The organism is uncultured Paenibacillus sp. (assembly GCF_963515335.1).
Taxonomy (GTDB): Bacteria; Bacillota; Bacilli; order Paenibacillales; family Paenibacillaceae; genus Paenibacillus_I.
Genome location: NZ_CAUPYC010000007.1, coordinates 55,798 through 111,682 on the forward strand (window position 1 = coordinate 55,798; position 55,885 = coordinate 111,682).

Here is a 55,885-nt window from a genome sequence, read left to right on the forward strand (position 1 = left end):
CCACCCTTCTCCGGCGCGCGTATCATTCCTCATTCCACCCATTCCTCCTGCACCGCGCACCACTCTTCTCCTCCACGCATTCCTCACGCATTCCTCCGGCAACCATTTACCTTTCTCCTCTTCATCTCCCGATAGCGAACAAAGTACACTAATAAGAAACGGATTTCTTTAGTCAACGTCGGTTTGTTGCAGTCAGGCTTAAATAATGAACTTTGTTCTCTACTAGCGAAAAGAAGTTCTCTAATAGAGAATTTGGTTCATTAACCTGCCTATTCTCGCTCCCCAGCGATTTTTAGCGAAATAACTTCCCTATTAAGGAACTGATTTCCCTAACCGTGCTGCATTTCAGATAATCGGCGTAGCTTTTCACGCATAGCGACCCATGTGGCTCGACTCGCCGCGCCTTGCAGCGCCGCAACGTACGACGGTAACCGCGCGCCGCTTTCAAAGGAACGACAAAGAGCCGCCGGCGAGGTTTCCCTCGCCGGCGGTACATTCCGCCCCTCGCAGATTCGTTGCCTGCACAGATTCGTTAGCAAGTTAGCACGATCGCTATACGAACCGCTCGATGCCGTCCTTCGTCACAACCGACAGCACGAGCGACCGCCCGGCCGGCGCCTCCGGCCCGATCTCGAACGCCTCGCGCACCTCGGCGGCAACCTCGGCCGCCGCACCGGCGTCGGCCCGGGCGTGCAGCATGGCGATCACATCGCCGGACCGCACGGCGTCGCCGATCTTGCGGCTCAGCACGACGCCGACCGCGTGATCGATCGCCTCTTCCTTCGTCGCGCGGCCGGCCCCGAGCCGCATCGCGGCGATGCCGAGCTTCTCCGCATCGATGCGCCGGACATAGCCCTCCGCTTCGGCGCGCACCTCCATGAGCGCAGCGGCTTGCGGCAGCAGCCGCGGATCATCGACCGCTCCGACATCCCCGCCCTGGGCCGCAACGAACGCCCGAAACTTGGCGAACGCCTCTCCGCCGGACAGCTTCGCTTCCAGCAATGCCCGCGCCTCTTCGACCGTCTTCGCCTGCCCGCCGAGCACGACCATATGGGACGCCAGCGTCAGGCACAGCGATGTGAGATCCTCCGGTCCGCGACCCTGAAGCGTCTCGACAGCCTCCGCCACTTCCAGAGCGTTGCCGATAGCAAAGCCGAGCGGCTGGTCCATGTCGCTGATGACGGCAGCCGTCTGCCTGCCGACCTCCGTGCCGATCGCAACCATGGCCTCGGCCAGTCTCTCGGCGTCCTCCACCGTCTTCATGAACGCGCCGCCGCCCGCCTTCACGTCAAGCACGATGGCGTCGGCGCCGGCCGCGATTTTCTTGCTCATGACCGAGCTTGCGATCAGCGGCACCGATTCAACGGTAGCCGTCACGTCCCGCAGCGCGTACAGCTTTTTGTCGGCAGGCGCCATGTCTCCGCTCTGACCCACGACCGCGAGACCGGTTTCGTTCACCTGACGGATAAAGGCTTCGCGGGCCAGCTCCGTCCGGAAGCCGGGGATCGACTCGAGCTTGTCGACCGTCCCGCCGGTATGTCCGAGCCCGCGGCCGGACATCTTCGCGACCGGCACGCCTGCAGCCGCCACCAAAGGGGCGACGATCAGCGTCGTTTTGTCGCCGACGCCGCCGGTGCTGTGCTTGTCGACCTTGATGCCGTCGATCGCCGACAAATCAAGCGTGTCGCCGGAGTTCGCCATCGCCGTCGTCAATTCCGCCGTTTCCTCCGCTGTCATCCCCTGAAAGAAAACGGCCATCGCCCAGGCCGACATCTGATAATCCGGCACGGCCCCGGAGCAATAACCGTTTACGATAAAAGCGATCTCGGAAGCGGTGAGCGTCTCTCCGTTCCGCTTCCGCTGAATAATGTCAACCGCACGCATAAAAGGGGCCCCCTGCTACGATTTTTTCCGCCGTGCCGCCTTCGCCCGCTTCTCTACCTGCACCCGCAGAATCAGTTCGTCGAGGGATTGGCTCAAATGCAGCACTTCTTGATGAAGGATATTGTTTTTTGTCGCTGCAGCGATCATTTTGCCCCGCAAACGCTCCACTTGTACGAGTAGCTGCTTGTCCATCTCTTCACTCCACGTCAGATTTCAGATTACACAGGACATTATACGACGGACGGAGCACAAAGGATGTCAGATTAGGTCGGCATAATTGTTACAATTGTGTTACAACCCGGGACGATCTGGTACTACAGCGCCGGAATCACGCCCAATACGAGTCCCAGGAAACGGGACTTGACGCGCTCCGTCGTCTCGATGACCTCATCATGCGACAGCGGCTGGTCCAAAATGCCCGAAGCCATGTTGCTGATGCACGATATGCCGAGCACCTCGAGGCCCGAATGCCGCGCCGCGATCACCTCGGCGACCGTCGACATGCCTACCGCGTCCGCTCCCATCGTCCGCATCATGCGGATTTCGGCCGGCGTCTCGTAGGACGGGCCCAGCACGCCGACATATATGCCCTCGCGCAGCGCAAAGCCCTGCTCCTCCGCCGTTTTCCTAGCCGCGGCGCGCAAGCGCCGGCTGTAAGCCTCCGACATGTCGGGAAAACGGGGGCCGAGCTCCGCTTCGTTCGGTCCGATCAGCGGGTTTCGCCCTTGCAGATTGATATGGTCGCTGATCAGCATCAAATCCCCCGGCTCGAAGGACGTGTTGATTCCGCCGGCCGCATTGGTAACGACAAGCTTGCCTGCTCCGAGCGCTTTCATGACGCGCACCGGAAAAGCGGTCAATTCGGGAGCGTAGCCCTCATACATGTGGAACCGGCCGCGCATCAGCACGACCTGACGGCCCGCCAGCCTGCCGATCAGCAGCTCGCCGGCATGCCCTTCGACCGTGGAGAGAGGAAAATGCGGGATAGCCTCATAGGGAATCGTGACCGCGTCGGTCACATGGTCGCCCAGAATGCCGAGACCCGAGCCCATGATCAGCCCGATCCCGGGCGCGGCGCCGGATGTGCGGGACCGGATAAAATCCGCGGCCTCGCGAATGTGAAAGGCTTGCATCGCATTCATATTCATTCCTCCGTTTGCTTTATCGTTCAATCAGCAGTTCAGGCAAAAAGCTGCGGCCGTTCGGCGGCGCGGCCACGCCGAAATTGGCGGCGAGCGAGGCCGCTATATCGGCGAACGTCGGCCGAATGCCCAGCGGACGTCCCTTGAGAAGCGGGTTGTAAACAAGCAGCGGCACATACTCCCGCGTATGGTCGGTGCCCGCGTGCACCGGATCGTTGCCGTGATCGGCCGTTACGATCAATAAATCGTCCGGGCCGGTCCTCGCTTTCAGCTCCGGCAGCGCCCGGTCGAATTGCTCCAGCGCCTTGGCGTAGCCCGCCGGATCGCGCCGATGGCCGTACAGCGAATCGAAGTCGACGAGATTCGTGAACAGCAGCCCGACGAACGATTCGCCCATCAGCTCGATCGTCCGGCGTATGCCGTCCTCGTTGCTTTTGGTCGGATACGACCTGCCGATGCCCTCGCCGCTGAAAATATCGTTGATCTTGCCGACGGAAACGACATCGAAGCCTCCGTCCGAAAGCGCGTTAAGAACGGTCGGCGCGGGCGGCTTGACCGCGTAATCGTGGCGGTTCGGCGTCCGTTTGAACGCGCCGGGTCCGCCTATGTAAGGACGCGCGATGACTCTTCCGACCGCGTAAGGCTCCTTCAGGGTGAGCTCGCGGGCGATTTCGCAGGCGCGGTACAGCTCCTCGAGCGGAATGATCTCTTCATGGGCCGCGATCTGAAAAACGCTGTCCGCGGACGTGTACACGATCCACGCCCCGGTTTCCATCTGCTCCTTGCCGAGCTCGTCCAGAATCTCGGTGCCGCTCGCTGGCTTGTTGCCGATCACCCGGCGTCCCGTCCGCTCCGCAAAAGCGCCGATGAGCTCCGGCGGAAAGCCGTCCGGGAACGTCCGGAACGGCACGGTAACGCGCAGGCCCGCAATTTCCCAATGGCCCGTCATCGTATCCTTGCCTACGGACGCTTCGGCCATTTTGCCGTAAGAAGCCTCAGGCTCTTCCGCGGGGTGCCAGTCCCCGATCCGGGCGATATTCGCCAGCCCCAGACGGCGCAGCTCCGGCAGATCGATCCCTTCGACCGATTCGGCGATATGGCCCAGCGTATGGGCGCCCCGGTCGCCGAACGCGGGGGCGTCCGGCATTTCGCCGATGCCGACGCTGTCGAGCACAATTAACGCGACGCGTTTGAAGCGCATCTGCCCCACCTCCGAATATTCGTACGGATCATCGTTGCCTATTTGGCGCGCGGATGCGTGCGATCGTATACGTCCTTCATCCGCGGCTTCATAACCTGGGAATAAATTTGCGTCGTCGAAATGTCCGCATGACCCAGCATCTCCTGCACGGATCTCAAATCCGCGCCGTTCTCAAGCAAATGGGCCGCGAACGAGTGACGGAGGGTATGCGGCGTGATCTCTTTCGTAATGCCGGACTCGCGCGCGTATTTTTTGATGATTTTCCAGAAGCCCTGCCGCGTCATCCGGGTTCCCAAATGGTTCAGGAACAGTCCACTCTCCTTGCGGCCCGGCTTCGCGTAATGTTCGCGCGCCGACGACAAATACAACGCCACCGCCGCCTGCGCCAATCGGCCGATCGGAACGATCCGCTCTTTCCCGCCTGCGCCGGTGCAGCGGATAAACCCCATCTCCGGGTTCACATGGTCGCTGTCGAGCGAAATGAGCTCGCTGACGCGAATGCCCGTCGCATACAGCAGCTCCAGCATCGCCCGGTCCCTCAAGCCGCCCGGCGTATCGGAAGGAGGCGATGCCAGCAAACGTTCCACCTCGCCCTTCGTCATGACGTGCGGAAGCTTTTTCTCCTGCTTGGGCGCCGACATATGGGCCGCCGGATCGTTCGCCGTCACCCGTTCGTTCACCAGATACTTGAAGAAAGCCCGGATCGAAGACACGCTTCGGGAAATCGTCGCCACCGCGCGCCCATTTTGCTTCAAATACAGCAAATAAGCGGCGATGTGATGCTTTTCGATCTGCTCCGGCGCCTTCAGCCCCTGCCTGGCCCCATAGGCGATAAACATCGACAGATCGCGCTCGTACGACTCGACCGTCGAGCGGGACATCGCGCGCTCCTGCGATAAAAAACGGACGAATTGCTGCAGTCGTTCCTTCATCATGCCATTTCCCTTTCGCTTCCGACTTTCCGGTTCCATTCTATTAGGTACATTCCACATCGGCCTGTAATTTCCTGCCGATTGTAGTCAATTCATGTCCGCAAATAAACTATTCCCCATAGATATAGAACCGGCGAAGCCGTTCCGCCAACGTTCCGCTCTCGCCGCGTTCCCGCAGCACGAACGCTTTGACGGCGTTTCCTTGCGGGACGGCGTAAGGATCCGGCAGCCGGATCCACTCGTTCAGCACGCGAAGCAAGGAAAACACGGAAACGGTCAGCAGCAGCAAAAGCGCCACAAACACAAGTCTTCTGACCGCCTTGTGCAGTGAAACGACCATTATCGATCTCCTCCCGGGCACGTATATAAAGATTTTATGGGGATTATTTCGGGACAGGTTCTTCCCTACCCCACCATATGCCGGGCACGACGCCGATATGCTTGGTTTGCGGCGCGGAGGCTCGATGGAGCGACAGGCGTCCGCTCGTTCTCACCGGCCGGCGAAATCAAACAAACAGCTCCTCGATCCGCGCAAACGTTCCGCCCACCGCTTCCGCAACCTCACGGTGCGTGTACCGGCCGGCGTACGTGTTGACTCCCTTTTTCAGCGGTTCGTTCCCGGTCACGGCCCTTTCCAGCCCCTTCGCGGCCAGCTCGAGCGCATAGGGCAGCGTAACGTTCGCAAGCGCGAGGGTCGAGGTGCGCGGCACCGCTCCCGGCATGTTCGCCACCGCGTAGTGCAGGACGCCGTGCTTCTCGTACACCGGATCCTTATGTGTCGTAACACGGTCGATCGTCTCGATCGTGCCGCCTTGGTCGACCGCCACATCGACGATGACCGCGCCTTTTTTCATCGTTTTCACCATATCTTCCGATACGAGATGAGGCGCTCTCGCTCCCGGGATGAGCACCGCGCCGATCAGCAGGTCGGCTTTGCGGACGGCATTGGCGATATTGTAGGAATTGGACATGAGCGTGCGGATCGTGCCGCCGAAAATGTCGTCGATATAGCGCATCCGCTCGGCATTCCGCTCGAGAATGACGACGCTCGCCCCCATGCCGAGCGCCATCCGCGCCGCGTTCAAACCGACGATGCCGCCCCCGAGAATGATCACCTCCGCCGGCGGAACGCCCGGCACGCCGCCGAGCAGGATGCCGCGGCCCCCGTAGAAAGCCTCCAGAAACTGCGCGCCGATCTGCACGGCCATCCGGCCGGCGACCTCGCTCATCGGCGTCAGCAAGGGGAGCGCCCCGTTCGGCAGCTGAATCGTTTCATAGGCGACCGCCGTTACCTCCGCGTCGATCAGCGCCTTGGCCAGCCCCGGAGCTGCGGCCAGATGCAGGTAGGTGAACAGCAGCAGCCCTTTGCGGAAATAACCGAACTCCTCCGGCAGCGGCTCCTTTACTTTCATGATCATGTCCGCTTGCTTCCAGACGTCCGCCGCATCCGGGACCACAAGCGCGCCTTCCTGCCCGTAAGCCTCGTCCTCGAAGCCGCTCCCGACGCCCGCTTCGGCCTGAACGAGCACCTCGTGGCCCTCCGCCTTCAGCGCAGCCACTCCCGCGGGCGTCAGCGCCACACGGTATTCGCTTGGTTTGATTTCCTTCGGTACGCCGATTTTCATCTTCATGGCCTCCTTGTAGATTCGCTTCTTCGATCGTTCCCTACCGATAGCCGAAATATGTGCTTGCGGATTGTTTCTTGCCGTTCCGCCCAGCGCCGGCACTGCCGTCGTTCATAATATGTCGGGAGAAAGTAGAACGGGAGGCTTGCAGATGAGCAGGAGCGAATTGGGTGAGCTGCTATGCCGGCGCGCGCTCGGCAGCGGCGGCAGGAACACCGAGAGGAGACTGATCGCCGTCCGAAATAAAAGCGAGTACGACCGGTGTCTCGCCCGGCTAAAGCAGGAGGGCGTGAATCCGGTAAAATCGTTGCGCGGCGCCGGCCTCCTGTGCGTCCATGCGGATAAACGGCGCGATTGGAGCGAAATCAAGGCTCACCCGTCGGTTCGGTTCGTCGAGAAAGACGCCGTGGTTCGAACCCACGGCGCCTTGAGACGAACGGTTAAGCGGTCGGCTGCGGCCGGAGTGCCCTGGAACGTGACCCGCGTGCAAGCCCCGGTGCTGTGGCCCCGAACACGCGGAGGGGGCGTCCGGATCGCCGTCATGGACACCGGCATCGGTCCGCATCCCGACCTGGTCGTTGCGGGCGGCGTCAATACGACCGGCGGGCGCTCGTTCCGGGACGACAACGGCCACGGCACCCATGTCGCCGGCATTGCGGCGGGACGCGGCGGGCGCCGTGGCCGGGCCGGCGTCGCGCCGCGCGTCTCCCTCTATGCCGTCAAGGTGCTCGGAAGCGACGGCTTAGGTTTCATCTCGGACATCGTCGAAGGCATTGAATGGTGCAGAGCCCGCCGAATCCGCGTGATCAACATGAGCTTCGGCCTGCCGCCGGGAGTTGAAAGCCGCGCGATGCGCGAGGCTGTCCGCCGCGCCTACCGCAGCGGCATCGCCATCGCGGCTTCGGCCGGCAACGCGGGCAGAGCGTCCGGCGGCCTGGATTCGCCGGCCGGCTATCCCGAGACGATCGCCGTCGCGGCCTGCACCCGCGGCAACCGGATTGCCGGCTTCAGCAGCCGCGGACGCGGCATCGCCGTTGCGGCGCCGGGCTCGGCGATCCGTTCGACCTGGCCGGGCGGCGGCTACCGGACCATGTCGGGCACCAGCATGGCGGCGCCCCATGCCGCGGCCGGCGCAGCATTGCTGCTCGGCTTGCGCGGCAACCTCCGGCCCGCCGCGGTGAAGCGCGCGATGCGGCGCGGCGCCGGAAGCCTCGGCTTCGCCGTCCGGGCGCAGGGCGCCGGCTTGCTGCAGCTGCAAAATGCCGCCAGGACGTAAGCCTGGCGGCATCTCAAGCACAAGAGCTTTACAAAAAGACCCGGATGGTCGGCAGCTTATCCGCCTACGGTCAATTCCGCAACCATTCCCGCTTCGGCGTGTCCCGGCAGCGTGCATTTCGCTTGCAGCACCTTTGCCGCTTTCGGATCAATTTCCACAACGGCGGATTCACCCGGCGCGAGGATGCCCGAATCCACGCCCAATTGTTCAATTACAAGATTATGCGGAATCGCTCCTTTGTTTTTAATCGTGATTTTCACGGGATATTCCGATGCTGTCAAGCGAATATCGCCCTCGCCGATCGCATATTCCTTCAGATTGATCGCTCGCGCTGCCGTCTGTGGATCGCCGGCTTCCGTTGCCGAAGCCGAACATCCGGAGACGAACAATGCGGCGATAATCGCCAGTAGCCTGAACCTTTGCATCCGTCTCATGCCGCTTAATCCTTTCTGCCCATCATTTTACCCCGTTACCAAGAGGGCGGTGGCATACATCAATACGAACCCTGCGGCCAAACCGATCCAATTGGGCGCGGCCTGAATCTTTTTCACCAGTCCGTGGCCCCGGATCAGGCCCCAGCATTCCGCAATCACCTGTAAAATCGCCCCTGTCGCTATGCCGAAGAACAGGGTCGCCAATACGGGAGAGTAGGCGAATCCCCCGATCATTCCGCCCGCGATCGTCGGCACTCCAGCTATCGCGCCCATGGCCAACAGATGTCCCCAGCCGATCTTGCGGTTGACGCCCGGCGCGAGAATCGCTATGCCTTCCGTTACATTGTGAACGGTAAATCCGATGATCAACAGCGAGCCCAACGCCGCTTCGCCGAGAATGAAAGCCGAGCCGATCGCCAGCCCCTCGCCCATATTGTGAATCCCGATGCCGAGCGAGATCATGTAGGAGATAAGAAGACCGCTGCCCGCAATTCGGCCTCCCGCCTTTTTCAATATCGATTCGATCGCGATAATGCCGAAATAACCCAACGCGATGCCGGTAACCAGCATGGTGATGCCGCGAAACACGCCCGCTACGGTTGCAGCCAATTCAAATCCTTCCAGGATCGTATCCATGCCCAAAAAAGCCAGCACGCCGACGGTCAAAGCCACCAGGGCGGACAGGTACTTCGTTCCGACCTTCCGGAGAACCGGCAGCCAGAGGAATCCGAGAAACACCGGGATGATCCCGACGAATGTGCCCATCAGCATAAAGGTCCTGATATAATCCCAGGATACGGTCGGCGTTTGCAACGCTGCCGGAGCCTCGAAATTAAAGACAAACGCATCGGCCGTATATACGCTGATCACATAAGGCTTCGCTTCTTCCCACCAATAAGGAACGGTAATCGTTGCGGTGTCCAATCTTCCCAGTGTGCTGCCGGGATCAATCTCAACATTGTCCATGATGGCGCCATTGACCAGCACATTGGTAATCGTCAGATCATCCGGTCCCGTGTTTCTGACCTTGACTTGAATTTCATTGGGTTGAAATTCGATTTTAGAGGCGGACAGTTCATCGAACGGGATTTCCGGCGTGCCCAGCAGGTTTCCTCCGCTGCCCAACAGCCAAAATACCATGATACCCAAAAGGGCCAGCGGCACAAGGGCGGACAATACGATGCCCAAACCGCCCGTCCCTTTTTGTTTGTTTTTGCCAAGCTCCATATTTGCCATTACGGTCCCTCCCCTTGTTCGGATTTATTCGGTTACGTTAAAGATTCCCTTCCAGCCCAGACTGGAAAATTCGCTCTGATGGGCGTGGAACAAATATTTTCCGGGGTACTTGTAAGTGAATTCGATGATCCCGCGCTGGCCTTGCCCCAGGATGACATTATCGGTTATCTGGTCGGGCTCGGGCATCGTTCCGTTGTTGTAGTATTTGAACATGTTTCCGTGGATGTGGAAGGAATTGAGCGGATCGATTTCCGTCATATTCACCAGGTAAATGCGCACGGGCTCGCCCACTTTCAGCTCTATCGGATTGTCCATATATTCGAATGCCTTTCCGTTGACCGTGTAAAACTCGTTCGCCTCGCCGTCAAAGTCGATATCATAGCTGTTCATCACCATCGTCAGTTCTTTCGCGGGAGGACGCGGAGTTTTGGGATCGATGATGAAGGTGCCGTACATGCCCTGGTTGATATGTTCGGCCACAGGCTCTTGATGGCAATGGAACAAGTATAATCCGGGCAGTTCGGCGGTAAATTCATACACGTAGGTTCCGCCGGGTGCGACCGACTCGAATGTGCCGTCCGCTTTCGCGGGATGGATGCCGTGCAGATGGACCGTATGCGGGAATTTGCTTTTGTTCGTAAACTTGATTCTTACGTAATCTCCCTCCGTCACCCGAATCGTCGGTCCCGGCACCGTACCGTTGAAACTCCAGACAGGCATCTCGACGCCATCGGCAATTTCCATCGTCCGGTCTTCCGCTACGATTTCAAATTCTTTAACCGTCCGGCCGTCAGGGGCGGTCGATTTCTTCCCATAGTCGAATGAGGCGGGATCCAGCGGTCTCGCTTCGGGCATAGCCGCATCAGAAGCGGCACGTGTCGGTTTCGAAAGCGCAGAAAAGAAATTTACACTTCCAACGGCCAACACGATAAGGATCAACGCGCCGCCGATCCATAATCTCTTGTTCATCATTTCATTGCTCTCCCTTGCATGTGATTTGTCCCCACAAAAAAGTTTGTCTGTCCCCAAATAGTTTGTTTACTAAAAATGTTTTTACCTAGGGCAACTTTTGCAGCAAAAAAAATTTCCCGATTGCAAACCCTGCACCTCCCGAACATCCGACCGGAATTTGTACTGACGAAAAAAAGTTTGCCTGATGAAAATATAATACATCGGGACTCAAATTTATGCTACATTTTTTTTTAAAAACGCAAAAAACTCCCGCGCCGGCCGTGTCCAACGGGCCCGTGTGGGAGTCCTGTAACCGGATCAGCTGCCGGCCTGATTGTTTTTGTCCCGGCACCTGCTGCAGATGCCTTGGAAATCGAGCCGGTGATCGATCACCGTAAAGCCGTATTCCTGCTCCAGCCGCTCCTCGAGCGGTCCGAGCCAATCTTCCAAAATCTCATCCATCGCGCCGCATTGCACACAAATCAGATGATGGTGATGATGCTTGTTGCTGTCCGTGCGCAAATCATACCGGGCGACGCCGTCGCCGAAGTTCAGCTTCTCCACCACGTGGAGCTCGCTGAGCAATTCAAGCGTCCGATACACGGTCGCGAGGCCGATTTCCGGCGCCTTTTCCTTCACCAGCATGAACACGTCCTCGGCGCTGAGATGGTCTTCCTCATTCTCCAGCAGAACGCGCACGGTCGCTTCCCGCTGCGGGGTCAACTTGTAGCCCTGCGATTGAAGTTGCTGTTTGATTTTCTCGATTCGGGCTTCCATGTTGTCCCCCTTCGCGTCGACCAGCGCCGGTACATCTTTATCGATCATTTTGTGCTTTCATTATAGGCGCAGGATGAACGGAAAGTCAAACCTTTTACTAGTTTCTAGAGTCCGCCGGCGGCGGCTCCCAGCACGGGCGCGGCGAGCCGGATCAGCTGCGGCGAAAGGTACCCTTCAAGCAGCGCCGCGCCCCACAGAACGAGCAGCATGAACAGGCAGACGGCCGTATGGGACAGCAGCGGGTGGGCAAGCTCGCCGCCGGATTGGAGCAGCCTTTTTTTCACGACATGCAGCGAAAAAGCGATTCCGGCGACGCTCGCCATGATCAGCGCCGGAATGACGAGCAGGTTCGGCGGTGCGATCGCGGCGAACGCGAACAGCACGCCCTGCCAGGCATGCTCCTGGATCAAAGTCCCTACGGAGAAGCCGATCAGCACACCCTTTAAAAAATCGAGCGCCAGAATGAACGGCATGCCGACGACCGTCGCGCCGAGCAGCCAGATCAGCACGATCCACTTCGTATGAAATAGCGCCCGGTCGCGAAACGTATCCGCCGGGTCGGGCATAATGCCGGCTCGGAACATATCCGCGTACCGGCCTACCTCGCCGGTCACCTGCTGTTGCTGCTCAAGCGTAAGCGCATTGTACATGATCGCACCGAACACGACGCCGACCACGAACAGCACCGATACGAAAACGTACAGGGTGAACAGGTCTTGCGCCGGGTGGAGCCGTTTCAACGGCGGCATGGCACATGCCCCCTTCTTGTCCGATCTGGTACAGTCTATGAACCGGATCGGCCGGGTATGCCGGATGCAAATCGAAGATGAGCGACCACGATCAGAGGTAACTTTCGATGCGAGCGGACTTAACAGCCCGGTCGTCGGATTAAGCTGCAGAGCATCACGTCATTTTTTTGGGGATTATTTCACCTTGCCGTAACGTCCGCCGCCCCCCGCTTGCAGCTCGAGCGTCCCTTCCCTTGCCTGCACGATCCGCGACGCGGCTTCCGGACCGACCGTATCGGCGAGCTCTTGCGCAGCGGCCCGGTGAAGCACCGCCATCTCGGTGCCGAACCGGTCGAGCAGCTTATCCAGCAGCTTCCTGCCGATGCCCGGCACGAACTCGAGCGGCACCTGATAGACGTACGGAGGCCGTTTCGGGTCAAGCTTCGGCTCGGCTCGGCCGGCCATCGCGCCGAGCTGCCGGATGCGGTCCGCCACGCCTCCCACACGCCGCGCATTGCCGCACAACGGGCAGCGCTCCTCGTCGTCGTCGCTTTCCGACGTCGTCCCGCAGCTGTGGCAGTGGGTGCGGTGGTATTTGCCCAGCTTCGGATTCAGGCCGTAATTGGTCAGAATGCGGCGGCCCGCCTGCCCTTTCAGCGCCATGGCGAATTCCGCAAACGAAGGCTCTGCAAGCCGCAGCTCGTTGTATTCCCGGCCGATTTTGGCGAGCGAATGCGCGTCCGAATCGGTCAGAAACGGATAGCGGTCGAGCTCGGGAATCCGGCTCGCCATCGCCGTGTCGGCGCTAAGGCCGAGCTCCACCGCGTCGACCAGCTCCGGATCCAGCACATCGGACAGGCGGTCGGCGCTGCTTCCGTACAAGCTTTTATGCGGCGTAAAAATATGGGCCGGGACGAACAGGCCGCCCCGGCTTTTCGTCTCCTCCTGCAGCGCGCGCCCGGACACATAAATCCGCTGCGAGCTCAGCCGCACATTGCGCATATGGCGGCTCATCCAGCCGGTGAACGAGCGCATCGCGTCGAAGGCAGGCAGATAGATCAGATAATGGGCGGGTCCCGTGCCCGGCTCCTTCACCTCGATCTCCGAGCCGAGCAGCACCGTCGTATCGCGGTAGCGGATGCCGCCGCCCGGCGCTTCCTCCATTTCGCCGCGCTCCAGAAGGCCGGCGATGTCCGCCTGCACGCCAGGCGAATGCGCGTCGATGACGCCGAGCAGCCGGATGCCTTTGCGCGCCGACGCTTCATGAGCCAGATTGCGGAAGGTGAGATTGCGGCTGGCGCTGATTTTGACCGGCTCCCCCGCTTCCGTGCTTCCGATGTGCAGGTGCAGGTCGGCATAGACGGTTGACAGCCCCCCGGCTTCGGCCGCGTATGCGCGGGCTCCGGGTTGGCGGTCGCGCGGGTCCTCCGACTGCCGCGCCTTGCCGACAGCCGCTGTCGCTTCCGTCTCCATCAAGCCTGTCATTGCCATTGCCCGGTCAACCGGTACAGCTGCCACGCCTGCACCGCCATAATCGTTTTCGCGTCGCTGATTCGTCCCTCCTTGATGTAGCGCAGCGCTTCCTCGAAGGTCAACGCCTCCACGGTCAGAAACTCGTCGCTGTCGAGCGCCATCTCTCCGGCCGTCAGATCGTCCGCCACATAGACGAACAGCTTCTCGTCCGCAAAGCCGGGCGACGTGTAGAACGCGTGCAGCTGCTTCATCGATCCTGCTTTATAGCCGGTCTCCTCCTCCAGCTCCCTGTACGCCGAGTCCATCGGATCTTCTCCGGGATCCAGCTTGCCCGCCGGTATTTCCACCTGGAATTTCTCGAGCGGCTTGCGGTACTGCTCAACGACGAGCAGCTTGCCGTCCACCAGCGCGATGACCGCCGACGCCCCCGGATGCCGGACGATTTCACGCGTCGACGTGCCGCCTCCCGGCAGCTCCACGGTATCGACCTGCAGGCTGATCATCCGTCCCGAGAAGACCGGCTCCGTTTTCACCGTTTTCTCCGTCCATTGCCTTGTCTGTGCGTTGTTTTCCATTACGTGTTTCGCTCCTTCGGCCGGCGTTCGGCGTATTGTAGAAAACATTTTCCGGCCGGTCAGGGATAACTTGTCCGGCCGGCGCATATGGTTCATTATATCAAATCCGACGGGGGATGAATCGTATGAAGCAGTACATCGATCCGAAAAGCTTGCGGCTGGTCGGCAAGGCCTGGGAAATCCGCCACCAGCTGCGCAAAATAAACGGGAGCCCGAAAGGCCCCCGCAAGCTGAACGATTGGTTGAAAGCCGGCGGCGTGCCAACCCGTTAACGGTTCGGCAGCAGAACGAGCAGCGTCTCGTCCGAAGTCGGCCATAAGCTTCCGCCCTTTGGCTCCGCGCTAAGGGAGATGTTGTCCGTCGAACGCAATATCGGCGTCTTTACATGCAGGTGCGCCTTGCTTCCGGATACCGTCAGCAGACCAAGGCTCTCCCGGCGGTCGCCGAGATTCGCCCATGCCTGGTAATCGGCGCTTTCAAGCGAAGGCAGTCCGTCGAGCAGCAGCAAGGCTTCGCCGGCGTCTCCGCTTAACCACAAATAACCGTCGCCCGCCTCTCCGGCTGCCAGCCGAATCCGGTATTTGGACGTGTCGGGCGCCTGGAGCACGGCGACGGCCGACGGTTCGTTCCGGCTGACATAAGCCCGGATCGGGTCCGGCGAGCCGGCATTTTCGAGCAAGCCCGCAACCGTCAGCAGCAGGATGACGGCCGCGAGCGCGGTGCCCCAATAACGGGGATGCTTGAGTGAACGCAAGCTTTTTCTGATCCGTGCTCGCTTAACCGCCTTTACAAGCGCCCGACGGCTCTTCTCGGAAGGATAGAGATCGCATTCCGCGCCGATCGCCGCATAGTTCTCCGTGTTTGCCGGCGTACGGAACAAGCGGCGCCATTCGTCGCAAGACGCGCGGCAGGCCGGGCAAATCGCCAAGTGGCCGGTTAACGCATCCCGGCTGCCGGCTTCCGAATTGCCAAGCGCATAATCGGCCCATACCTCCTCGGGATAGCCATCCCGGCAAGCGCCGCCTTCACCTCTCAAGCGAACCGTTTCCATCCTCTCCATAACGCCTTCCTCCTTCCCCGCTGTCCGCCCAGCCTTTTCTCGCCAGCTGTTTGCGCATATTGCGCAATCCGTATCTCACCCATGATTTAACCGTGCCGATAGGCACATTCCAACCGTCCGCCATTTCCCTGTGCGATTTCGCTTCATAATAGGCGCCCACCAACGCCCGTTGCTGAACGACGGGCAGCTGCTGCAGCGCCTCTGCCAGCGCATCGCGCTGCAGCTTCATAACCGCCGCTTCCTCGGGATCGATTCCCGCCGCCCCGGCCTTCCTTCCTGCGAGCTCCTCTTCCACCCGGTCGACGATGATCTTCCGCTTCCGGCGAAGCCGGTCCATGCAGCGGCTGCGGGTCATAACGGCCAGCCAGGCATCAATCGATCCCCGCGACGCGTCGTAACAGCTTCCTTTTCGCAATACCTCCAGAAACACGTCATGACAGCAATCCTCCGCCTCCATCCGATCTCCAAGCACCCGAAGCGCCACTCCCATCACCAGCGGCGCATAGCGGCCGTAGAAACGCTCAAACGCTTCCCTCGATCCGTCGCACATGTCGCGGAGTATGCCGGGCATGTCCGGCCGATTGGGATCCATCGCCAGACAACCCCCTTTCTCTGTATATTGGCGGACTTTGGTTTTACCACGCTTATACAGCCCAAAAGCCCTCGTCTATCTATTATTTATCAAAACGAACGCGAAAAGGAAAATTCCGAAAAATTCGATCAGCCTGTAAATCCGCCGCGCGCGCTCGTTCGTACTTCTTCAAACGGCCGCTTTCAAAGGCGGAAACAAATAATCAAGGAGGAGATGGGCATGCGCCATGCATGCAGGAAAGCAGTATGGAGTCTATTGATGATCGCGCTGATCGCGGCGGCAGGAGGAACGGCGCAGCCGGAAAAGGCGCACGCGGCCCGTGACCTGGAGCTTTACACGCCGTATACCGCGCTGTCCGCGCCGCCCGGCGAATCGCTTAATTATGCGATCGAGGTAATCAATCGGGGCGGAACAACGCGTACAGTGACGCTGTCGATGCAGACCCGAGCGGAAGGCTGGACTTACGAGCTGACGGCCGGCGGCCGGGCGATATCGCAAATCGCCGTAAAGCCGGGAGAATCGCAGACGATCAACCTGCAGCTGGATGTGCCTCTTGAGGTTGACAAAGGGGAGTACAGCTTTCAGGTGAACGCCGCCGGATTTGCCGCCCTACCGCTTAAGGTTACCGTCTCGGAGCAAGGCACGTTCTCAACCGAATTCGAGGCGGAGCAGGCGAATATGCAGGGGCGCGCCGACTCCACCTTCACGTTCAGCACGTCGCTCCGCAACCGCACCGCCGAAGCCCAAACGTATGCGCTGAGCGCGGGAGTGGAGCCGGGCTGGGATGCCCGCTTTACGGTCGGCGGCAACAGCGTCACGTCCGTCGAGGTGGAGCCGAACGCGACTGAAGCCGTATCGGTGCAGATTATTCCTCCGGAGAAAGCCGCGGCAGGCACCTATAAGATCCCCCTGACCGCTGCCAATAACGCGGTTTCGGCGGAAACGAATCTGGAGGTCGTCATCACCGGCACCTACGACATCCAATTGACGACGCCCGATGAGCGGCTGAACGCGGAAGTGAAGGCAGGCAAATCGCGTACGATGGATCTGGTCGTGAGAAACAACGGATCGGCCGAGCTGGAAGATGTCAACCTGTCCGCCCAAACCCCTGTCGACTGGGAAGTCACGTTCGAGCCGAAAACGATTCGCAGCATCGCGCCGGGTAAATCGGCTAATGTGCAAGCGACGATCAAGGCCGACGACAAGGCGCTGGCAGGCGACTATGTGGTCAACATGACCGCAAGCGCCACCCAGAAATCGGCCGACGCCGCCATCCGCGTCGCCGTGCAAACGTCGGTGCTGTGGGGCTGGATCGGCATCCTGATAATTGCGGCGGTCGCAGCCGCGCTCTACTATCTGTTCCGGACTTACGGGAGGCGATAAGTCGTGACCGATCCGATTCCGGTTCATGCGGAACAACCGGCTATAGAACTGAAGGGGCTGACCAAAGCCTACGGCAGCCAATTGGCGGTCAGCCATCTCGATCTGACGATTGAACGGGGCGAAGTGTTCGGCCTGCTCGGTCCGAACGGCGCCGGCAAAACGACGACGATCCTGATGATGCTCGGCTTGACGGAACCGACCGGCGGCAGCGCGCGGGTGCTGGGGCTCGATCCGACTCGCAGCCCGCTTCAGGTCAAGCGCCGGGTCGGCTATATGCCCGACGACATCGGCTTCTACGAGGACAGGAGCGCGTTCGACAATCTGGTCTATACGGCGCGGCTTAACCGAATACCGGCCGCGGAGGCCGCGGCAAGGGCCGACGAGCTGCTGGCCAAGGTCGGCCTGGCTGAAGCCGCGCGCAAAAAGGCGGGCGCTTTCTCCCGGGGGATGCGCCAGCGTCTCGGCTTGGCGGATGTGCTGATCAAGCGGCCGGAAATGATTATATTAGACGAACCGACGCTCGGCATCGACCCGGAGGGCGTCCGCGAGCTGCTTGAGCTGATCACCCGATTAAGCCGCGAGGAAGGCTTGACCGTGCTGCTGTCCTCGCACCATCTTCACCAGGTGCAGCAGGTTTGCGACCGCGTAGGTCTGTTTGTGGAAGGAAAGTTGATTGCCAGCGGGGATATTGAGACGTTGTCCCGGGCGCTGGAAGCGGGCGGCACGGTAACTGTCGATCTCGAGCTGGCCGAATGGCCTGAAGACCTGGAAGCCAAGCTGCTGGCTGCGGAAGGCGTCATCCGGATTGATCGCCATGCAAGTGCGGGCATGAACGGGACGGCCGCGGCGCAAATTGCCTGCGCTTCCGACATAACGCCGGACATTGCCCGCATCGCGGTGGCCAGCGGCGCCGACCTGCTGTCGATCCGCCGCCGGTCATACGGCTTGGACGATATTTACCACCGCTATTTCGAGGGAGGCGACAAGAAACATGAAAGGCGTGCGGAGTGAAAAGGAACGGATAGCGTCCCCTTTCTGGATTATCGTGCAGAAGGAATTCGGCGATCATATCCGCAGCTGGCGGTTCGGCATCCTGCTCGCCATCATTGTCTTGGCTTGCGTCGGATCGATATACGCCGCCGTCACGGCTCTGCAATCGGGCGCGGCGGCGAACGAAACGGAGACGTCCTTTTTGTTCCTGCAGATGTTCACCGTCTCGGACGGCACCCTTCCCAATTTCGTGACGTTCGTTTCGTTTCTAGGCCCGCTTATGGGCATAGCGCTCGGCTTCGACGCCGTCAATTCGGAACGCAATAAGGGAACGCTAAGCCGGCTCATGTCGCAGCCGATCTACCGGGACGACTTCATTACCGCCAAATTCACAGCCTCGCTGCTGCTGGTCGCCGTCGTCATTTTCGCGCTCGGCTTTCTCGTCATGGGTTTGGGTTTGTTCACGATCGGCTACCCGCCGACGCCCGAGGAATTTTGGCGCGTGCTGCTGTTTCTGGCGACGGCCGTCGTATACGTCGGCTTCTGGCTTAACCTGTCCTTGCTGTTTTCCATCCGCTTCCGTCAAGCGGCTACGTCGGCGCTTGCCGGTATCGCGCTGTGGATTTTCTTCACCGTGTTCTACAGCCTTATTCTGAACTTGGTTGCGAGGGCAGTCGCTCCAGCGGAAACGGCCGCCGCGGAGCAGTTGGTCCGCTACCAGCAAACGATGCAGTTGTTCAGCCGCCTCTCGCCCGCGGAGCTGTTCACCGAAGCGACGACAACGATTCTGATGCCCGGCGTCCGCACGCTCGGACCGCTTACGATGGAGCAGGTGGTGGGCGCGATCCCAAGCCCGCTGCCGCTGGCGCAGAGCCTGCTCCTGATCTGGCCGCACTTGACGGGTCTCGCCGCCGCAACAATGGTATGCTTCGGCGTTTCGTACTATTTGTTCATGCGGCAGGAGGTCCGGTCCAGGTCGTAACGGAACGAGGCGCGCGAGGAAAGACGTCTTTCATGCGGAAGCTTCCGGGTTTCTGCAGAAGGACGTCTTTTTCGTCTCACGGCCGCCTGGCGATTTTCCGTCTGCCGAGCGCGATGATAACGAACGATTCGGGTAATGTTAAATGGTAGCCCAACAATCCGATGGAAGGAAGCGATCGAAGATGAATCAAACGCTGCAGACCGTCACCGAATGGCTGGAGGCGCACCGCGACCAAACGCTGCTCATTACGAAACGGGAAATGGACGACCTGGACCGCGTAAAGCTCCACCTGGATAATTCCGAATTCCAGCAGCTTGCGGAGAGCGAGTCGATCGACGATTACACCGACGGAGTCGCGCTGCTGCTGCATGGGGAAGGCGCCGTGCTGAACGGCGGCGGCGAGCACCCGCTGCCGCAAGACACGTTCGTAATCTCGATGGCCGGTCTGTCGGACGCCCACGCGCTCGGCGACAGCCTTGAGTTAACGACAGAACGGGCCTCTTATACGATTATGACGGAGCATTAGAACGCTTGGCCGCTGCGACCGAAAAAACCCGCCGTCATCGACGGCGGGTTAATCGCGATCTTCCTATCGCGACGTTATGCTATTTATTCGCTTGCTCGCCGGCAAGCTTGACGATCTGCACGACAAGCTCGGTCGTTTTCACCAGGTCCGCGACCTTGATTTGTTCCTTCGTCGTATGGATGTGCTCGTAGCCGACGGCCAGATTGACAGTCGGCACGCCGAGTCCGTTGAAAATGTTCGCGTCGCTGCCGCCTCCGGAATGGAACGTGCGCGGCGTGCGGCCGACGCTCTCGATCGCCGCCTTCGCGAGCTCGACGACAGGGTCGCCGTCCGTGTACCTGTAGGCGGGGTAAATGATCTCGCTGTCGAACTCCGCCGTTGCGCCGTAATCGGCCGCGGCGCTCTCCAGCGCGGTCCGCATCGCCTCGACCTGCCGGTCGAGCTTATCCTGCACGATGCTGCGCGCTTCCGCGTCCAGCTTGACGAAGTCGCAGACGATATTCGTCGCGCCGCCGCCCTCGAACCGGCCGATGTTGGCCGTCGTCTCGTGATCGATCCGCCCGAGCGGCATGCGCGCGATCGCCTTGGCGGCCACCTGGATGGCGCTGATCCCGTCCTCCGGATTGACGCCGGCATGCGCCGACTTGCCGTTCACCTTCATCGTGATTTTGGCCTGCGTCGGAGCCGCGACCGCAATATCGCCGATCCGGCCGTTCGAGTCGAGCGCGTAGCCGAACTTCGCCTTGAGCCTGCCCGCTTCCATCGCCCTGGCGCCGTAAAGTCCGGACTCCTCGCCGACGGTAATGACGAACTGCACGGGGCCGTGCGGAATGCCCTGCTCCTTCAGCACCTTGACCGCTTCCAGCATCGCCGCGAGGCCGGCTTTGTCGTCCGCGCCGAGAATCGTCGTGCCGTCGCTGCGGATATAGCCGTCGTCGTCAAGCTGCGGTTTAATCCCGGCTCCCGGCGCGACCGTATCCATATGGGACGTGAAGAAAATAACCGGCGCGCCCTCCGCGCCGTCCGCCTCCAGCATCATAAACAGGTTGCCCGAGCCGTGGCCGGTTTTCTCGGCGGCGTCGTCTTCCTCCACGGAAAGCCCGAGCGCTCCGAATTTCTCCTTGAGCACCTTGCTTATTTCCTGTTCATGCCCGCTTACGCTGTCGACCTTCACGAGCGCCATAAATTCGTCCACCAAACGTTGTTCCTGAATCATCGGCTTTCCTCCATCCTGCGAGATCGTATACAATAGAAACAGATTTTCACACCGAAAGGAGTACGTCAAGATGCATAACCGAAAATGGATACGGATTACCGCCCTCGTGCTCGTTGCGGCGATGGTCGTCAGCACTTTATTCGCCGCCCTCGGCTGGCTCTTCTATTAAGTTGCTTCCGATTCGTCCGAAAATACGGCAAAGGTGCGGCGCGATTTCCGCCGCCGCCCGCCGGACCGGCATTTCCCGGCCGGTCACATCCTCGAAGGATGTGACCCCGTACTGCTGAATGCCGCAGGCGACGATGCCGTCAAAGCCTGCGCCGGCAATGCCCGCCTTCAGGTTAAGCGCAAAGCCGTGGCTCGTGACGAACCCTTTGCGCAGCCGGCATTTGTTGAATTTGACGCCGATCGCCGCGATCTTTTCATCCCCTACCCATACGCCCGTGTATTCCGGTTTGCGGCTGCCGGTCACGCCGTAGCCGGCGAGCCAATCGATCAGCGCCTGCTCCAGGCTCCGCAAATAGGCATGCAGGTCAAGGCCCGCCGCATCCAGATACAGCAGCGGATAACCGACAAGCTGGCCCGGCCCGTGGTAAGTGATGTCGCCGCCGCGGTCGATTTGAAAAACGTCGATGCCGCGCGCTTCCAGCTCCGCCTCATTCAGGAGCAAATGCTCCGGATGATTCTGCGAACCGATCGTGTAGGTCGGGGGATGTTGAAGCAGCAGAATCGTTTCCGGGCTTTCGCCCCGGTCGACCGCTTTTACGAGCGCCTTCTGCCGGTCCCACGCCTCCGCGTACCCGATCATCGGAATATAGCGGATGTCAAGCGGAAGCGCTGGCCGGTCCTCCGCGCTTTTTCCGCGCCCCGTGTCATATACGTCCCGCACATTCCCGTTCTCGCTCATAAGCCGCTGTCCCTCTTTTAGTATAGCTTCGTCTCCAGATTGTAGCCTTCCAGGTTATCCTTCACGCGCTGAAGAAAACGTCCGCAAATGACGCCGTCGAGAATCCGGTGGTCGAGCGACAGGCAAATATTCGCCATCGACCGGACGCCGATCATGTCGTTGATGACGACCGGGCGCTTCACGATCGACTCGAACGTGACGATGGCCGCCTGCGGATAGTTAATGATCGGATACGACAGGATCGAACCGAACGAGCCCGTATTGTTCACCGTGAACGTACCGCCCTGCATGTCGGTGATCGACAGCTTTCCTTCCCTCGTCTTGCGGGCGAGATCGTCGATCTCGCGGGCCAGGCCGGCGATGTTTTTCTGGTCGGCGCCCCGGATGACCGGCGTCCAGACGCCGTCCTCCGTACCGACCGCAAGGTTGACGTTGATGTCGCGCTTGACGATGATTTTGTCGACCGCCCACACCGCATTCATGATCGGGTAATCCTTGATCGCGTTGATGACCGCCTTGAGGAAAAACGCCAGGTACGTCAGGTTGATCCCTTCCCGCTTCATGAACTCGTCCTTCAGCTTGTTGCGCAGCACGACCAGGTTCGTCACGTCGACCTCGATCATCGTCCAGGCGTGCGGAATTTCGGTCACGCTCTGGCGCATGCGGGTCGCAATCGTATTGCGGAGCGGCGTCACATCGATAAAATATTCCCCGCGCCCCGGCTGCGACGGCCCTTCGACCTCGACCGACGGGATCGTCGGGATACGCGGCGTCTCCGACAGATGCAGGCCCGACGAGCGGACCGGCATTTTCGGCTGGGCGCCCGCCGGGTCGGCGGCGGCGCCAGGCTGCTTTGCCGGACCGCCTGAAGCGATAAAGGCCAGCACATCCTTGCGCGTAATCCGTCCGCCGATACCCGTTCCGTTCACGAACGCGAGATTGACGCCGTTGTCCGCCGCCAGCCGCTGCACGGCCGGCGAATAACGGTGGCGCATGCTCGCATCGCCGTCTTCTTCGCCTTGGGCGGCGGCTGCCGCCGCCGCGTTCTCCGGCCCCGGCGCATCCGGACGGACATCCGGCTCGCCCGAGCCTTCCGTCTCGATCAGGCAGATCGGCGCCCCGACCGGCACCGTTTCCCCGGCTCCGACCAGAATTTTCACCAGCTTGCCGGCAACCGTGGAGGGCAGCTCCGCATTTACCTTATCCGTGTTGATTTCACAAATCGGCTCATACATGTTTACGCTGTCGCCCGGAGCCTTCAACCATTTGTCGATGGTCGCCGACACGAGCGATTCCGCCAGCTGCGGCATGACGATTTCGGTCAATTGATTTCCCATTGCTCAACCTCCAAAACACTAAATAATCCCCAAACATGAAGTAATGCTCTGCGGCGTACTCGAGGAACTCCAAACAAAATAAATGCTAGTACAGCGCCAGCTTGCGCATCGCGTTCTTGAGCTTATCCTTATTCGGCATAAAATATTTCTCGCCCGGCGCGTTGATCGGCATCGCCGGCACGTCCGGACCGCACACCCGCACAATCGGCGCGTCCAGCTCATACAGCAGCTCCTCGGCGATGATCGCCGCGACCTCCGCTCCGACTCCGCCAGTTTTGTTGTCCTCGTGCACGATCATGACCTTGCCCGTCTTGCGCACAGCCTCGAGAATCGCTTCTTTATCAAGCGGCTGCAGCGTACGCAGATCCAGAACATGCGCGCTGATCCCTTCACCCTTCAGTTCCTCTGCGGCCTCCAGCGCATAGTGGAGCGGCAGGCTGTAGCCGATGACGGTGATGTCGTCGCCTTCGCGCAGCACGTTGGCCTTGCCGATCGGCACGACATAATCGTCCTCCGGCACATCGCCGTTCACCAATTTGTAGCATTTCTTGTTTTCAAAGAACAGAACGGGATCGGGGTCGCGCACGGCTGCTTTGAGCAAACCTTTGGCGTCATAGGCCGTAAAAGGCGCGACGATCTTGAGGCCCGGCGTGCCGAAAAACACCGATTCCGGGCACTGCGAGTGGTACAAGCCGCCGAACACGCCGCCGCCGATCGGCGCGCGGATGACGACAGGACAGCTCCAGTCGTTATTGGAGCGGTAACGGATTTTGGCCGCTTCGCTGATGATCTGGTTCGTTGCCGGGAACATGAAATCGGAATACTGCATCTCGGCGATCGGCTTCATGCCGACCATCGCCGCTCCGATCGCGACGCCTGCTATGGCCGACTCCGCCAGCGGCGTGTCCAGCACGCGCTCCTCGCCGAACTGCTCCTGCAGCCCTTTGGTCGTCGTGAAGACGCCGCCTTTAAGCCCCACATCTTCCCCGAGCACGAACACATCTTCATCGCGGCTCATTTCTTCCTTCATCGCCAGACGAATGGCGTCGATGTAATCCATAACCGGCATGCTCAGCGTCCCCCTTCCGTGCCTGCATCATCCGCGTAGACGTGCCGCAAAATGTCCTCAGGCGCGGGGAACGGCGCCTTGTCCGCATACTCGATCGCCTCGTCCATCATCCGGTTAACGTCCTTAAGCAAAGCGGCTTCCTTCTCCTCGTCCCACAAGCCGCACTCAATCAAATATTCCTTATATTTCCGAACGCCGTCCTTGTCGCGGTGAGCGTCGATTTCCTCTTTCGTCCGGTAAGCCAAATCGTTGTCGGACGTCGAATGCGGCGACATCCGGTACATGACCGCCTCGATGAGCGTCGGTCCATCCCCGGCCACGGCGCGGTCGCGCGCTTCCTTCACGACGCGGTACACCTCAAGCGCATCATTGCCGTCCACCTTGTACCCCGGAAAGCCGTAGCCGAGCGCCCGGTCGCTGATATGGCCGGCGACCTGCTTGTGCAGCGGCACCGATATCGCATACTGGTTGTTTTCGCACATGAAGATGACCGGCAGCTTGTGAACGCCGGCGAAGTTGCAGCCCTCGTGAAAATCGCCCTGGTTGCTCGAGCCGTCGCCGAACGTCACGAAGGACACGATCGGCTTGCGCTTCAGCTTGGCCGCGTAGGCTATCCCCACGGCATGCGGCACCTGCGTCGTGACCGGGCTCGAACCCGTAACGATGCGGAGCTTTTTGCTCCCGAAATGTCCGGGCATCTGTCTGCCTCCGCTGTTCGGGTCCTCCGCTTTGGCGAATACCGACAGCATCAATTCACGCATCGTCATGCCGACCGCCATCACAAATCCGTAGTCGCGGTAATAAGGCAGAAAATAATCGTTGTCCCGGTCCAGCGCGAACGCCGCCGCCACTTGGGCCGCCTCTTGGCCGATGCCGGACACGTGGAAATTGATTTTGCCCGCCCGCTGCAGCAGCAGCGACCGTTCGTCATACCTTCTGGCCGTCAGCATCGTGACGTACATTTGCACCGCCGTCTCATCCGTCAGACCGAGCTCCCGATGACGGAACGCTTGCGTTACCGATCCGGTATTTGCCATATTGCAGTCTCCCCTTCCGGCGCAAGAGGGATCATGGAATTTGCTTGATCTGCTCTTAACACCAGGTACTAATACTTGCCTGTAGCTATTATAATCCTTCTTACGCAAAAAGAAAAATGAATTAACGCACAGAGCCCGTCCTATAAAGCCAGCGATTGCCCGTCGATCGCCAGCATCGCCTCGCCGAGCGCTTCGGATAATGTCGGATGCGGATGAATCAGCTGGCCCAGTTCCCATACGGAAGCGTTCAGCAGATCGGCCAGCCCCGCCTCGGATATAAGATCGGTCACATGCGGACCGATCATATGGACGCCGAGCACATCGCCGGAATCGCGGTCGGCCACCACCTTCACGAACCCGTCCGTCTCGCCGAGTACGATCGCTTTGCCGATCGCCTGGAACGGCATTTTGGCCGTCTTCACCTCATGCCCGTTCGCTCTGGCCTGACTCTCCGTCCAGCCGATCGACGCCGCTTCCGGGCGCGAGTACACGCATCGCGGAACGCGATGGGCCTCGAACGGAGCATGCTTGGCGCCCGCGATATGCTCGGCGGCCGCAATTCCCTCGTGTGCCGCGGCATGCGCAAGCTGCACGCCTCCGATGACGTCGCCGATCGCATAAATATGCGGCTCCGTCGTCTGCAAATGCGCATTCACGCGAATAAAGCCGTCCTGCGTCTGGATATCGGTCGCTTCCAATCCGATCCCTTCGACATTCGCCTGGCGGCCGATCGATACGAGCATGCGGGCGGCTGTCAGCACCATATTGCCTTCGCCCGTTTCCGCCTTCACGGTCACGCCTCCATCCCGCAACTCGCACGTTTCGGGAAGCAGCCGCACCGAGGTCAGCACCCGGGCGCCTCTGCGCCGCAGCAGCTTTTCGAGCTCGGCCGACACGTCGGCATCCTCGCCCGGAAGCAGGCGCGACGCCGTCTCGACTAACGTAACCTGAACGCCGAAGTCGTTCATCATCGACGCCCACTCGACGCCGATCACGCCGCCCCCCACGATCAGCAAATCCTTCGGAAGCTCACCCATCGCCAACGCATCGTCACTGGTCATAATATGTATGCCGTCATACGGCAAGCCGGGCAGCATCCGCGGACGGGAGCCGGTCGCCACGATCAGGTTTTTCGATACGACCGTCTCCATCTCGCCGTCCGGCAGCTCCACGGCCAATGCCCCGCTGCGCGGGGAGAAGATCGAAGGGCCGATAATACGGCCCTTGCCCTGTATGATATCGATGTCATGCTTTTTCATCAAATATTGGAGTCCCCGGTGCAGCTGGTCGACCGTTTGCCGCTTGCGCTCGGACACCAGATCGTAACGGACCGATGCCGAACCTTCGGTTACGATGCCGTACCGCTGCGCATCCTTCACCGTATGATAAACCTCTGCGCTCCGCAGAAGCGATTTACTCGGTATGCAGCCCCGGTGCAGGCAGGTGCCGCCCAACTTGTCCATTTCGATGACAGCCGCCTTTTTCCCCAGCTGTGCAGCCCGTATGGCGGCCGTATAGCCGCCCGGACCGCCGCCAAGCACAGCTACGTCCACTTGTATCGTCATCCGACATTCGCCTCCGATTCCCTGTGAAGGGCATTCCGCCCGTTACTATTGTACCTGTTTTTGCTCCCGAAAACATGTGTTAAATGACATATGCCCGGCAAATGGACAGTCCATGCCCAAAAAGGTATGATAGGAACGATGTGACGGACGGTTAGGAGGTTCCTTTGGAATGAAGCAAGTCATTGCCAGATTTATCGCCGTTTTGCTCCTGGTTATCCCCGGTGTGTCTGCGACCTACGGCTTTTTGCTGGTGAAAGCAACCCTGTTCGATTATTTTTCCGGCTTCGGCGCGGAGCAGCCGCCGGATTTTCAATGGTTGAAGTTCCTGATTGGCCTCGTGCTATTTTTTGGAGGCGTCGCATTCATCGCAGGCTGGATCTTTTTCCGCGACCGCAAACGCAATTATGTCGCCCCCCGCTTCAAAGCGAAAAGACCCCGCCCGCCGCGGCCGGATCGCGACGGTTCACAATAATGATTTACAGAATTGAAAGGGCTGCGGCAAAATCGCGTTTAAGCGTTCTGCCGCAGCCCTTCTTTCACACGGTGACGATACATTCATTCCTCAGGCTATTCGTAAATGCACGGTTCTCCTCAGGAAACCTTATGCTCGATCCGCAGCTTGTCCGCGACCATCGCGATGAACTCGCTGTTGGTCGGCTTGGACTTGCTGATGTTGATTGTGTAGCCGAACAAATGGCTGATGGAGTCGATGTTGCCGCGCGTCCAGGCCACTTCGATCGCATGGCGGATCGCGCGTTCAACGCGGGAAGGCGTCGTCTTGAACTTTTCGGCAATCGCCGGATACAGCGTCTTGGTGATCGCGCCGAGGATCTCGATGTTGTTGTACACCATCGTGATCGCCTCGCGCAAGTACTGATACCCTTTAATATGCGCAGGCACGCCGATTTCATGTATGATGCTGGTGATGTTCGCGTCGAGATTTTTGCCTTTGGCCAGCGGCACGACGTTCGATTTCGGGAGCAAGCCGCTGTTGTAGTTCGACGGGGAGACGACCGCTTGATTGCCGACCAGCTGGCGGATCCGGTTCGCGAGAATTTCCATGTCGAATGGCTTCAATATGTAGTACGATGCGCCAAGCTGAACCGCTTTCTGAGTGATGTTCTCTTGTCCGAAAGCGGTAAGCATGATGATCTTCGGCATCGGGTTCAGATTCATATCGCGCAGGCGCTCCAGCACGCCGAGCCCGTCAAGATGCGGCATAATGATGTCCAAAATAAGAATGTCCGGCGCTTTGCGCGATTCTTCAAGCAAACGCAGCACTTCTTCGCCGTTATAAGCGACGCCGGCAACGGTCATATCGGTTTGTTCAGAGATATACTCGGACAACAAATTTGTGAATTCTCGATTATCGTCAGCCAGCAAAACTTCGATTCTTTGCAAGGTGTGAGTCCTCCCTTAATATAGTCGTTAATTCATGTTCAATTCCTTTCCTCGTAACGTTTTCGACACCCCTTACCGAAATCCTTCTGTCGAATATTATTTTTTCTTTACTTTTTTTCAGGTCGTGATTTATAATATATAATTTATTACATCAAACGAGTATTTCTGAAACATTTCGTTTAAATTCTTATTTATTCGACAAAATGAAAAGCTTAGGGCGCGTTCATCCCGCCTTAAGCTTTTGGCTTTCCGTTTGCAGCAAAATGCCCGCATCCCTCAGCATCCACTCGATGAAGCAACCGTAACCGGATGAAGGATCGTTGACGAAAACATGCGTGACTGCGCCGACCAGCTTTCCATCCTGTATGATCGGGCTTCCCGACATGCCTTGAACGATGCCCCCTGTCTGTGCAAGCAGCTTCTTGTCGGTGATCTTGATGACCATGCCTTTCGTGGCAGGCGATGTCTGTTTGGATACATGCGTAATCTCGATATCGAAACGTTCGACCCGCTGGCCGCCTACAACCGTCAAAATTTCAGCGGGGCCTTCCTTGACCTCCTCCGCGAAAGCGACCGGAACCGGTTCGCCGGCATAAGCGGGCTGGGGCAGTTCCTTCATTCGCCCGAAAATTCCGAATGCCGTATTGCGCTCAACGTTGCCCAGCACTTTCCCTTCTCTGATGAATTGCGCCCGTTTCTCGCCCGGCTCGCCGCTCGAGCTCTTGTTGATCGAGGTGACGCTCGACTGTACGACCTGGCCTTCTCCGACCTCGATAGGCGACTGGGTATCCATATCCGTGATGACATGGCCGAGTGCTCCGTACACGCCCTGATCCGGCGCATAAAAGGTCAGCGTTCCGACTCCGGCGGCCGAATCGCGGATATATAACCCGAGCCTCCACGCCTTGTCCTCGCTGTCGTACGCCGGCCGTATTTCTTTCCTGAGCAACTGACCGCCGCGCCGAACTTGAAGCTTCAGCGTCGTTCCCGCTTCGCCCGCCTTCTCTACGATCGAGGCCATTTTGGCAACATCGTTCAAACGAACGCCGTTGACGGAAACGATCAAATCGCCAAGCCGAATGCCCCCTAGCTGGCCGGGCGATACCTGCGCGCCCTCGGTCACGCGAACCTGATGGTGCCCCACGACCATAATGCCGGCCGATTTCACCTTAACCCCGATCGTTTGGCCGCCGGGTATCACCTTCAAATCGGGAACGACTGTCAGTCTTACGGTCTTAAAAGGGATCGAACCGAATAATTTCAGTGTCATTTCGGTACTGCCGCTGCGGCCCGGAACCAACGAAAGCGGATTTTTCAAATTCACTTCGGTACTCGCTTTGCGGGAACCGTTCACCCTTACCATTTCGGGATCGACGGTAACGACCGCATGCACCGGCATCTCATAATGGAGCTTTTTCTGCTGCCCGGAAAACAACCGAAGCTTTGTCGGAAAGGCGGCATAATGTTGAAACGGGGAGGAGAAGCCGACCAAGCAAACGAAGAACACGAGTACAAGCCCGAACCATCGCTTCCGTTCAGTGGAGTTCAATGATTTCACGCTCCCTCAACCATCGCTTCGCCAATGGCGTACCTATAAGGTAACCCCGCCTTTATGCTTTTATGACCGATAAAAGCTTCCCTAATTGTCTTGCATTACGCCCCTTTCTGCCGTTCGGCCAAGTCGAGCATTTCCTGCGCATGGTGCCGCGTCTTGCTCGTGACCTCCACGCCGCCAAGCATCCGTGCGAGCTCCTCCACCCGTCCTTCGCCGAGCAGCTCGGTAACGGAGGTCGACGTCCGGTCGCCCTGGACCGTTTTTCTGATCTCGTAATGATGGTCCGCCATACAAGCCACCTGCGGCAGATGGGTAATCGAGAATATCTGGCAATTGCGCGACAACGCGGACATCTTCTCGGCGATCGCTTGCGCCGCCCGGCCGCTGACACCGGTATCGACTTCATCGAACACGAGCACGGGGACGCCGTCGATCTCCGCAAAAATCGTCTTCATCGCCAGCATAATGCGCGACATCTCACCGCCGGAGGCGATCTTGTTAAGCGGCTTTAACGGTTCGCCGGGGTTCGGCGACAGCATGAACACCGCTTCGTCCAATCCTTGCGGCGTCAATTTGGTGCCGTTCTCGCCGCCTTGAACCGCATCCAGCTGCACCTTGAAGGAAGTGCGCTCCATCTGCAGGTGTTTGAGCTCGGCCTCGATCGCCTTGGCCAACCGGTCGGCGGCGTGGCGCCTAAGCTCGGACAAGCCTAAAGCCAGAGCGGTTGCGCGATCCGACAATCGGCGTTCCTCCTCGCGGAGCGCCTGCAAATGCTCGTCTCGGTTCTCCAGCTTGTCCGCCTCTGCCGCAATCTTCTCATAATAAGCAAGGATGTCCGCAATGGCCTCCCCGTATTTACGTTTCAAGCCGTTGATCAAATCGAGCCTGTCCTCGATTACGGCCAGACGCTCCGGGTTCGATTCGATACCGTCCCGATAATCGCGAAGCTGGAATGCGACGTCCTCCGCCTGGTAATAAGCCGACTGCAACTGCTCAAGCAACGGGTCCAGCACGGATGAATCGTAAGCGCGAATATCCTCCAACCGGGAAATCGCTTTACGGATCGCGTCGAGCCCTTTGCTCCCGTTCAGCAGCGAGTATGCCTCGGAAGCATGCTCCATCCTGCGCTCCGCGTGCGACAGCTTTCGCCTCTCCTCCTGCAGCGCCTCATCCTCTCCGACCTTCAGCTTCGCGGCCGCGATCTCTTCAACCTGAAAACGATACAGATCAAGCATCTGCATATTTTGGCGCGACGAATCCTCGAGATCCCTTAATTTCGTCCTTGTTTGCTGGTACTGCCTGTAGGCTTCCTGATAAGCCCGCTTCTTCTCGGCAAGCGTATCGCCGGCGTACATATCCAGCCATTCGAGATGCTGATCGGTGCGAAGCAGCGATTGATGCTCATGCTGCCCGTGAATGTTCACCAAATATTCCCCCGCCTGCCGGAGCATCGACAAATTGACGATCTGCCCGTTGATCCGGCTGACGCTTTTGCCCTGGGCGGACAGTTCCCGCCGGACAACCAGCATTTCCTCCGGATCGGCGTCGATTCCGAGCGCGGACAGCACGCTCCACAGCCGGTGATCCGGACACACGTCGAACAATGCCTCGATCTCGGCTTTGTCGCAGCCGTACCGCACCATGTCGGACGATCCTCTGCCGCCGATGACGAGACTGAGGGCATCGATCAGAATCGATTTGCCGGCGCCCGTCTCCCCCGTCAGCACGTGAAACCCTTCATGATAGTTGACGGATACCTGTTCAATTACGGCCAAATTGCGTATGGACAACTCGCGAAGCATGCGCATATCTCCTTTCCGTTCATGTATCGCCGCCACGGTCAACAGTCAATTCAAAAGACCCAGCATTCTCTCCACGATTTCCGCGCTTTGCGCTTTGGTCCGGCAAATCAGCAAAATCGTGTCGTCGCCGCAAATCGTACCCATTACTTCCGGCCATTCCATATTGTCGATAAGAGCGCCGATCGCGTTCGCGGTGCCCGGCAGACACTTCATCACGACCAGGTTGTCCGTGAAGTCGATATGAACGAAGTTATCGAGCATGGCTCGCTTCAGCTTGTGCACGGGGTTAAATCTGGCCTCCTGGGGCAGCGAATAACGGTATCTCCCGTCGCCCGCCGGCACTTTAATCAGCTGCAGTTCCTTGATGTCGCGAGACACGGTAGCCTGCGTCACGTTCAGCCCCGCCTTACGAAGCGAATCGACCAGCTCGTCCTGCGTCTCCACGACATCGTTCCCGATGATTTCCCTTATCTTTAAATGCCGAAATCCTTTCATTCGTTATCCCCCCGTGACGGCTCTCCGATAATAAATGTGATCGTCCTTATCGATTTCTCTCTGGAGTCGATGAACAGAATGCCCGACGCGGAAGGCACAAGCAAGGCGTACATAAACAATCGGTCCCTGACGCCGCTGCCTGTCCAATCCATCGGCATTCGATCGCGCGCTGTCTTGACCAGATACGTCTTACCGTCCTTCTCGGCGACGTAATCGATGAACAGCCGGCTACGGAGCGACTGGCCGTCGAGCCCTATCGTAATCGGCACCCTGTGCTTGCCGGATACGACGTCATAGCCGTTGTCCTCCAGAAAGCGGATTTGCTCGTCATCGGGCTCCAGCACGCCGCCCTTGCCGAGCAAATAAATCCGGCTCGCGGGCGGTTGGTGCAGCCATACGTAAAAGCGCCGAAAAAGCCATGCCGCCAGCAGCGCGCCGGCCACCAGCATAATCAACCAATCGATACCTTGCACAACGACCATCGCCTCCCTGCACGGATTACGATGTATGTTTCGCGGGGCGGGAACCAATTTCCTGTCGCCCCCGATACGAACGTTTGTTTGTGCCAAGTATAGCAGATTTTGACGGCGAGCACCAGTTGAAAATGGCAAGAAAAAAAGATGACCGGCGCGGCGTCGCGCCGGCAATCATCTCTTTGATTCAACGTTCAGGTTTTGGTAAACGTGCGGTTCGCTTCCGCGACAAGGCTCCTGATGACCGGCGGCGCGGCAGATTCCGCCTCGGCCCCCGCTTCGCCCGAACGCTTCCAGTAAGCGAGAAATTCGATGTTTCCCTCGCCGCCGGTAATCGGCGAAAAAGTGACCCCCTGCAACGCAAATCCGGTCTGCGCCGCAAAGCCCAGAATGCGTTCCAGCACTTCCTCATGCACGGTAGGATCGCGGACGACACCCGACTTGCCGACATTTTCCCTGCCCGCCTCGAACTGCGGTTTGATGAGCGCCGTCACGCCCGCTCCGTTGCCGAGCAGCGCGGCAAGCGGCGGCAATATCAACTGCAAGGAAATGAAGGACACGTCGATCGTCGCGAAATCCGGCTTGGGCCCGCTCAGGTCTTCAGGCTGCAAGTATCGGAAATTGGTCCTTTCCATCACGCGTACCCGTTCGTCCCGGCGAAGCGACCAGTCAAGCTGATTGTAGCCGACATCGATCGCGTACACGAACGCCGCGCCGTGCTGCAGCGCGCAATCAGTGAAGCCGCCCGTCGACGATCCGATGTCGAGCATGACGCGGCCGCCCATATCGATTCCGAAATGCCGGATCGCCTTTTCCAGCTTCAGTCCGCCCCTGCTCACATAGGGATGCGGCGCGCCTTTTACGGTTATGGGCGCCGTACGCGGAATTTTCGTGCCGCTCTTGTCGATCGGCTCGCCGTTCACCAGTACGAGCCCCGCCATCAATGCCGCTTTCGCCTTCTCGCGGCTCTCGAAATAGCCTTGCTCCACAAGCAGCACGTCAATCCGTTCCTTTTCCGCCATGCGGTTATTCTCACCTGTTCCTTATGTCAAAATACGATTGTTTCCGTCTACTGACCGGTTGCGCGCCGCTTCCGTATCGGAAGCAGCTGAAGCGCCTCCGACGCAACCCGGTCGGCGGTCAATCCGACCTCCGCCCGTTGCTCCTTGATGGAGCCGTGCTCGATGAATGCGTCCGGTATGCCGATGATGCGAACGGACATATGATAAATGCCGCGCAGCGAATAGAACTCAAGGACGGCGCTGCCAATGCCCCCGAGCTGGGCGCCTTCCTCAAGCACGACAAGCGGAATGCGCTCGTCCGCCAGCTTCAGAAGCATTTCCTCGTCAAGCGGCTTGATGAATCGGGCATTCACGATGCGCAGCGACAACCCTTCCCTTCTCAACTGTTCGGCCGCTTCCTCCGCGACCTGCAGCATGGGACCGACGGCCAACACGGCCGCGGTGTCGCCTTCGCGCAGCGTCTCCCATTGCCCGATCGGTATCGGCCGGGGATCGGGCTCGATCTCGACGCCGAGCGCGTTAACCCTCGGATACCGGACGGCGATCGGGCCGCCGTTGTAGTCGATTGCGGTTACCATCATCCGGCGCAGCTCGTTCTCGTCCTTCGGCATCATCAGCACCATGTTCGGCACATGCCTCAAGAAGGGAATATCGAAAACGCCGTGATGCGTCTCCCCGTCCGGCCCGACGAAGCCCGCCCGGTCGATGGCAAACACGACGTTCGCGTTCTGCCGGCAAATATCGTGCACGACCTGGTCATATGCCCGCTGCAGGAAGGTAGAATATACGGCATACACCGGCTTCAGCCCTTCCATCGCGAGCGCCGCGCACATGGTGGCCGCATGCTGCTCGGCGATGCCGACATCGATCATGCGATCCGGAAAATGGTCGGCGAATTTCAGCAGTCCGGAACCGCCCGGCATCGCCGGCGTGACGGCGACGATCCGTTCGTCCTTCTCGGCCAGCTCGATCAGCATGTTCCCGAACACTTCCGTGTACATCGGCGGACCGACAGCTTTCAGCACCTGACCGGATTCGATCTTGTAGGGCGTAATGCCGTGCCATTTATGCGAATCCGCTTCAGCCGGCGAATAACCTTTTCCCTTCAGCGTCAAAACGTGAACGAGCACCGGACCGTCCACCGATGCGGCCTGGTTGAACGTCTCGATCAGCTTGCCGATATCGTGGCCGTCGACGGGACCCAGGTAGGTGTAGCCGAGCTCTTCGAACCACATGCCCGGCACGACCATATACTTCACGCTGTCCTTCACGCGCTCCGCCGTTCTGGCCAGCTTGCCGCCGATGGCGGGTATTCGGTTCAATAAATGCTGCAGCTCGTCTTTGGCCTTGATGTAATGGCGGTCCGACCGGATTTTGCCCAAATAATTGTGCAGTGCGCCGACGTTCGGGGCGATCGACATCTCGTTGTCGTTCAGGACCACGATCAGCTTCTTCTTCTCATGCCCGATATGATTGAGCGCCTCGAGCGCCATGCCGCCCGTCAATGCGCCGTCGCCGATGACGGCGACGACCTTGTTGTCGCCGCCCTTCAAATCGCGCGCCAGCGCCATCCCCATCGCCGCCGAAAGCGACGTGCTGCTGTGGCCGGCCTCCCAAACGTCATGCTCGCTTTCCGCACGTTTGACGAAACCGCATAATCCTTTATATTTACGCAGCGTATCGAACCGGTCCATGCGTCCGGTCAGCATTTTATGCACATACGCCTGATGGCCGACGTCGAAAATAAACTTGTCGCGCGGGCTGTCGAATAAGTAATGCATGACGAGCGTCAATTCCACAACGCCCAGATTGGGCGCCAAGTGGCCGCCGGTCTCGGACAGCTTCTCAATGAGAAAACCGCGAATTTCCTCCGCAAGCGTCTCCAACTGTGCGGGCGACAATCCCTTCAAGCTTTCGGGACCGCGGATTTGTTCGAGCAGCATCCGTTCTCCTCACTTTCTGGCTGAACGTCAAATGTCAAACGAGCGTCCAACGATATGCAGCTATTATACCATATGCGCGCAAACCGTTCCTAACGAAAGGACGCCGCTCGCGAAAACGCTTGCGGTTAATGGTCTCTTCCCATTAAATAATCCGCAATTTCCAGCAGTCTTTCAGGTTTTGCGAGCCCAGCCGACAGCAGCGCCTTCTTGGCGTCGCCGGTCAGCCGTCCGACCGCCGCGCGGCTCGCTTCCAAACCGATCAAATAAGGATAAGTCACTTTCTGCCGCTCGACGTCGCTGTTCGTCTTTTTGCCGAGCTTCGCTTCGTCGCCGACGAGATCCAGAATGTCGTCCTGAATCTGGAAAGCAAGCCCAAGATTGCTTCCGAAACGCGCCAGCGCCTCCAATTGCAGGTCCGTTGCGCCGCCGGACCGGCCGCCCGCCTGCAAGGAAAAGGCAATCAGATCACTTGTCTTGTGCAGGTGAATGTATTCCAGCTCCGCCAGCGAGGTGACCCCCTGCTCGCCCAAAATATCCGCCGTCTGTCCGCCCACCATGCCCGGAGCGCCGGCAAGCCGCGCCAAATCCTCCGTTACGGCCAAAGCCGTCTCGGCTGAGATGCGCCCTCCCTTCGCCGCCTGGGCGATGCAATAAAACGCGTGCGTGAGCAGCGCGTCGCCCGCGAGAATGGCCAGCGCCTCGCCGTACACTTTATGGTTGGTCGGCTTGCCGCGGCGGAAATCGTCGTTATCCATCGCCGGCAGGTCGTCATGCACCAGCGAATACGTATGGACCATTTCGATCGCGCAGGCGATCGGCATGGCGGCCTCGGCATCGTCCGGATCGTCCTTGACCGCTTCAGCCGCCGCAAGCACGAGCACAGGCCGGAGCCGTTTGCCGCCGGCGTTCAGGGAATACATCATCGCCTCTCGCAGCCTGGCCGGCACATCCCAACCCGCCGGCAATGCCGACTGCAGCGCGTTTTCCACGGCGGCAGCGGCGCCCGCGATATAATCGCGAATGGTCGTCGCTTCTCTCAATGCCTTCCCCTCAATCCTCCTGACCGGGAGTGAACGGCTTGCGCTGCAGCCCTTGCTCCGTCTCGATCAGCATTTCAATTTTGCGTTCCACCTGCTCCAGCTTGCTGCCGCACAGCTGGGACAGCTTCATTCCCTCTTGAAACAGCTCAATGGCGGTTTCCAGCGGCACGTCGCCGGATTCCAGCCTGGAGACGATCGCTTCAAGCTTCTCCATCGCTGCCTCGAAGCTTAACGCCTGTTCCGTATCAGCTTGTTCCACCCTGTTCGTCATCTCCTCTCATCGACCATACATGGCAATCCAGCCGGCCGTCGGCCAGCCGGAGTTTGATCAGATCCCCCGGCTGCACGTCCTCTATCGAGCGGATCAGCCGCCGTTCCTGCTCGTCATAGGCCAGGCTGTAGCCGCGGGCCATGACCTTGAGCGGACTGAGCGCGTCAAGCTGGCGGATCGAACCCGCCAGCCGACGGTTCTGCTCTTTGAAAATACCGGCCATCGCCGACTCCAGCCGCCTTGACGCGTCGACTCTGCGCTTTGCCGCATACTGGACCTTGGCGCCCGGGTGCCCGCCGGCCAAGCCGACTTTCAACCGCAGCAGCCTGTCCCGGTTCCGCTCCGCTTGCCGCGAAATTCGGCCGCGAAGCCTCTCGCCCAGTCTGTCTAGCCGTTCGGCCTGCTCCAGCAAATAACGCCGCGGATGCAGAAAGAACGGAGAACGCCGAATCCGCTGAAGACGTTCTTTGCGAACCCGGACGTTGTTCTGCAGCGATTGCCGAAGTCTGGCCGTCAAATGATTCAACTCCTGATGAAGCTCCGCGATATGCGGTACGGCCAGTTCGGCCGCCGCCGTCGGCGTCGCGGCGCGCAAATCCGCGACGAAATCCGCGATCGTGTAGTCAGTCTCGTGGCCGACCGCCGAAATGACCGGAATGAGCGACGCCGCGATGCTGCGGGCGACGATTTCCTCGTTGAAGGCCCACAGCTCCTCGAGCGAACCGCCGCCCCTTCCGACGATCAAGACGTCGACTTCGTTCAGCCGGTTCAACGTTTCGATCGCCTTCACGATCGACGGCGCCGCCTGCGGCCCCTGGACGAGCACCGGCACAAGCGTCACGGGCACGTTGGGGAACCGCCGCTGCAGCGTAATGAGCACGTCCCTTACCGCCGCGCCGGTCGGCGACGTCACGACGCCGATCGCTTTCGGCAAACGCGGCAGCGGACGTTTGCGGGCCGGATCGAACAGCCCTTCCGACTCCAGCTTTTGTTTCAGCTGCTCGAACGCGAGATAAAGACTGCCGATTCCGTCGGGCTGCATCCGGGTCACATAGAATTGATAAGCGCCGTCGCGTTCGTAGACCGAAACGTTGCCGCGCGCCATCACCTTCGTCCCCTCGCGGGGAATGAAAGGCAGCTTCTGATTATGCGAGGCGAACATGATGCATTTCAGCCGGCTGTCCTTGTCCTTCAAGGTGAAGTACATATGTCCGCTCGAATGGTGCGTATAATTGGAGATTTCCCCCCGGAGCCAGACATCGCCGAGCAGGCCGTCCGATTCCAGCTTCATGCGGATATAACGGTTGATTTCCTTAATCGAATAAATGCGCGGTTGATCCGCCATCGATGAGAATCACTCCCCGATTCCGTGGATCCGCTTGGCGGCCTTCAGCGTATTGTGCATCAGCATCGCGATCGTCATCGGACCTACGCCGCCCGGAACCGGCGTCATGTAGCCCGCAACCGGCAGCACCTCGTCGAAGTCGACGTCGCCGGCCAGCTTGCCGTCCGGCAGCCGGTTGATGCCGACATCGATCACGACCGCGCCCGGCTTCACGTACTCGGCGCCGATCGCCTTGGCCTTGCCGATGGCCACGACCAGAATGTCGGCTTGCCTCGCGATTTCCGCCATTCCCTGCGTGCGGGAGTGGCACACGGTTACCGTCGCGTTCTCGCGGAGCAGCAGCATGGCGACGGGCTTGCCGACGATATTGCTCCGGCCGATCACGACCGCATGCTTGCCCGTTATATCGATCCCCGTCCGCTTGATCAGCTCGATGCTTCCCGCCGGCGTGCAAGGCAGCAGGCTGTCGTCGCCGATAACCAGATTGCCCGTGCTGATCGGATGGAAGCCGTCGACGTCCTTCTCGACGCTGATCGCGTCGATGACCGCCTTCTCCTCGATATGCTTCGGCAGCGGAAGCTGCACGAGAATGCCGTGAACCGTCGATTGTTCGTTCAGCTTGCCGATCAAGGCAAGCAGCTCATCCTGCGTCGTGGACGCCGGCAGCCGGTGAACTTCGGAATAAAAGCCCATCTTCCCGCACGCCTTCTCTTTGCTGCCGACATACACCCAGGACGCCGGGTCGTCGCCGACCAATACGACCGCCAGGCCGGGAACGACGCCCTTGGCGGCCAGCGCAGCCGTTTCGGCGCGTATCTCCTCGCGAATTTCATCCGATATTTTTTTGCCCTCGATTAATTGTGCCGTCATCGGTTTCCACTCCGTTCCGTTATTTCCGCTGCTTCTTCAGCTCGTCCAGCGCGCCGATTACTTTGCCCAGCACGCCGTTGACGAATTTGCCGGACTCGTCCGTGCCGAAATGCTTCGCCAGCTCGATCGCCTCGTTGATTGCCGCTTTGGGCGGCACATCCTCGCGGTATACGAGCTCATAGCAAGCGACACGCAAGATTTGACGGTCGACCCGCGACAGCCTGTCCATCTGCCATCCGGTCAGGTAATGCTGCAGCAGATCGTCAATCGCCGCACGGCGCTCGTTCACGCCTGCCGTCAATTCAAACGCGCGGCGCGCAACCTGCGCAAGCCCGGCCGTATCCGCCTCGAGCTCGCTTTCCTCCTGTTTCGCTTCCTCCACGATCATGGCGACCGCGTTCTCCGCGTCCACCTCGTTCATCTCCATCTGATACAAGCTCTGAACCGCGATTTCACGCGCTAATCTCCGCTTCATACGTCCTCCCGCACAATGCTGTGGAATGTGGAATGAAAAAAACCTATGATCTCCTCCCTGCCCCGAACGGACTGCCGCCTCTGTCCGGCGTACGGAGGAAATCACAGGGTTATTTGAACCATCTCCAACGCCCGTTCAACCATTCGGTCAAACGATCCCATGGAACGACAGGTCCGCTTCGCTCGTCTTTCATTCTTCCAACATAATAGCCGATCCAAACGAGCAAAGCAAAAAACAGCATGTCCCAAAATCCGGCGAAAAGGTATATCAGCCCGAAAAACACCCCGGCCGCGACACCTGCGATCCGCCCCCCGTGCGTCGTCAGGATCTCCCTCCACATCGGCGACGACCCTCCTTATTCGACACGACTTTTGAACGATTGGCTCTGGATGATGTTCGCAACGAAAACCGAGACGCCGGACACCGGAATGCCCGTAATTTCTTCCACATGCTCCTTGACCGATTTCTGGATGTCCTCCGTCAGCCCGGGAATCGAGGTTTCGCCGTCCACTACGGCGCGAAGCACGATATCGATGCCGGCTTCCGCTATGCGGATGCGGGCGCGCAGATCCTTCACTCCCCGCTGTCTCGACGCCGCCTTCAACGCCAGATTCTCGACCGTCTCGAGCGAAATGCGGATATCGCCGTAATCGGTCCGCTGGTCGATGGAAGGCGCCGATGCGTTGTTTCTTCGCAGGGCGACATACAGAAACCGCAAACTGATAAGCACCAGCACGACGGCAGTGGAAATGACCAGCCCTTGCAGCACTGTACCGTTGCCGTACAGCTCTCCCACCCAATTGAGCGCCTGCCCTCTCGTGACGAGCCGGCCGGCGACGGACAAGGCGGCGATGGATAGTGCGAAGACGATAAGACTGTAAATGAGAAGCAGGAGCCTGTCCATAATTTTGGCCAATTGCAGAACCTCCCCGATCACTCTTCGGATGATAACCGCGGCTCAACCGTAAAAAATAAAATCCCCCTGCGCCGAGCGCGAGCCCGTCACGAGGGGGAACCGAATCGACCCGTGTACGAACCGTTTACTTCACCCGGTGAAGCGTCTCTTCTTCCTCCGGCTTTTCGCCCGCCTTGAAATGGACGTCGTGAATGTGAACGTTGACCTCTACGACCGTCAGGCCCGTCATCACCTCAATGGAACGCTTCACGTTCCGTTGAATGTCCGAGGCGATCTCTGGAATGCGGTTGCCGTACTCCACGATAATCGAAACGTCGACCGCCGCTTCGCGCTGTCCGACCTCAACCTTCACGCCTTTGGATAAATTTTTGCGTCCCAGCAGCTCGGCAATGCCCCCGGCAAATCCGCCGCTCATACCGGCGACGCCCGGCACTTCCACCGTTGCCAGGCCGGCAATCACTTCGATCACTTCAGGTGCGATCTGAATACTTCCCATTTCCGTCCGCTCATAATCCACGGCCAATGTGTTCGTCTCCATACTACACCTCCCGTTCCGTAACGATGGCGGAAACCTATGCGTCCTTGCAGCCCGATAGCTTATCCGCAATCTTATTTCTATACTATAACATTCCGCGGGAATTATGACAAACGCGCCTAAATGTCGGAATTCCCGCTTGCGGCGCGCGTTTGCGGCGCATTCACATCGTGCTCTTCCAGGAATTTAATGTCAAAATCCCCTTTGACGAACAGCGGATGATTGAGCAGCTTCAGATGAAACGGAATCGTCGTCTTGATGCCCTCGATCGCGAATTCGGACAAGGCGCGCTTCATGCGGGCGATCGCCTCCTCGCGGGTCGCCCCCCAGACGATCAGCTTGGCGATCATCGAATCGTAATGCGGCGAGATGACATAACCCGGATAAGCGCCGCTGTCGACGCGGACGCCCAGACCGCCCGGCGGCAAATAAAACTGGATCTGCCCCGGCGACGGCATGAAGCCGCGCTCGGCGTCCTCCGCGTTGATCCGGCACTCGATCGACCATCCGTCGATAACGAGATCCTCCTGCCGGAAAGAAAGCGGATTGCCTTCGGCCACGGAGATCATTTCCTTGATCAGGTCGACGCCGGTGATCATCTCGGTCACCGGATGCTCGACCTGGATGCGCGTATTCATTTCCATGAAATAAAAGCTGCCGTCGGCACCAAGCAGAAATTCAAGCGTGCCCGCGCCGGAATAATCGACCGCCTTGGCCGCGCGCACCGCCGCCTGTCCCATCCGCTCGCGCAGTCCCGGCGTCATGATCGGGCAAGGAGCCTCCTCGACCAGCTTCTGTCGGCGCCGCTGCACCGAGCAATCGCGCTCAAACAGATGAACGGCGTTGCCGTGCTTGTCGGCCATGATCTGGATTTCAACATGCTTCATGCCCGTCAAGTATTTCTCCAGATAAACGCCGGCATTGCCGAACGCTTTCTGGGCCTCCTGCCGGGCGGTCGTAATCTGTTGGATCAGCGTTTCCTCGTCCTCGGCGATCCGGATGCCTTTGCCCCCTCCGCCCGCCGTCGCCTTGATGATGACCGGATAGCCGATCGACCTAGCGATCCGCACCGCCTCGTCCAAATCCTCGACGAGACCGGCGGAGCCCGGAATGACCGGCACATCCGCGTCCTTCATCGTTTGCTTGGCGACCGACTTGTCGCCCATCTTGGCGATCGCTTGGGGCGACGGCCCGATAAACGTCATGTTGCACGACTCGACGATCTCGGCGAAGTCGGCGTTCTCGGCCAGAAACCCGTAGCCGGGATGAATCGCGTCGCAGCCGGTGAGCGTGGCGACGCTCATCAGATTGGTCAAATTGAGATAGCTGTCCTTCGAAAGCGTAGGGCCGATGCAGTACGCCTCATCCGCCAGCCGCACATGCAGCGAATCGCGGTCGGCTTCGGAATAAACGGCGACCGATTGAATGCCGAGCTCCCGGCAGGCGCGAATAATCCGAACGGCGATCTCGCCGCGGTTGGCGATCAGTATTTTATGAAATTTCAATCGTCTGACCCCTTTCAGCATTTCGGTAAGCGGCCGGTTATTCCGGCTTCACGAGGAACAGCGGTTGACCGTATTCGACCAGCTGGCCGTTCTCCACAAGCACCTCGACGATCTCGCCGCGCACCTCGGCCTCCAGCTCGTTCATCAGCTTCATCGCCTCGAGGATGCAGACGACCGTCTTCTCGCCGACGCGGTCGCCGACGTTGACGTACGGACCCGCTTCGGGCGACGGGGAACTATAAAACGTGCCGACCATCGGCGATACGATCCGGTGCAGATTGTCCTTCTCAGCCGCAGCCGCAGGCGCGGCCGCAGCCGGAGCGGCCGCCGCTCCGACAGCGGCGGGCTGCGCGGCAGCGGGCGATGGAGCAGGCATATATGTATGGACGGCGGGAGCGGCGGTTACCGTCACGACCTCCGGTTTGCCGGGTTTGCGGATGAGCAGGCGGGCGCCCTCATTCTCGATTTCGAGCTCATGAACCGAGGTCGAATCGATGAGCTTGACCAGCTCCTTGATTTCACTGAGCTTGAACATGGACGATTCACTCCTTAGCATTGGTGACACAGATCACTGCATTGCCATTCTTTCACATAACGTTGCTATTATATCATAAAGCCCCCGGAACACGAACCCATTTTTTTGTCGGCAAAATACTCCCCAAAAAGTGACGTGATGGCTCTGCAGCTTCATCCGATGACCGGACTGTTAAGTCCGCTCGCATCGAAAGTTACCGCTAATCGTGGTCGCTCATCTTCGATTTGCAGCAATGTAACTTTCGATATTGCTTTTCGGGGACCTCGTAAGGATATAAAATCATATACACAAAAACGGTCCCGCGCGCCCGTTTGCCGGGCGGCGGCGACCGTTTCTGACACAGCTTAAGGGACGAATTGGACCGATACCTTGTCCGCGGACACGCCCATCGTCTTCATCACTTTATCGATGATTTCGGCTGCTTGGGAGCGCTCCAGCTTGGCGCTCTGCACGACGACCTTGTAGGCGTCGTTCTCCTCCGCCACGACCGCGTTCGGGAACGAGCCGAGCAGCTGCTGTTCCAGGTCGTTGATTTTCTCTTTCTTCTCTTCCAACCGGCCGAGCTCGGCGACCGCCGCCGTCGTTTGGCTCGGGTCGTTGTCCGTGTTGGAGATGATGCCGAACAGCTCATCCATTTTCTTATTGAGCGCGTCCAACTGGCCCATCTGCAGCCTCGTTATGGTGTCGCCGCCGACCGCCGTCGTCCCTTGGGACGCCACCTGCTCCAGCACCTCTTCGTCCGTCTTCGCCGCATCGCCGTTTGCCGCCGCGCCGTCGCCGCCAAGGTTCGCATCGCCGGAAGGCGCGCCGTCCGCCACCTCGTCGACCGTGATCTGTTCGGCGCTCGGATCCCCGGCGTTTCCGGCATCCGTTCCATCCGCTGCCCGGTTCGAGCCTTGAACCGTTTCGGCGTCAAGGCCGCTGCCCGAATCAAGGTCTTCGGTAAACAAATAATACGCGGATAGCACCACCATCAAGCTAAGCATCGATACCAGCCAGATCGTCTGTCTTTTCGTGTTCATTGAAACGTTCCTCCCCATGATATGATCTCGTTTCGGCCGCCGCCGGCTCAACCCTGCTTGCGGGGCACGACCGAAATACGGTGCGGCGCCACATTGATCCCTTTTTGAACCGCATCCGCAATGAGCATGCGTACGGTGGCGTTCTCCGCTCCTTTGGCCACAACCAGAATTCCGCGCACCCTCGGCTTGATTTTTTTCGTGACGACCGGCGTCTCATCGCCCGACAGCTCGTACAGGACGACCTGGCCGTCCTCCGTCGTTGACGTCACCCGCCGGCGGCCGCCCTTGCCGTCGTTCTCTTCGGTCGTTTGCTCGGACGTCTTCCCGTTTTTCTCATACACGACCTCCTCGGTGGAGTCGATCGTGACGAGCACGTCCACCGTGCCGACGCCGACGATTTTCTCCAAAATTTCCTTCAAACGCGTCTCCAGAGGCTGCTCGATCGACTCAAACGGCGATTGCCCGTCCGGCTGGCGGCCGGAGAACGCCTCTTCCGCGGCAGGCGCAGAACCGCCGGCATTCTCGGCCGGCTCCACCTCCCGAAGCGACAGGAACGAATTAAGGATAAGCAGCGCGGCGCCCAGACAGCCGATCAGCAGCAGCCACCGCAGCGACTTGACCCGCTTCGGGCCGCCCGGGCCGCCGCCTACCGCAGATTCCAGTCCTTCCAGCCATTTCGCCAACCCCGTTCTCTCCCTTCATCGCAAACCCGTTTCCGCTCATTCCGCGGACATGCTCACGGCAATCCGCTCCGGCTCCACCCCCCACCTCTGCTGCACGAGTGCGCGGATTTTGGCGGCAAGCGCCGGTTCGGCCGCCGGCTCCGTTCCGCGCGGGCCGTCTCCGGGTGTCCCGGCGGGCTCCGCCTGTTGCTCTTCGGGCCAATCGATCGCCACCTCGACCGGCTCGATCGTTTCGATCGCTTCGACGGTTACCGGTTCCCGGATGCCGGCGCCTCTCCCGGACGACGGCGTCCCGCCGCCGCCCGCATCGGCGCCGGGAACGGCAAGCGTCACGCTTACCGACCGGAACGACGCCCCCTCCGAAGCATCCCAGGCCAGTTCCACCTTGACCCTGGCGCCTTCCACGCCGGTCTCGCGCCGCAGCTCATCCTCCATCGACAATTCCAGGCTGCGGGCCGCGAGCAGCGCCGCTTCCCGCTGCCCGCTTTCCCGCAGCTTCCGGGCGTCCCGCTCGATGTCCTCCAGCTTCGGCATGCCGGGCACCGCTTCCCGCGAAGACGCCTCCCAGCCGCGGATGCTCCGGTCGAGAAGCTCGGCGGGGTCGCCGCGCAGCAGCGCCATTACCGGTGTGAGCATCGCAAGCAGGATAAGAAGGCCGAGCACCAGGCGCATGTAGCGGTGGAACGAATTGCCGGGCAGCAGCAGCTCCACGACCGACGCCAGCAGCACGACCGCCAGCAGTTGTTTAAGCCAATCGCTCAGCCAAGCCAGCAAACCGGTTCCCTCCGTTCACCTGATCATGATCGCCGCGTTTCCCGCCGTCAAAATGATCGTCACCGCCAGGAAGAACATCAAGCCGACCGCGGCAAGCGCGGCGAATACGTAGACCATCGTTTTGCCGATCGTGTCGAGCGTGCCGACGATCGGACTGTTGCCGAGCGGCTGCATGACGGCGGCTGACACTTTGTATATGAAGGCAAGCACCAAAATTTTGACCGCCGGAAACACGCACAGGAACAGCAGGATAACGACGCCGGCGAGGCCGATCGCGTTCTTCACGAGCAGGGAGGCCGACATGACCGTGTCCGCGGCGTCCGCGAACAGCCGCCCCACGACAGGCACGAAGTTGCCGGTCACGAATTTGGCCGTCCGGATGGCGACGCCGTCGGTGACGGAGCCTGTGGCGCCCTGCACCGAAATGACGCCGAGAAAAGCGGTCAGCAGCAGGCCGAGCGTGCCGACGGCGATCGTGCGGAGAAGATTCGCAAGCTGCGTCACCTTGAACTTATCCGACAGCGCGCTGGCGATATGCAGCACCGCCGAAAAAAACAGAAGCGGAAAAACGAGCGTGTAGATCAGCGTTCCGACCGTATGGATCATGAAAACGATCAGCGGGTGCATCACGGTGACGGTGACGACGTTCCCCATCGAAGCGAGCAGCGTCAGCAGCAGCGGGATCATCGCCATCATGAACTGGATCATTCCGCCGATCGCGTCCTTGGCATAGCCGATCGCGGTATTGAAGCTGTTGACCGCCAGCACGAGCAGCACCATATAGGCGACGGCATAAGCCACTTTGCTGACGGCATTGCGCTCGAACGCGGTCTGCATCGTCTCCAGAATCATGCAAAACACGGTCAGCATCACGATCGTGACGATCAACTTGCCGCTGTACAGCACTTCGTACAGCACGTAGCGGAGCAAGCCGGCAAGCACGGTGCGGAAATCGAGCCCTTCGCCGCCCGGAAGGATCATTTCCATAAAGCTCGGCACGCGCCGATCGGGAAAAAAGCCGCCGTAATCCTTCATCAGCCTGTTCCAGTAGGCCTCCACGGCCGCGGTGTCGATATCCCGAAGCCGCGATTCGGTCAGCCCCCCCGTCATGCCGCCGTCAAGCGGCCCGAACGTCCCGGCGTCCGCCGCCCGATCCCCGTAACCGGGCTCCGGCACGGCTGCCGGCTCCGCCGCCGCGAATCCGACGGATGCGAGCATCGCCAGCACGATCAGCGCCAGCATGCCCGCCGTCGGCAGGCGGGTTCGGCGGAGCAGCGGCAGCGGCCCCGGGCCGGTTCCTTGCCTTTTCCGCACCGTCCTCATCCCCCTTCCGGCAGCAGGCCGATCACGGTCTCGATAATGACGCCGATGATCGGGACCGCCATGACGAGAATGAGCACTTTGCCCGCGAATTCGATTTTGGAAGCGACGCTTTCCTGACCGGCGTCCCGCACGATTTGCGCGCCGAATTCGGCAATGTAGGCGATGCCGATAATTTTGAGAATCGTCTGTAAATAGATGTCCGGAATGCCGGACCGGTCGGCCAGTTCCTCAAGCACGGTGATGACCGCATCGATCTTGCCGATCAGAAACAGAAAGACGTAGAGGCCGGTGAAAGCCGCGAGCAAAAAGGCGAACATCGGCTTCTGCTCCCTGATGATCAGGATGAGCACGGTGGCGATCAGCCCGAGACCGACGATCTGAATGATTTCCACTGCGGTCACCTACTTGTCCGTCTTCACTGGAATAAAAAGATCGTTTTGATTTCCTGGAACAATTCATTCAGCAGCCGCACCACCATAAACAGCACGACCACGAAGCCGATAACCGTTACCCAATGCGCCATGTCCTCCTTGCCCATCTGCTTCAGGACGGTGTGAATCATCGCGATGACGATGCCGATCCCGGCAATTTGAAAAATGGCGCTGACGTCAATATTCATCTTCCGGCCTCCCGCTACAACATGAGAATGACGACTAGAGCGGCCGCCAAAACGCCGAGGCTTCTCCACATCTTGCCGTAGCGGGACTGCTCCTCCCGCGCGGTCTCCTCTTCGGCCCGGATCTGCAGCATCGCAAGCCGCAAATGCTTGATCTGGTCCTCCCGATCGCTGATGCCGAGCGCCGAGCCGAGCCTTGCCAATGACGTCCGCTCGGCTTGCAGCAGCGCGGTTCGGGGCCAGCCGCCGTCCAGCGCCGCTTCCCAGCATTCGCGGAACATCAGGCCGTCGCCCTTCCCCAGGCGCCCCGAAGCGTCCCGGAACAGCTCCGGAACCGGTCCGCGCAGACCGCTTGCGGCATTGTCCAGCGCGACGGGGAGCGGCGTATGCCCGTAGCCGATTTCCGTCTCAAGCCGCTGCAGCGCGTGCAGCAGCTGGCGAAGCTGCACGGCGCGGTCCGTATATTTCGCCGCCTGCGCGAACCCGAACATGGCGCCGGCGAACAGGATCATGATCGCGCCGATCGCCTGAATCACGGCACACCTCCTCTATGAAGCGCGCCGCCGTCCGCCGGCGCCGAGGGAGAGAAGCCGCCGCGGACGGCGGTCGGCTCCCTGGCGCCCGGCTTCACGCCGCCCTCGCCGGCGGCCGGAAGCACGCGGTGCGAGAGTCCGGCCGGCGTCCTGCGCAGCTCGACCAGCAAGTCGAACGCGCCCTCCTCGAGCAGGCGGCGCAGCACCGGCCTGCCGCGCGCCTCCGCCAAATCCGCCGCGTGCGCGGTAGCGATGACGGAGACGCCTGCGTGGGCCGCCTCGCGGATCGCCTCCGCATCCTCCGGCCGGCCGATTTCGTCCGCAACGAGCAGCTCCGGAGACATCGATCTGAGCATCATCATCATCCCTTCCGCTTTCGGGCAGGCATCGATGACATCGGTCCGCGGGCCGACGTCGAAAGTCGGAACCCCGCGGATGCATGCCGCGATTTCGGACCGCTCGTCCACAATGCCGACCTTGCGGCCGGGCCAGCCGGCCGCGTCGGGATGGCGCCACCGCCCGTAGCTGACGGCCCTCGCGATGTCGCGGATCATCGTCGTCTTTCCCTGCTGCGGCGGAGCGACGATCAACGCCGAACGAACCGTGCGGCCCTGCCGGTTGAGCAGACCCGGAAGGACGGCGCCGGCAACACCCTCGATATCCCGCGCAATCCGGATATTGAAGCCCGCGACGTCGCGCAGCCCGCGCACGGCGCCTCCCTCCAGCACCGTCCGGCCCGCAAGCCCGATCCGGTGCCCCCCGGCTACCGTAATGTAGCCTCTTCGCAGTTCCTCTTCCATCGCATAAAGCGAATGGTTCGTTATCCGCTCGAGCAGCTTCCGGCATATGTCCGCGCCGGGCTTGTACGCCGAGTGCGGCATGCGGTTCAACGACCCGTCTTCGCCGGCGAAGCCGAAGCCGCCGGCATAGCCGACCTCAAGCGGCCGCCCTTCCCGGATGCGGATCTCCTCCAGCTTGTCTAGCACATGTCCGGGAAGCTTGCCGAGGACGCGCTGCAGCTCCGCCGGCAGCAGGAGCAGGACATCGGTAACCATCGGGAACGCCTCCCTTTCGGCAGCTTTTCATTCAAATCCCTGCGGCGGCGCGCCGCCGGTTGTCCTACCTTGCTCTCATATATATATGCGAAACCGCCCGCATTATGACATTCTCTCTATCAACCGGCTGCCCAGCGGTGATAGAGCGTTCATTTTTTGAGAATGCCGACCATGAGGCAGGTGACGCCGGCCAGCACCCAGACGAATTTGCCCATCGACAGCTTATCCGATATGCCGACGAGCCCGATCGTCGTCGTCGAGATCAGAATGAGCGGGCCGACCAGCGCCAGCGAAGAGTTGACGACAAGCGCCTTGTCGACCTGATTCAAGCGAAGCATCAGCAGCGCCGCGAAAATTTCGATGCTCCCCGACAGCAGCCGCAGGACGCCCATCGCGAGCACGATCTTGTTGATCAACGGCCTTCCCCCCTTTCGCGCAGAAACCCGATTGATAAACCATATGCAGGCTTGTCAGCCCGCATGCCGGGCACCGCCCATTCGCCCGCTGCATATATTGCTTGCATGGTTGATATCGCTCAACCAAAACGAGGAAGCGAGGAGATTCGGAACATGGAGCTCACCCCACGAGGGGCTTGGCACCCTCTTTTGTGCGACCCCAGCGGCGGACGGGATAAAAGCAGGCTGTCGCCGTCATCGGGCACGCCAGGCTTACGCTGCCGAAGCGGCGGGCGCACAATGGTGCTGGACAAAGGTCTCGGCTTCAACGCCTACGCCGATTTGGTCGATTCCGCAGGCGATTACATCGATTTCATCAAGCTGGGATTCGGCACGTCGCCCCTGTACCCAAGCGAGCTGCTGCGGCGCAAAATCGATTATGCGAAGGAGCGCGGCATCATCGTCATGCCGGGAGGCACGCTTTTGGAAACGGCGGTCCACCTCGGTTTGAGCGACTCCTTCTTTGAAACCGTGTGCCGGCTCGGCTTCGACGGGATCGAAGTATCGGACGGCACGATCGAGCTCGACCGCCCGACCCGTACGGCGCTTATCCGTAAAGGCGTTGAGCTGGGATTGAACGTCTGCACCGAATACGGCAAAAAATTGTCCGGCTCCGTGATCGACCCCTACGATTTGGCCGTCACCGCCGAGGAGGATTGGAAAGCCGGCGCGGATCTCGTCACGATCGAGGCGCGCGAATCCGGCATAGACGTCGGCCTGTTCGATGCGAGCGGCGGCTGCGACGAAGACACGTTCGGAACGGTGCTGCGCCTGCTTCCGGATACGAGCCGGATTTTGTGGGAGGCGCCGCTGAAATCGCAGCAGGTGTTCCTGATTAAAGCGCTCGGTCCCGACGTCCATCTCGGCAACATTCCTCCCGGCGACGTATACGCGCTCGAGGCGATGCGGCGCGGGCTGCGGAACGATACGTTTCCGGAAGCCCGTGCATTACGCGAAGCGGACTTCTATATGATTTAAATGGGATGATGAACGAACGGAGGCGGAGGACCGATGAAGGTTCAAGTGATTCCGAATGCGGGCGAAGCGCGGGCCGACCAGTTTCTGCACAAAACGGCCGTCGTGATCGATGTGCTGCGGGCGACGAGCACGATCGTCACGGCTTTAGCGGAGGGCGCCTCGGGTATCTTGTCCGTCGAGACCGTCATGGAGGCGAAGGCGATGCATCGGACGGGCGACCTGCTCGGCGGCGAGCGGTTCGGCCGCAAAATCGCCGGCTTCGATCTCGGCAACTCGCCCGAGGAATACGTGTCCGGTTGCGTGTACGGCCGTCGGGTCATCCTGACGACGACCAACGGCACGAGAGCGATTCACAAGGCGGCCCGCAGCGACCACGTGCTGGCCGGCTCGCTGCTCAATGCGGAGGCATGCGCGGAAGCCGCCGTAGTTCTGCGGCGGGATATCGTGCTTTTCTGCGCGGGCACGCATGATGAATTCGCGCTTGAGGACGGCCTGTGCGCAGGGTTGCTGCTTGACCGGATGACCGCGCTTTCGGGGACGCCGATCGAGGCCGACGATCTCGGCAGGGCGATGCTCGGCTTTTACCGGCAAAGCGCTGCCGACATGTACGGCACGCTTCTGCAAAGCGCCTCCGGCCGGCGGATGTCGAAGCTCGGATTCGGCAAGGATGTGGAATTCTGCGCGCAGGTCAACCGGTTCGACGCGGTGCCCAGACTGTCGGGCGACACGATGACGATCGTATAAGCGTTAAGCCGCTTGTCGAACGGGCGCTTGCCGTCTCCCGGCAACGAACCTCCGGCCAAGGTCATATTCGCACGGCTTGGACATAAAATGGAGAGAAACCTGATTTCAGGTTGCCTGCCTGATTTCAAGTTACCTATCGGAGCACGGGAGAATCGGCATGAGCGGAGAAGTCATACTGGTCGTTTTGATAATCGTCGGGCTGATCGGACGATCGCCGATCATCGCGACGGCCGCCTGTATCCTGTTGATCGTGAAGCTGGTTCACCTGGAACGCTACCTGCCCGCCATCGAGCGGCGCGGGCTCGAGATCGGTCTTCTCTGCCTGACGTTCAGCGTACTCGTCCCGTTCGCGTCGGGCCGCATCACAACGAAGGAAATCGCAGGGGCGCTGACATCGTGGCCCGGCTGGATCGCACTGGCCGGCGGCGCGATCGCCACCTACGTGAACGGCAAAGGGCTGGAAATGTTAAAGTTCGACCCGCAGCTGATTGTCGGCCTGGTCATCGGATCGATCCTGGGGATCGTCTTTTTCCGCGGCATACCCGTCGGCCCGCTTATGGCTGCAGGCATTACCGCCATCCTGTATAAGCTGCTTACGTTGATACTCGAACGAATCGACTGAAACCGGCGGCGGCTTCGCCGCCGACAAATAAAAGCCGATGCAGCGTCCCTTTGCGGGCACCTGCATCGGCTTTCATTCGGATCGCTTATTACCGGCGCTCCACCTGCGCTACCGGCGTTCCTGAGGGCCGCCGACGAACGCCTGATCGGCCGTATCCAGGCCGAACGCGGTGTGCAGCGAACGGACCACATCACTCAGCGGCTCGGCTGCGATCACGCAGGAGCACTTGATTTCCGACGTGCTGACCATTTTGATGCTGACGCCGAGACTTGAAATCGCCTCGAACATCGTCGCCGCGACGCCCGGGTTGCTAACCATGCCGGCCCCTACGATGGACACCTTCACCAGACCGGTCTCGGAGGTCGTCTCCCTGTAAGGCAGCTCGGAGCGAACGCCTTCGATGACGCGGAGCGCGGAATGCGCGTCGTCTCCCGACACGGTAAACGAGAAATCCGCCTTCCCGCCCTGCGTGCCGCTCTGCACGATAATGTCCACGTCGATCCCCTGCTTCGCGAGCGCGCCGAACACCCGGGCCAACACGCCCGGCACGTCCTCCACGCCCAATATGCTGATACGCGCGACGTTCTTGTCAAACGCGATGCCGCGCACGGCGATGCCTTGCTCCATTACCGCTTCCTCCTTCACAGTCGTGCCTTCGTTCTTTGTAAAGCTGGACCGCACCACAAGGCGGACATCGTACAGCTTCGCGTATTCCACCGCGCGCGGATGCAGCACGGCCGCGCCGAGATGCGCGAGCTCCAGCATCTCATCGTATGAAATTTCGTCGAGCTTGCGGGCGTTCTTCACGACGCGGGGGTCGGTCGAGTAGACGCCGTCCACGTCGGTATAAATTTCGCACAGGTCGGCCTTCACCGCAGCGGCCAGCGCGACCGCCGTCGTATCCGAGCCGCCGCGCCCGAGCGTCGTGATGTCCCCGGCTTCGGTCATTCCCTGGAAGCCGGCGACGATCACAACGTTCCCTTCGTCCAGCGCGCCGAAAATCCGGTCCGGCTGAATATCGGCGATCTTCGCCTTGCCGTGGACGGGCTCCGTGACGATACCCGCCTGCCAGCCGGTATAAGACACGGCCTTGCCGCCAAGCGCATGGATGGTCATCGAGAGCAGCGCGATCGATATTTGCTCGCCTGTCGTGAGCAGCATATCCATCTCGCGTGCAGGCGGATTCGGATTAAGCAGCTTCGATTGGTCGATCAAATCGTCCGTCGTATCGCCCATGGCCGAAACGACGACGACGATCCGGTTTCCTTCCTGTTGCCTTTCCAATATCCGGCTTGCAACCCGCTGCATCCGTTCGGGCGTCCCCACGGAGCTGCCCCCGAACTTCATCACTATCAAAGACAAGCTGTTTCACTCCCCACGAGTCATTCGCATACAAGTTACTATTATATCAAAAAGTGCGCCGCCGCGGTATCCCCCTTACTAGGATATAAATTCTGGAACGCACGACAAAAACCGCCCGGCTGGCTGCCGGACGGCTTGTACGATCGCAAATTAGGCGCGGGAGATGTATTTGCCGTCGCGCGTATCGATCAGAAGCACGTCGCCTTCGTTGATGAAAAGCGGCACCTGCACGTTCAGGCCCGTTTCCACCTTCGCGCTCTTCGTCGCGCCGGTCGCCGTGTTGCCTTTGATGCCTGGCTCCGTCTCGATGACCTTAAGCTCCACGCTGTTAGGCATCGAAATGCCGATGATTTCGCCCTGGTAGCTGGAAATGTTGACGTTCATGTTTTCCTTGAGGAAGTTGATCTCCCACTCGAGCTGCTTCTTGTCCAGATTGAACTGGTCGAACGTTTCGTTGTCCATGAACGTATATTCGTTGCCTGAATTGTACAGGTATTGGACCTCGCGGTTCTCGATGATCGCCCGGCCGATCGTTTCGCCCGCACGGAACGTGCGCTCGACGGTGTTGCCGTTGCGCAGGTTTTTCAGCTTGGAGCGCACGAACGCGGCGCCTTTGCCCGGCTTGACGTGCTGGAATTCGAGAACCGTGAAAATGTCGCCTTCCACCTCGACGGTAAGGCCGGTTTTGAAATCGTTGACTGAAATCACTTGAAAATTCCCTCCTGTGAGATGTCCTTAACCCAGAACGGTCAGTTCCTTCGGGGATGAGGTCAATATTTTAATCCCGGTGCCGGTGATCACGACGTCGTCCTCGATCCGCACTCCGCCGAAGCCGGGGAGATAGATGCCGGGCTCGACCGTCACGGTCATGCCGGGGGTTAAAACCGTATCGCTTCTGAGCGAGAGACGCGGCGCTTCATGGATCTCCATGCCGAGCCCATGGCCGGTTCCGTGTCCGAAAAACTCACCATAACCATACCTTGCGATCACGTCCCGCGTCAAGGCGTCGGCCTCCCGTCCCGTCATGCCCGGGCGGATATGCTCAAGCGCATTCAGCTGCGCTTCGAGGACGACGGCATAAATGTCGCGATGCTTATCCGACGGCTTGCCGACAACGACGGTCCGGGTAATATCCGAGCAGTAACCCTTATAATAGGCGCCGAAATCGAGCTTGACGAACTCGTCGGTCCCGACCCTGCGCCCGCTCGCGACCCCGTGCGGCAGCGCCGAGCGCCCGCCGGAGGCAACGATCGTGTCGAAGGAAGCGGATGTCGCGCCGCCCTTGCGCATAAACGTTTCAAGCTCGAGCGCGATTTCAAGCTCCGTCTTGCCGGGGGCGATGAAGCCGAGCATATGCGCGAACGTATCGTCCGCAAGCTTGGCGGCCTCCTGCATGACGGCGATTTCCCGCTCATCCTTGACGATGCGCAAATCCTCGACCGCGGACGATACCGGCACGAGCTCGATCGGCGACAAAGCGGCGGACCACGATCGGTAATCGGCGAACGTGACATGCCGCTCCTCGAACCCGAGACGGCCGATGCCTTCCGCCCGCAGCAGCGTTTTAACCGTTTCAAGCATGTCGGGCGCGTGCTCCAGCACCGTGAAATCGGGCGCCTGGTCCGGCGCTTGCGTCATATACCGGAAATCGGTAAGAAGAAATGCCGAGCTCTCCGTTATAAGCGCCGCCCCCGACGTGCCGGTAAAGCCGGTCAAATACCGCCGGTTCACCGCGGAACCTACAAGCAGGGCCGAAAGCCCCAGCCCTTCCAGCTTGGCGCGAAGCCGGTTTACGCGAAGTTCACTCATCCCCGTTCCCCCTTCAATGGCCGGCAAAGCGGACCGCGGCCCTTCCGAAGTCAAACCTTCAGCGCCTGCAGCAGCGCCTGCAGGCCAAGCTCGTAGCTCTGCGCGCCGAAGCCGGCGATCTGGCCGACTGCGACCGGCGCGATGACGGATAAGTGCCGGAACGCTTCCCTTTTATGTATGTTTGACAAATGGACCTCCACCACAGGCAGCGCCACCGTGCTCAGCGCATCCCGCAGCGCATAGCTGTAATGCGTCAGCGCGCCAGGATTGATCAGAATGCCGTCCGCAACGCCGCAGGCGGCATGGATCCGGTCAATCAGCGCTCCTTCATGATTCGATTGATAGAAATCCAGCTCCGCTCCGAGCCGCTCGGCGGCTGCGTGAAGCATCGCTTCAATGCCGGCCAGCGTATCGGTGCCGTAAATTCCCGGCTCCCTTACGCCGAGCATATTCAAATTCGGGCCGTTCAAGACGAGCACCTTGGGCATGTCGCACCTCCGGGATCAATAGCGGCAATCGGCCGAAAGCCACAAGCCATTTTACCATACCCGCTTGACATTTGAGAAGTATTTCCTGCGATGACCGCAGGCAGCGGCGGATTACTGCGCGGACAGCGGCTCCCGGGAAGCCTCGTCATGAAACTCGAAGGCGATCGAGTACCCGATAAACAGCCCCCAGAGCACATGGATGCTGAGCTCGGTCAGCAGCGTGTTCAAGCCCAGCTTCGCCGCCGGTTCGGTCATATCGAAAAAGGGACCGACGGCGTAGAACATGACGGCCCACCAGAGCGCGCCATAGATAAGGCCCGGCCACGGCCCCCGGAATCTG

Annotated in this window: 64 protein-coding genes (1 of these 64 cut by a window edge); 11 read left to right on the forward strand and 53 right to left on the reverse strand. The window is 60.0% G+C overall.

Going from position 1 to position 55,885, the window contains the following annotated elements:
* Positions 1-552 precede the first annotated feature (552 nt).
* The 7 genes from RWM61_RS04405 to ald form a co-directional block, all read right to left on the reverse strand.
* The gene (locus RWM61_RS04405; RefSeq protein ID WP_313997810.1) at positions 553-1,884 is read right to left on the reverse strand and encodes a pyrimidine-nucleoside phosphorylase; all 1,332 of its coding nucleotides are present in this window, start codon (positions 1,882-1,884) and stop codon (positions 553-555) included.
* A gap of 15 nt (positions 1,885-1,899) precedes the next feature.
* The gene (locus RWM61_RS04410; RefSeq protein WP_313997813.1) at positions 1,900-2,076 is read right to left on the reverse strand and encodes an aspartyl-phosphate phosphatase Spo0E family protein; all 177 of its coding nucleotides are present in this window, start codon (positions 2,074-2,076) and stop codon (positions 1,900-1,902) included.
* A gap of 122 nt (positions 2,077-2,198) precedes the next feature.
* The gene (locus RWM61_RS04415; protein ID WP_399537907.1) at positions 2,199-3,017 is read right to left on the reverse strand and encodes a purine-nucleoside phosphorylase; all 819 of its coding nucleotides are present in this window, start codon (positions 3,015-3,017) and stop codon (positions 2,199-2,201) included.
* 28 nt (positions 3,018-3,045) lie between these two features.
* Positions 3,046-4,227, reverse strand: a complete 1,182-nt coding sequence (gene deoB / locus RWM61_RS04420; RefSeq protein WP_313997818.1) for a phosphopentomutase — start codon at positions 4,225-4,227, stop codon at positions 3,046-3,048.
* Positions 4,228-4,265: 38 nt separating this feature from the next.
* Positions 4,266-5,159, reverse strand: coding sequence for a site-specific tyrosine recombinase XerD (gene xerD, locus RWM61_RS04425; protein ID WP_313997960.1), 894 nt, complete (start codon positions 5,157-5,159; stop codon positions 4,266-4,268).
* Between the two features lie 109 nt (positions 5,160-5,268).
* On the reverse strand, positions 5,269-5,499 hold the full coding sequence (locus RWM61_RS04430; protein ID WP_313997820.1) for a DUF4227 family protein: 231 nt from the start codon (positions 5,497-5,499) through the stop codon (positions 5,269-5,271).
* Between the two features lie 166 nt (positions 5,500-5,665).
* Complete coding sequence (gene ald / locus RWM61_RS04435) at positions 5,666-6,784, reverse strand: alanine dehydrogenase (RefSeq protein ID WP_313997822.1); 1,119 nt, start codon at positions 6,782-6,784, stop codon at positions 5,666-5,668.
* 151 nt (positions 6,785-6,935) lie between these two features.
* Between ald and RWM61_RS04440 the strand changes: the two genes are divergently transcribed.
* Positions 6,936-8,060 (forward strand): S8 family serine peptidase, encoded by a 1,125-nt coding sequence (locus RWM61_RS04440; RefSeq protein ID WP_313997824.1) that lies wholly within the window; start codon positions 6,936-6,938, stop codon positions 8,058-8,060.
* Between the two features lie 56 nt (positions 8,061-8,116).
* On the opposite strand, the gene RWM61_RS04445 is transcribed toward RWM61_RS04440, so the two are convergent.
* The 7 genes from RWM61_RS04445 to RWM61_RS04475 all read right to left on the reverse strand — a co-directional run bounded on the left by RWM61_RS04445 (position 8,117) and on the right by RWM61_RS04475 (position 14,234).
* Positions 8,117-8,494 (reverse strand): plastocyanin/azurin family copper-binding protein, encoded by a 378-nt coding sequence (locus tag RWM61_RS04445; protein WP_313997826.1) that lies wholly within the window; start codon positions 8,492-8,494, stop codon positions 8,117-8,119.
* A gap of 27 nt (positions 8,495-8,521) precedes the next feature.
* Positions 8,522-9,730, reverse strand: coding sequence for a ZIP family metal transporter (locus RWM61_RS04450; RefSeq protein WP_313997828.1), 1,209 nt, complete (start codon positions 9,728-9,730; stop codon positions 8,522-8,524).
* Positions 9,731-9,754: 24 nt separating this feature from the next.
* Complete coding sequence (locus RWM61_RS04455; RefSeq protein ID WP_313997830.1) at positions 9,755-10,702, reverse strand: multicopper oxidase domain-containing protein; 948 nt, start codon at positions 10,700-10,702, stop codon at positions 9,755-9,757.
* Positions 10,703-10,999: 297 nt separating this feature from the next.
* The gene (locus tag RWM61_RS04460) at positions 11,000-11,458 is read right to left on the reverse strand and encodes a Fur family transcriptional regulator (protein WP_313997962.1); all 459 of its coding nucleotides are present in this window, start codon (positions 11,456-11,458) and stop codon (positions 11,000-11,002) included.
* A gap of 104 nt (positions 11,459-11,562) precedes the next feature.
* Positions 11,563-12,207 (reverse strand): stage II sporulation protein M, encoded by a 645-nt coding sequence (gene spoIIM, locus RWM61_RS04465; protein WP_313997832.1) that lies wholly within the window; start codon positions 12,205-12,207, stop codon positions 11,563-11,565.
* 174 nt (positions 12,208-12,381) lie between these two features.
* Positions 12,382-13,704 (reverse strand): endonuclease Q family protein, encoded by a 1,323-nt coding sequence (locus RWM61_RS04470; RefSeq protein WP_313997834.1) that lies wholly within the window; start codon positions 13,702-13,704, stop codon positions 12,382-12,384.
* The gene (locus RWM61_RS04475; RefSeq protein WP_313997836.1) at positions 13,668-14,234 is read right to left on the reverse strand and encodes an NUDIX hydrolase; all 567 of its coding nucleotides are present in this window, start codon (positions 14,232-14,234) and stop codon (positions 13,668-13,670) included. The genes RWM61_RS04470 and RWM61_RS04475 overlap by 37 nt, the downstream gene beginning before the upstream one ends.
* 125 nt (positions 14,235-14,359) lie before the next feature.
* Between RWM61_RS04475 and mciZ the strand changes: the two genes are divergently transcribed.
* Positions 14,360-14,506 (forward strand): Z-ring formation inhibitor MciZ, encoded by a 147-nt coding sequence (gene mciZ / locus RWM61_RS04480; protein ID WP_313997838.1) that lies wholly within the window; start codon positions 14,360-14,362, stop codon positions 14,504-14,506.
* On the opposite strand, the gene RWM61_RS04485 is transcribed toward mciZ, so the two are convergent.
* Positions 14,503-15,294 (reverse strand): anti-sigma factor, encoded by a 792-nt coding sequence (locus RWM61_RS04485; protein ID WP_313997840.1) that lies wholly within the window; start codon positions 15,292-15,294, stop codon positions 14,503-14,505. The two genes, mciZ and RWM61_RS04485, sit on opposite strands and share 4 nt — an antisense overlap.
* On the reverse strand, positions 15,260-15,886 hold the full coding sequence (locus RWM61_RS04490; protein WP_313997842.1) for a sigma-70 family RNA polymerase sigma factor: 627 nt from the start codon (positions 15,884-15,886) through the stop codon (positions 15,260-15,262). The genes RWM61_RS04485 and RWM61_RS04490 overlap by 35 nt, the downstream gene beginning before the upstream one ends.
* Positions 15,887-16,105: 219 nt before the next feature.
* Between RWM61_RS04490 and RWM61_RS04495 the strand changes: the two genes are divergently transcribed.
* The 4 genes from RWM61_RS04495 (at position 16,106) to RWM61_RS04510 (ending at position 19,767) form a co-directional block, all read left to right on the forward strand.
* Positions 16,106-17,269, forward strand: coding sequence for an NEW3 domain-containing protein (locus RWM61_RS04495; protein WP_313997844.1), 1,164 nt, complete (start codon positions 16,106-16,108; stop codon positions 17,267-17,269).
* 3 nt (positions 17,270-17,272) lie between these two features.
* Positions 17,273-18,280, forward strand: a complete 1,008-nt coding sequence (locus RWM61_RS04500; protein ID WP_313997846.1) for an ABC transporter ATP-binding protein — start codon at positions 17,273-17,275, stop codon at positions 18,278-18,280.
* The gene (locus RWM61_RS04505; protein ID WP_313997849.1) at positions 18,261-19,241 is read left to right on the forward strand and encodes an ABC transporter permease; all 981 of its coding nucleotides are present in this window, start codon (positions 18,261-18,263) and stop codon (positions 19,239-19,241) included. The genes RWM61_RS04500 and RWM61_RS04505 overlap by 20 nt, the downstream gene beginning before the upstream one ends.
* Before the next feature lie 181 nt (positions 19,242-19,422).
* Positions 19,423-19,767 carry a hypothetical protein gene (locus RWM61_RS04510; protein ID WP_313997851.1) on the forward strand — a complete coding sequence of 115 codons (345 nt, stop codon included), beginning with the start codon at positions 19,423-19,425 and terminating at the stop codon, positions 19,765-19,767.
* Positions 19,768-19,846: 79 nt separating this feature from the next.
* Here the strand turns inward: RWM61_RS04510 and RWM61_RS04515 are convergent, their stop codons facing one another.
* A complete protein-coding gene (locus tag RWM61_RS04515) occupies positions 19,847-20,983 on the reverse strand; it encodes a M20/M25/M40 family metallo-hydrolase (protein ID WP_313997853.1) in 1,137 nt (378 codons plus the stop codon).
* A 70-nt stretch (positions 20,984-21,053) separates the two neighbouring features.
* On the opposite strand from RWM61_RS04515, the gene prli42 reads away from it, so the two are divergent.
* Positions 21,054-21,152 carry a stressosome-associated protein Prli42 gene (gene prli42, locus RWM61_RS04520; protein ID WP_313997855.1) on the forward strand — a complete coding sequence of 33 codons (99 nt, stop codon included), beginning with the start codon at positions 21,054-21,056 and terminating at the stop codon, positions 21,150-21,152.
* Here the strand turns inward: prli42 and lipB are convergent.
* The 5 genes from lipB to lpdA form a co-directional block, all read right to left on the reverse strand.
* On the reverse strand, positions 21,120-21,890 hold the full coding sequence (gene lipB / locus RWM61_RS04525; RefSeq protein WP_313997857.1) for a lipoyl(octanoyl) transferase LipB: 771 nt from the start codon (positions 21,888-21,890) through the stop codon (positions 21,120-21,122). The two genes, prli42 and lipB, sit on opposite strands and share 33 nt — an antisense overlap.
* Before the next feature lie 17 nt (positions 21,891-21,907).
* A complete protein-coding gene (locus RWM61_RS04530; protein WP_313997859.1) occupies positions 21,908-23,227 on the reverse strand; it encodes a dihydrolipoamide acetyltransferase family protein in 1,320 nt (439 codons plus the stop codon).
* 85 nt (positions 23,228-23,312) lie between these two features.
* Complete coding sequence (locus tag RWM61_RS04535) at positions 23,313-24,296, reverse strand: alpha-ketoacid dehydrogenase subunit beta (protein ID WP_313997861.1); 984 nt, start codon at positions 24,294-24,296, stop codon at positions 23,313-23,315.
* Between the two features lie 2 nt (positions 24,297-24,298).
* Positions 24,299-25,333 carry a thiamine pyrophosphate-dependent dehydrogenase E1 component subunit alpha gene (locus RWM61_RS04540; protein WP_313997863.1) on the reverse strand — a complete coding sequence of 345 codons (1,035 nt, stop codon included), beginning with the start codon at positions 25,331-25,333 and terminating at the stop codon, positions 24,299-24,301.
* Between the two features lie 140 nt (positions 25,334-25,473).
* On the reverse strand, positions 25,474-26,898 hold the full coding sequence (lpdA, locus tag RWM61_RS04545) for a dihydrolipoyl dehydrogenase (RefSeq protein WP_313997865.1): 1,425 nt from the start codon (positions 26,896-26,898) through the stop codon (positions 25,474-25,476).
* Positions 26,899-27,067: 169 nt separating this feature from the next.
* Here lpdA and RWM61_RS04550 point away from each other — a divergent pair, with 169 nt between their 5' ends.
* Positions 27,068-27,370 carry a DUF2627 domain-containing protein gene (locus tag RWM61_RS04550; protein WP_313997868.1) on the forward strand — a complete coding sequence of 101 codons (303 nt, stop codon included), beginning with the start codon at positions 27,068-27,070 and terminating at the stop codon, positions 27,368-27,370.
* Between the two features lie 119 nt (positions 27,371-27,489).
* Here RWM61_RS04550 and spo0A read toward each other — a convergent pair whose 3' ends face one another.
* The 26 genes from spo0A to RWM61_RS04680 form a co-directional block, all read right to left on the reverse strand.
* Positions 27,490-28,299 (reverse strand): sporulation transcription factor Spo0A, encoded by an 810-nt coding sequence (spo0A, locus tag RWM61_RS04555; RefSeq protein WP_313997870.1) that lies wholly within the window; start codon positions 28,297-28,299, stop codon positions 27,490-27,492.
* A gap of 223 nt (positions 28,300-28,522) precedes the next feature.
* Positions 28,523-29,848 carry a SpoIVB peptidase gene (spoIVB, locus tag RWM61_RS04560; protein WP_313997872.1) on the reverse strand — a complete coding sequence of 442 codons (1,326 nt, stop codon included), beginning with the start codon at positions 29,846-29,848 and terminating at the stop codon, positions 28,523-28,525.
* A gap of 104 nt (positions 29,849-29,952) precedes the next feature.
* A complete protein-coding gene (gene recN / locus RWM61_RS04565; protein WP_313997874.1) occupies positions 29,953-31,656 on the reverse strand; it encodes a DNA repair protein RecN in 1,704 nt (567 codons plus the stop codon).
* Between the two features lie 45 nt (positions 31,657-31,701).
* Positions 31,702-32,151 (reverse strand): transcriptional regulator AhrC/ArgR, encoded by a 450-nt coding sequence (gene ahrC / locus RWM61_RS04570; RefSeq protein ID WP_313997876.1) that lies wholly within the window; start codon positions 32,149-32,151, stop codon positions 31,702-31,704.
* A complete protein-coding gene (locus RWM61_RS04575) occupies positions 32,148-32,624 on the reverse strand; it encodes a hypothetical protein (RefSeq protein WP_399537893.1) in 477 nt (158 codons plus the stop codon). The genes ahrC and RWM61_RS04575 overlap by 4 nt, the downstream gene beginning before the upstream one ends.
* 194 nt (positions 32,625-32,818) lie before the next feature.
* Entirely contained in the window at positions 32,819-33,646 is an 828-nt protein-coding gene (locus RWM61_RS04580; protein ID WP_313997882.1) for a TlyA family RNA methyltransferase, read from the reverse strand.
* 47 nt (positions 33,647-33,693) lie between these two features.
* Positions 33,694-35,589 (reverse strand): 1-deoxy-D-xylulose-5-phosphate synthase, encoded by a 1,896-nt coding sequence (gene dxs / locus RWM61_RS04585; RefSeq protein ID WP_313997884.1) that lies wholly within the window; start codon positions 35,587-35,589, stop codon positions 33,694-33,696.
* A gap of 125 nt (positions 35,590-35,714) precedes the next feature.
* Positions 35,715-36,629, reverse strand: a complete 915-nt coding sequence (locus tag RWM61_RS04590) for a farnesyl diphosphate synthase (protein ID WP_313997885.1) — start codon at positions 36,627-36,629, stop codon at positions 35,715-35,717.
* Positions 36,630-36,639: 10 nt separating this feature from the next.
* Entirely contained in the window at positions 36,640-36,888 is a 249-nt protein-coding gene (gene xseB, locus RWM61_RS04595) for an exodeoxyribonuclease VII small subunit (protein WP_313997887.1), read from the reverse strand.
* Positions 36,875-38,245, reverse strand: a complete 1,371-nt coding sequence (gene xseA / locus RWM61_RS04600) for an exodeoxyribonuclease VII large subunit (protein ID WP_313997889.1) — start codon at positions 38,243-38,245, stop codon at positions 36,875-36,877. The genes xseB and xseA overlap by 14 nt, the downstream gene beginning before the upstream one ends.
* 9 nt (positions 38,246-38,254) lie before the next feature.
* On the reverse strand, positions 38,255-39,115 hold the full coding sequence (gene folD / locus RWM61_RS04605; RefSeq protein WP_313997892.1) for a bifunctional methylenetetrahydrofolate dehydrogenase/methenyltetrahydrofolate cyclohydrolase FolD: 861 nt from the start codon (positions 39,113-39,115) through the stop codon (positions 38,255-38,257).
* A 19-nt stretch (positions 39,116-39,134) separates the two neighbouring features.
* The gene (nusB, locus tag RWM61_RS04610) at positions 39,135-39,590 is read right to left on the reverse strand and encodes a transcription antitermination factor NusB (protein WP_313997894.1); all 456 of its coding nucleotides are present in this window, start codon (positions 39,588-39,590) and stop codon (positions 39,135-39,137) included.
* A 109-nt stretch (positions 39,591-39,699) separates the two neighbouring features.
* Complete coding sequence (locus RWM61_RS04615; protein WP_313997896.1) at positions 39,700-39,930, reverse strand: DUF2273 domain-containing protein; 231 nt, start codon at positions 39,928-39,930, stop codon at positions 39,700-39,702.
* A gap of 15 nt (positions 39,931-39,945) precedes the next feature.
* Positions 39,946-40,506: an alkaline shock response membrane anchor protein AmaP gene (gene amaP, locus RWM61_RS04620; RefSeq protein WP_313997898.1), complete on the reverse strand. Its 561-nt coding sequence runs from the start codon at positions 40,504-40,506 to the stop codon at positions 39,946-39,948.
* A gap of 124 nt (positions 40,507-40,630) precedes the next feature.
* Positions 40,631-41,044 (reverse strand): Asp23/Gls24 family envelope stress response protein, encoded by a 414-nt coding sequence (locus tag RWM61_RS04625; protein WP_313997900.1) that lies wholly within the window; start codon positions 41,042-41,044, stop codon positions 40,631-40,633.
* A gap of 116 nt (positions 41,045-41,160) precedes the next feature.
* Positions 41,161-42,546: an acetyl-CoA carboxylase biotin carboxylase subunit gene (gene accC / locus RWM61_RS04630; RefSeq protein WP_313997902.1), complete on the reverse strand. Its 1,386-nt coding sequence runs from the start codon at positions 42,544-42,546 to the stop codon at positions 41,161-41,163.
* A gap of 37 nt (positions 42,547-42,583) precedes the next feature.
* Entirely contained in the window at positions 42,584-43,081 is a 498-nt protein-coding gene (gene accB, locus RWM61_RS04635) for an acetyl-CoA carboxylase biotin carboxyl carrier protein (RefSeq protein ID WP_313997904.1), read from the reverse strand.
* A gap of 344 nt (positions 43,082-43,425) precedes the next feature.
* Complete coding sequence (locus RWM61_RS04640) at positions 43,426-44,103, reverse strand: SpoIIIAH-like family protein (protein WP_313997906.1); 678 nt, start codon at positions 44,101-44,103, stop codon at positions 43,426-43,428.
* 47 nt (positions 44,104-44,150) lie between these two features.
* A complete protein-coding gene (spoIIIAG, locus tag RWM61_RS04645) occupies positions 44,151-44,786 on the reverse strand; it encodes a stage III sporulation protein AG (RefSeq protein ID WP_313997908.1) in 636 nt (211 codons plus the stop codon).
* Positions 44,787-44,822: 36 nt separating this feature from the next.
* Positions 44,823-45,560, reverse strand: coding sequence for a stage III sporulation protein AF (gene spoIIIAF / locus RWM61_RS04650; protein WP_313997910.1), 738 nt, complete (start codon positions 45,558-45,560; stop codon positions 44,823-44,825).
* Between the two features lie 15 nt (positions 45,561-45,575).
* The gene (spoIIIAE, locus tag RWM61_RS04655) at positions 45,576-46,874 is read right to left on the reverse strand and encodes a stage III sporulation protein AE (protein ID WP_313997912.1); all 1,299 of its coding nucleotides are present in this window, start codon (positions 46,872-46,874) and stop codon (positions 45,576-45,578) included.
* Between the two features lie 5 nt (positions 46,875-46,879).
* Entirely contained in the window at positions 46,880-47,275 is a 396-nt protein-coding gene (gene spoIIIAD, locus RWM61_RS04660; RefSeq protein WP_313997965.1) for a stage III sporulation protein AD, read from the reverse strand.
* 23 nt (positions 47,276-47,298) lie between these two features.
* Complete coding sequence (gene spoIIIAC, locus RWM61_RS04665) at positions 47,299-47,502, reverse strand: stage III sporulation protein AC (RefSeq protein WP_313997914.1); 204 nt, start codon at positions 47,500-47,502, stop codon at positions 47,299-47,301.
* A gap of 14 nt (positions 47,503-47,516) precedes the next feature.
* Positions 47,517-48,035 carry a stage III sporulation protein SpoIIIAB gene (gene spoIIIAB, locus RWM61_RS04670; RefSeq protein WP_313997916.1) on the reverse strand — a complete coding sequence of 173 codons (519 nt, stop codon included), beginning with the start codon at positions 48,033-48,035 and terminating at the stop codon, positions 47,517-47,519.
* A complete protein-coding gene (spoIIIAA, locus tag RWM61_RS04675; protein ID WP_313997918.1) occupies positions 48,032-49,087 on the reverse strand; it encodes a stage III sporulation protein AA in 1,056 nt (351 codons plus the stop codon). Before spoIIIAA ends, spoIIIAB begins: the two co-directional genes overlap by 4 nt.
* A 149-nt stretch (positions 49,088-49,236) precedes the next feature.
* On the reverse strand, positions 49,237-49,503 hold the full coding sequence (locus RWM61_RS04680; RefSeq protein WP_313997920.1) for a YqhV family protein: 267 nt from the start codon (positions 49,501-49,503) through the stop codon (positions 49,237-49,239).
* 153 nt (positions 49,504-49,656) lie between these two features.
* Between RWM61_RS04680 and RWM61_RS04685 the strand changes: the two genes are divergently transcribed.
* From RWM61_RS04685 to RWM61_RS04695, 3 genes are all read left to right on the forward strand, one after another.
* Positions 49,657-50,520, forward strand: a complete 864-nt coding sequence (locus RWM61_RS04685; protein WP_313997922.1) for a phosphosulfolactate synthase — start codon at positions 49,657-49,659, stop codon at positions 50,518-50,520.
* 33 nt (positions 50,521-50,553) lie between these two features.
* Positions 50,554-51,264, forward strand: a complete 711-nt coding sequence (locus tag RWM61_RS04690) for a 2-phosphosulfolactate phosphatase (RefSeq protein WP_313997924.1) — start codon at positions 50,554-50,556, stop codon at positions 51,262-51,264.
* A gap of 157 nt (positions 51,265-51,421) precedes the next feature.
* Positions 51,422-51,886, forward strand: a complete 465-nt coding sequence (locus RWM61_RS04695; protein ID WP_313997926.1) for a DUF441 domain-containing protein — start codon at positions 51,422-51,424, stop codon at positions 51,884-51,886.
* A 108-nt stretch (positions 51,887-51,994) separates the two neighbouring features.
* On the opposite strand, the gene RWM61_RS04700 is transcribed toward RWM61_RS04695, so the two are convergent.
* The 5 genes from RWM61_RS04700 to RWM61_RS04720 form a co-directional block, all read right to left on the reverse strand.
* The gene (locus tag RWM61_RS04700) at positions 51,995-53,248 is read right to left on the reverse strand and encodes an aspartate kinase (RefSeq protein WP_313997928.1); all 1,254 of its coding nucleotides are present in this window, start codon (positions 53,246-53,248) and stop codon (positions 51,995-51,997) included.
* Between the two features lie 150 nt (positions 53,249-53,398).
* Complete coding sequence (gene efp / locus RWM61_RS04705) at positions 53,399-53,956, reverse strand: elongation factor P (RefSeq protein ID WP_313997930.1); 558 nt, start codon at positions 53,954-53,956, stop codon at positions 53,399-53,401.
* A gap of 27 nt (positions 53,957-53,983) precedes the next feature.
* Positions 53,984-55,057: a Xaa-Pro peptidase family protein gene (locus RWM61_RS04710; RefSeq protein WP_313997932.1), complete on the reverse strand. Its 1,074-nt coding sequence runs from the start codon at positions 55,055-55,057 to the stop codon at positions 53,984-53,986.
* A 50-nt stretch (positions 55,058-55,107) separates the two neighbouring features.
* On the reverse strand, positions 55,108-55,545 hold the full coding sequence (gene aroQ, locus RWM61_RS04715) for a type II 3-dehydroquinate dehydratase (protein ID WP_313997934.1): 438 nt from the start codon (positions 55,543-55,545) through the stop codon (positions 55,108-55,110).
* Positions 55,546-55,656: 111 nt separating this feature from the next.
* Positions 55,657-55,885, reverse strand: the end of a protein-coding gene (locus tag RWM61_RS04720) for a YqhR family membrane protein (RefSeq protein ID WP_313997937.1). The gene runs 278 nt beyond the window's last position; only the last 229 of its 507 coding nucleotides appear in the window; its start codon lies off the right edge, out of view; it ends in the stop codon at positions 55,657-55,659.

Bases quoted from the DNA above. Each gene is read 5' to 3' on its own strand.
- RWM61_RS04450 (WP_313997828.1), bottom strand. From the start codon at position 9,730: ATGGCAAATATGGAGCTTGGCAAAAACAAACAAAAAGGGACGGGCGGT.
- spoIIM (WP_313997832.1), bottom strand. From the start codon at position 12,207: ATGCCGCCGTTGAAACGGCTCCACCCGGCGCAAGACCTGTTCACCCTG.
- RWM61_RS04530 (WP_313997859.1), bottom strand. From the start codon at position 23,227: ATGGGAAATCAATTGACCGAAATCGTCATGCCGCAGCTGGCGGAATCG.
- RWM61_RS04580 (WP_313997882.1), bottom strand. From the start codon at position 33,646: ATGGCGGAAAAGGAACGGATTGACGTGCTGCTTGTGGAGCAAGGCTAT.
- RWM61_RS04410 (WP_313997813.1), bottom strand. From the start codon at position 2,076: ATGGACAAGCAGCTACTCGTACAAGTGGAGCGTTTGCGGGGCAAAATG.
- RWM61_RS04475 (WP_313997836.1), bottom strand. From the start codon at position 14,234: ATGGAAAACAACGCACAGACAAGGCAATGGACGGAGAAAACGGTGAAA.
- folD (WP_313997892.1), bottom strand. From the start codon at position 39,115: ATGACGGCACAATTAATCGAGGGCAAAAAAATATCGGATGAAATTCGC.
- RWM61_RS04535 (WP_313997861.1), bottom strand. From the start codon at position 24,296: ATGCCGGTTATGGATTACATCGACGCCATTCGTCTGGCGATGAAGGAA.
- RWM61_RS04540 (WP_313997863.1), bottom strand. From the start codon at position 25,333: ATGGCAAATACCGGATCGGTAACGCAAGCGTTCCGTCATCGGGAGCTC.
- RWM61_RS04430 (WP_313997820.1), bottom strand. From the start codon at position 5,499: ATGGTCGTTTCACTGCACAAGGCGGTCAGAAGACTTGTGTTTGTGGCG.
- RWM61_RS04505 (WP_313997849.1), top strand. From the start codon at position 18,261: ATGAAAGGCGTGCGGAGTGAAAAGGAACGGATAGCGTCCCCTTTCTGG.
- accB (WP_313997904.1), bottom strand. From the start codon at position 43,081: ATGTTCAAGCTCAGTGAAATCAAGGAGCTGGTCAAGCTCATCGATTCG.
- RWM61_RS04515 (WP_313997853.1), bottom strand. From the start codon at position 20,983: ATGATTCAGGAACAACGTTTGGTGGACGAATTTATGGCGCTCGTGAAG.
- RWM61_RS04510 (WP_313997851.1), top strand. From the start codon at position 19,423: ATGAATCAAACGCTGCAGACCGTCACCGAATGGCTGGAGGCGCACCGC.
- spoIIIAA (WP_313997918.1), bottom strand. From the start codon at position 49,087: ATGGTTACCGATGTCCTGCTCCTGCTGCCGGCGGAGCTGCAGCGCGTC.
- ahrC (WP_313997876.1), bottom strand. From the start codon at position 32,151: ATGAAAGGATTTCGGCATTTAAAGATAAGGGAAATCATCGGGAACGAT.
- lipB (WP_313997857.1), bottom strand. From the start codon at position 21,890: ATGAGCGAGAACGGGAATGTGCGGGACGTATATGACACGGGGCGCGGA.
- prli42 (WP_313997855.1), top strand. From the start codon at position 21,054: ATGCATAACCGAAAATGGATACGGATTACCGCCCTCGTGCTCGTTGCG.
- RWM61_RS04440 (WP_313997824.1), top strand. From the start codon at position 6,936: ATGAGCAGGAGCGAATTGGGTGAGCTGCTATGCCGGCGCGCGCTCGGC.
- mciZ (WP_313997838.1), top strand. From the start codon at position 14,360: ATGAAGCAGTACATCGATCCGAAAAGCTTGCGGCTGGTCGGCAAGGCC.
- RWM61_RS04695 (WP_313997926.1), top strand. From the start codon at position 51,422: ATGAGCGGAGAAGTCATACTGGTCGTTTTGATAATCGTCGGGCTGATC.
- RWM61_RS04640 (WP_313997906.1), bottom strand. From the start codon at position 44,103: ATGAACACGAAAAGACAGACGATCTGGCTGGTATCGATGCTTAGCTTG.
- RWM61_RS04415 (WP_399537907.1), bottom strand. From the start codon at position 3,017: ATGCAAGCCTTTCACATTCGCGAGGCCGCGGATTTTATCCGGTCCCGC.
- RWM61_RS04690 (WP_313997924.1), top strand. From the start codon at position 50,554: ATGAAGGTTCAAGTGATTCCGAATGCGGGCGAAGCGCGGGCCGACCAG.
- RWM61_RS04710 (WP_313997932.1), bottom strand. From the start codon at position 55,057: ATGAGTGAACTTCGCGTAAACCGGCTTCGCGCCAAGCTGGAAGGGCTG.
- RWM61_RS04445 (WP_313997826.1), bottom strand. From the start codon at position 8,494: ATGAGACGGATGCAAAGGTTCAGGCTACTGGCGATTATCGCCGCATTG.
- recN (WP_313997874.1), bottom strand. From the start codon at position 31,656: ATGCTTCGCGAGTTGTCCATACGCAATTTGGCCGTAATTGAACAGGTA.
- RWM61_RS04485 (WP_313997840.1), bottom strand. From the start codon at position 15,294: ATGGAGAGGATGGAAACGGTTCGCTTGAGAGGTGAAGGCGGCGCTTGC.
- RWM61_RS04615 (WP_313997896.1), bottom strand. From the start codon at position 39,930: ATGTGGAGGGAGATCCTGACGACGCACGGGGGGCGGATCGCAGGTGTC.
- RWM61_RS04405 (WP_313997810.1), bottom strand. From the start codon at position 1,884: ATGCGTGCGGTTGACATTATTCAGCGGAAGCGGAACGGAGAGACGCTC.
- RWM61_RS04685 (WP_313997922.1), top strand. From the start codon at position 49,657: ATGGAGCTCACCCCACGAGGGGCTTGGCACCCTCTTTTGTGCGACCCC.
- dxs (WP_313997884.1), bottom strand. From the start codon at position 35,589: ATGCTGCTCGAACAAATCCGCGGTCCCGAAAGCTTGAAGGGATTGTCG.
- nusB (WP_313997894.1), bottom strand. From the start codon at position 39,590: ATGAAGCGGAGATTAGCGCGTGAAATCGCGGTTCAGAGCTTGTATCAG.
- RWM61_RS04625 (WP_313997900.1), bottom strand. From the start codon at position 41,044: ATGGAGACGAACACATTGGCCGTGGATTATGAGCGGACGGAAATGGGA.
- spoIIIAC (WP_313997914.1), bottom strand. From the start codon at position 47,502: ATGAATATTGACGTCAGCGCCATTTTTCAAATTGCCGGGATCGGCATC.
- ald (WP_313997822.1), bottom strand. From the start codon at position 6,784: ATGAAAATCGGCGTACCGAAGGAAATCAAACCAAGCGAATACCGTGTG.
- RWM61_RS04460 (WP_313997962.1), bottom strand. From the start codon at position 11,458: ATGGAAGCCCGAATCGAGAAAATCAAACAGCAACTTCAATCGCAGGGC.
- xerD (WP_313997960.1), bottom strand. From the start codon at position 5,159: ATGAAGGAACGACTGCAGCAATTCGTCCGTTTTTTATCGCAGGAGCGC.
- RWM61_RS04490 (WP_313997842.1), bottom strand. From the start codon at position 15,886: ATGGATCCCAATCGGCCGGACATGCCCGGCATACTCCGCGACATGTGC.
- RWM61_RS04495 (WP_313997844.1), top strand. From the start codon at position 16,106: ATGCGCCATGCATGCAGGAAAGCAGTATGGAGTCTATTGATGATCGCG.
- deoB (WP_313997818.1), bottom strand. From the start codon at position 4,227: ATGCGCTTCAAACGCGTCGCGTTAATTGTGCTCGACAGCGTCGGCATC.
- xseA (WP_313997889.1), bottom strand. From the start codon at position 38,245: ATGGCGGATCAACCGCGCATTTATTCGATTAAGGAAATCAACCGTTAT.
- RWM61_RS04455 (WP_313997830.1), bottom strand. From the start codon at position 10,702: ATGATGAACAAGAGATTATGGATCGGCGGCGCGTTGATCCTTATCGTG.
- RWM61_RS04550 (WP_313997868.1), top strand. From the start codon at position 27,068: ATGAAGCAAGTCATTGCCAGATTTATCGCCGTTTTGCTCCTGGTTATC.
- aroQ (WP_313997934.1), bottom strand. From the start codon at position 55,545: ATGCCCAAGGTGCTCGTCTTGAACGGCCCGAATTTGAATATGCTCGGC.
- lpdA (WP_313997865.1), bottom strand. From the start codon at position 26,898: ATGACGATACAAGTGGACGTAGCTGTGCTTGGCGGCGGTCCGGGCGGC.